At 52.8% G+C, this 57671-nt stretch carries 49 protein-coding genes and 2 riboswitches (1 of these 51 running past the window's edge); of the genes, 32 read left to right on the top strand and 17 right to left on the bottom strand.

Annotated elements, in window-relative coordinates:
* The 4 genes in view from EJQ19_RS08150 to EJQ19_RS08135 are tightly spaced (at most 29 nt apart) and all read left to right on the top strand, a layout consistent with a single transcriptional unit that may run on beyond the window.
* A protein-coding gene (locus EJQ19_RS08150; RefSeq protein WP_126140709.1) for a PTS mannitol transporter subunit IIA crosses the window boundary here: on the top strand, positions 1-246 show its 3' portion. The gene continues 192 nt to the left of window position 1, outside the view; only the last 246 of its 438 coding nucleotides appear in the window; its start codon lies beyond the left edge, outside the window; its stop codon occupies positions 244-246.
* Positions 243-1394, top strand: coding sequence for a mannitol-1-phosphate 5-dehydrogenase (locus EJQ19_RS08145; RefSeq protein ID WP_126140708.1), 1152 nt, complete (start codon positions 243-245; stop codon positions 1392-1394). Before EJQ19_RS08150 ends, EJQ19_RS08145 begins: the two co-directional genes overlap by 4 nt.
* 29 nt (positions 1395-1423) lie before the next feature.
* Positions 1424-3142 carry a phosphoenolpyruvate--protein phosphotransferase gene (gene ptsP, locus EJQ19_RS08140; RefSeq protein ID WP_126140877.1) on the top strand — a complete coding sequence of 573 codons (1719 nt, stop codon included), beginning with the start codon at positions 1424-1426 and terminating at the stop codon, positions 3140-3142.
* A gap of 6 nt (positions 3143-3148) precedes the next feature.
* Positions 3149-3412 carry an HPr family phosphocarrier protein gene (locus EJQ19_RS08135; RefSeq protein ID WP_126140707.1) on the top strand — a complete coding sequence of 88 codons (264 nt, stop codon included), beginning with the start codon at positions 3149-3151 and terminating at the stop codon, positions 3410-3412.
* Positions 3413-4042: 630 nt separating this feature from the next.
* On the opposite strand, the gene EJQ19_RS08130 is transcribed toward EJQ19_RS08135, so the two are convergent.
* Together EJQ19_RS08130 and fdhF are read right to left on the bottom strand one after the other, a co-directional pair.
* Positions 4043-4528 (bottom strand): helical membrane plugin domain-containing protein, encoded by a 486-nt coding sequence (locus EJQ19_RS08130; RefSeq protein WP_126140706.1) that lies wholly within the window; start codon positions 4526-4528, stop codon positions 4043-4045.
* Positions 4529-4540: 12 nt separating this feature from the next.
* The gene (gene fdhF / locus EJQ19_RS08125) at positions 4541-7480 is read right to left on the bottom strand and encodes a formate dehydrogenase subunit alpha (protein WP_126140705.1); all 2940 of its coding nucleotides are present in this window, start codon (positions 7478-7480) and stop codon (positions 4541-4543) included.
* Positions 7481-7757: 277 nt separating this feature from the next.
* On the opposite strand from fdhF, the gene fdhD reads away from it, so the two are divergent.
* The 3 genes from fdhD (at position 7758) to EJQ19_RS08110 (ending at position 10925) form a co-directional block, all read left to right on the top strand.
* Positions 7758-8573: a formate dehydrogenase accessory sulfurtransferase FdhD gene (fdhD, locus tag EJQ19_RS08120; RefSeq protein ID WP_126140704.1), complete on the top strand. Its 816-nt coding sequence runs from the start codon at positions 7758-7760 to the stop codon at positions 8571-8573.
* Between the two features lie 116 nt (positions 8574-8689).
* Positions 8690-9850 carry a Gfo/Idh/MocA family protein gene (locus EJQ19_RS08115; protein ID WP_126140703.1) on the top strand — a complete coding sequence of 387 codons (1161 nt, stop codon included), beginning with the start codon at positions 8690-8692 and terminating at the stop codon, positions 9848-9850.
* A gap of 1 nt (position 9851) precedes the next feature.
* Positions 9852-10925 carry a Gfo/Idh/MocA family protein gene (locus EJQ19_RS08110; protein WP_126140702.1) on the top strand — a complete coding sequence of 358 codons (1074 nt, stop codon included), beginning with the start codon at positions 9852-9854 and terminating at the stop codon, positions 10923-10925.
* Between the two features lie 64 nt (positions 10926-10989).
* Here the strand turns inward: EJQ19_RS08110 and EJQ19_RS08105 are convergent, their stop codons facing one another.
* Positions 10990-11865, bottom strand: coding sequence for an AraC family transcriptional regulator (locus EJQ19_RS08105; protein ID WP_126140701.1), 876 nt, complete (start codon positions 11863-11865; stop codon positions 10990-10992).
* Between the two features lie 170 nt (positions 11866-12035).
* Here EJQ19_RS08105 and EJQ19_RS08100 point away from each other — a divergent pair, with 170 nt between their 5' ends.
* The 5 genes from EJQ19_RS08100 (at position 12036) to EJQ19_RS08080 (ending at position 17655) form a co-directional block, all read left to right on the top strand.
* Positions 12036-12536 (top strand): TRAP transporter small permease, encoded by a 501-nt coding sequence (locus tag EJQ19_RS08100; protein ID WP_126140700.1) that lies wholly within the window; start codon positions 12036-12038, stop codon positions 12534-12536.
* Positions 12533-13828 carry a TRAP transporter large permease gene (locus tag EJQ19_RS08095; RefSeq protein WP_126140699.1) on the top strand — a complete coding sequence of 432 codons (1296 nt, stop codon included), beginning with the start codon at positions 12533-12535 and terminating at the stop codon, positions 13826-13828. Before EJQ19_RS08100 ends, EJQ19_RS08095 begins: the two co-directional genes overlap by 4 nt.
* 125 nt (positions 13829-13953) lie before the next feature.
* The gene (locus tag EJQ19_RS08090) at positions 13954-14991 is read left to right on the top strand and encodes a TRAP transporter substrate-binding protein (protein WP_126140698.1); all 1038 of its coding nucleotides are present in this window, start codon (positions 13954-13956) and stop codon (positions 14989-14991) included.
* Between the two features lie 74 nt (positions 14992-15065).
* Positions 15066-16916 carry a sensor histidine kinase gene (locus tag EJQ19_RS08085; protein ID WP_241242795.1) on the top strand — a complete coding sequence of 617 codons (1851 nt, stop codon included), beginning with the start codon at positions 15066-15068 and terminating at the stop codon, positions 16914-16916.
* Entirely contained in the window at positions 16909-17655 is a 747-nt protein-coding gene (locus tag EJQ19_RS08080; RefSeq protein ID WP_126140697.1) for a response regulator transcription factor, read from the top strand. The genes EJQ19_RS08085 and EJQ19_RS08080 overlap by 8 nt, the downstream gene beginning before the upstream one ends.
* Positions 17656-18201: 546 nt before the next feature.
* Here EJQ19_RS08080 and EJQ19_RS08075 read toward each other — a convergent pair.
* Positions 18202-21270 (bottom strand): non-ribosomal peptide synthetase family protein, encoded by a 3069-nt coding sequence (locus tag EJQ19_RS08075; RefSeq protein ID WP_126140696.1) that lies wholly within the window; start codon positions 21268-21270, stop codon positions 18202-18204.
* Positions 21271-21292: 22 nt separating this feature from the next.
* Positions 21293-23038 carry a methyl-accepting chemotaxis protein gene (locus EJQ19_RS08070; RefSeq protein WP_164716377.1) on the bottom strand — a complete coding sequence of 582 codons (1746 nt, stop codon included), beginning with the start codon at positions 23036-23038 and terminating at the stop codon, positions 21293-21295.
* Between the two features lie 142 nt (positions 23039-23180).
* Positions 23181-23265: riboswitch (cyclic di-GMP riboswitch) on the bottom strand.
* 204 nt (positions 23266-23469) lie between these two features.
* Between EJQ19_RS08070 and EJQ19_RS08065 the strand changes: the two genes are divergently transcribed.
* The 5 genes from EJQ19_RS08065 (at position 23470) to EJQ19_RS08045 (ending at position 29021) form a co-directional block, all read left to right on the top strand.
* Positions 23470-24678 (top strand): multidrug effflux MFS transporter, encoded by a 1209-nt coding sequence (locus EJQ19_RS08065; protein WP_126140694.1) that lies wholly within the window; start codon positions 23470-23472, stop codon positions 24676-24678.
* A gap of 58 nt (positions 24679-24736) precedes the next feature.
* Positions 24737-24816: riboswitch (ZMP/ZTP riboswitch) on the top strand.
* A 57-nt stretch (positions 24817-24873) separates the two neighbouring features.
* Complete coding sequence (locus EJQ19_RS08060) at positions 24874-25725, top strand: bifunctional 5,10-methylenetetrahydrofolate dehydrogenase/5,10-methenyltetrahydrofolate cyclohydrolase (RefSeq protein ID WP_126140875.1); 852 nt, start codon at positions 24874-24876, stop codon at positions 25723-25725.
* 156 nt (positions 25726-25881) lie between these two features.
* Positions 25882-27036, top strand: coding sequence for a sulfite reductase subunit alpha (locus tag EJQ19_RS08055; RefSeq protein ID WP_126140693.1), 1155 nt, complete (start codon positions 25882-25884; stop codon positions 27034-27036).
* A 137-nt stretch (positions 27037-27173) separates the two neighbouring features.
* Positions 27174-28130, top strand: a complete 957-nt coding sequence (locus EJQ19_RS08050) for an ATP-binding protein (RefSeq protein ID WP_126140692.1) — start codon at positions 27174-27176, stop codon at positions 28128-28130.
* An 18-nt stretch (positions 28131-28148) separates the two neighbouring features.
* A complete protein-coding gene (locus EJQ19_RS08045; RefSeq protein WP_126140691.1) occupies positions 28149-29021 on the top strand; it encodes a tetratricopeptide repeat protein in 873 nt (290 codons plus the stop codon).
* Positions 29022-29618: 597 nt separating this feature from the next.
* Here the strand turns inward: EJQ19_RS08045 and EJQ19_RS08040 are convergent.
* Complete coding sequence (locus EJQ19_RS08040; protein WP_126140690.1) at positions 29619-30680, bottom strand: SGNH/GDSL hydrolase family protein; 1062 nt, start codon at positions 30678-30680, stop codon at positions 29619-29621.
* Between the two features lie 111 nt (positions 30681-30791).
* Between EJQ19_RS08040 and EJQ19_RS32805 the strand changes: the two genes are divergently transcribed.
* Positions 30792-30926, top strand: a complete 135-nt coding sequence (locus tag EJQ19_RS32805) for a hypothetical protein (protein ID WP_277600932.1) — start codon at positions 30792-30794, stop codon at positions 30924-30926.
* Between the two features lie 99 nt (positions 30927-31025).
* On the opposite strand, the gene EJQ19_RS08035 is transcribed toward EJQ19_RS32805, so the two are convergent.
* The 3 genes from EJQ19_RS08035 to EJQ19_RS08025 form a co-directional block, all read right to left on the bottom strand.
* Complete coding sequence (locus EJQ19_RS08035; RefSeq protein WP_126140689.1) at positions 31026-31610, bottom strand: hypothetical protein; 585 nt, start codon at positions 31608-31610, stop codon at positions 31026-31028.
* A 69-nt stretch (positions 31611-31679) separates the two neighbouring features.
* Complete coding sequence (locus EJQ19_RS08030; RefSeq protein WP_126140688.1) at positions 31680-32483, bottom strand: protein-glutamine gamma-glutamyltransferase; 804 nt, start codon at positions 32481-32483, stop codon at positions 31680-31682.
* 166 nt (positions 32484-32649) lie between these two features.
* A complete protein-coding gene (locus EJQ19_RS08025) occupies positions 32650-32871 on the bottom strand; it encodes an alpha/beta-type small acid-soluble spore protein (RefSeq protein ID WP_126140687.1) in 222 nt (73 codons plus the stop codon).
* A 274-nt stretch (positions 32872-33145) separates the two neighbouring features.
* Between EJQ19_RS08025 and EJQ19_RS08020 the strand changes: the two genes are divergently transcribed.
* Genes EJQ19_RS08020 through EJQ19_RS08010 form a run of 3 tightly spaced genes read left to right on the top strand, consistent with a single transcriptional unit; the run spans position 33146 to position 36859 of the window.
* On the top strand, positions 33146-34630 hold the full coding sequence (locus tag EJQ19_RS08020; protein ID WP_164716376.1) for a spore germination protein: 1485 nt from the start codon (positions 33146-33148) through the stop codon (positions 34628-34630).
* Positions 34623-35738, top strand: a complete 1116-nt coding sequence (locus tag EJQ19_RS08015) for a GerAB/ArcD/ProY family transporter (protein WP_126140685.1) — start codon at positions 34623-34625, stop codon at positions 35736-35738. Before EJQ19_RS08020 ends, EJQ19_RS08015 begins: the two co-directional genes overlap by 8 nt.
* Positions 35735-36859, top strand: a complete 1125-nt coding sequence (locus EJQ19_RS08010; protein ID WP_126140684.1) for a Ger(x)C family spore germination protein — start codon at positions 35735-35737, stop codon at positions 36857-36859. Before EJQ19_RS08015 ends, EJQ19_RS08010 begins: the two co-directional genes overlap by 4 nt.
* Positions 36860-36889: 30 nt before the next feature.
* Here EJQ19_RS08010 and EJQ19_RS08005 read toward each other — a convergent pair whose 3' ends face one another.
* The 5 genes from EJQ19_RS08005 to EJQ19_RS07985 all read right to left on the bottom strand — a co-directional run bounded on the left by EJQ19_RS08005 (position 36890) and on the right by EJQ19_RS07985 (position 40914).
* Positions 36890-37492, bottom strand: coding sequence for a response regulator transcription factor (locus EJQ19_RS08005; protein ID WP_126140683.1), 603 nt, complete (start codon positions 37490-37492; stop codon positions 36890-36892).
* Between the two features lie 21 nt (positions 37493-37513).
* A complete protein-coding gene (locus EJQ19_RS08000; RefSeq protein ID WP_126140682.1) occupies positions 37514-38641 on the bottom strand; it encodes a sensor histidine kinase in 1128 nt (375 codons plus the stop codon).
* 3 nt (positions 38642-38644) lie between these two features.
* The gene (locus EJQ19_RS07995; protein WP_277600935.1) at positions 38645-39376 is read right to left on the bottom strand and encodes an ABC transporter permease; all 732 of its coding nucleotides are present in this window, start codon (positions 39374-39376) and stop codon (positions 38645-38647) included.
* A gap of 23 nt (positions 39377-39399) precedes the next feature.
* Positions 39400-40284, bottom strand: a complete 885-nt coding sequence (locus EJQ19_RS07990) for an ABC transporter ATP-binding protein (protein ID WP_126140680.1) — start codon at positions 40282-40284, stop codon at positions 39400-39402.
* A 129-nt stretch (positions 40285-40413) separates the two neighbouring features.
* A complete protein-coding gene (locus tag EJQ19_RS07985) occupies positions 40414-40914 on the bottom strand; it encodes a hypothetical protein (RefSeq protein WP_126140679.1) in 501 nt (166 codons plus the stop codon).
* Between the two features lie 143 nt (positions 40915-41057).
* Here EJQ19_RS07985 and EJQ19_RS07980 point away from each other — a divergent pair, with 143 nt between their 5' ends.
* The 6 genes from EJQ19_RS07980 to EJQ19_RS07955 all read left to right on the top strand — a co-directional run bounded on the left by EJQ19_RS07980 (position 41058) and on the right by EJQ19_RS07955 (position 47337).
* Positions 41058-41831, top strand: coding sequence for a sugar phosphate isomerase/epimerase family protein (locus tag EJQ19_RS07980; protein ID WP_126140678.1), 774 nt, complete (start codon positions 41058-41060; stop codon positions 41829-41831).
* A gap of 184 nt (positions 41832-42015) precedes the next feature.
* Positions 42016-42903, top strand: coding sequence for an SMP-30/gluconolactonase/LRE family protein (locus EJQ19_RS07975; protein ID WP_241242794.1), 888 nt, complete (start codon positions 42016-42018; stop codon positions 42901-42903).
* 282 nt (positions 42904-43185) lie between these two features.
* A complete protein-coding gene (locus tag EJQ19_RS07970) occupies positions 43186-44091 on the top strand; it encodes a sugar phosphate isomerase/epimerase family protein (protein ID WP_241242793.1) in 906 nt (301 codons plus the stop codon).
* Between the two features lie 2 nt (positions 44092-44093).
* On the top strand, positions 44094-45110 hold the full coding sequence (locus tag EJQ19_RS07965; protein WP_126140677.1) for a Gfo/Idh/MocA family protein: 1017 nt from the start codon (positions 44094-44096) through the stop codon (positions 45108-45110).
* Positions 45111-45282: 172 nt separating this feature from the next.
* The gene (locus tag EJQ19_RS07960) at positions 45283-46185 is read left to right on the top strand and encodes an AraC family transcriptional regulator (RefSeq protein ID WP_126140676.1); all 903 of its coding nucleotides are present in this window, start codon (positions 45283-45285) and stop codon (positions 46183-46185) included.
* 75 nt (positions 46186-46260) lie between these two features.
* Positions 46261-47337, top strand: coding sequence for a Gfo/Idh/MocA family protein (locus EJQ19_RS07955; RefSeq protein WP_126140675.1), 1077 nt, complete (start codon positions 46261-46263; stop codon positions 47335-47337).
* Between the two features lie 65 nt (positions 47338-47402).
* Here EJQ19_RS07955 and EJQ19_RS07950 read toward each other — a convergent pair whose 3' ends face one another.
* Complete coding sequence (locus tag EJQ19_RS07950) at positions 47403-48257, bottom strand: helix-turn-helix domain-containing protein (protein ID WP_164716375.1); 855 nt, start codon at positions 48255-48257, stop codon at positions 47403-47405.
* Between the two features lie 135 nt (positions 48258-48392).
* Between EJQ19_RS07950 and EJQ19_RS07945 the strand changes: the two genes are divergently transcribed.
* On the top strand, positions 48393-50072 hold the full coding sequence (locus EJQ19_RS07945; RefSeq protein WP_126140673.1) for a DUF4091 domain-containing protein: 1680 nt from the start codon (positions 48393-48395) through the stop codon (positions 50070-50072).
* A 403-nt stretch (positions 50073-50475) separates the two neighbouring features.
* Here EJQ19_RS07945 and EJQ19_RS07940 read toward each other — a convergent pair whose 3' ends face one another.
* Positions 50476-51165 carry a response regulator transcription factor gene (locus EJQ19_RS07940; RefSeq protein WP_126140672.1) on the bottom strand — a complete coding sequence of 230 codons (690 nt, stop codon included), beginning with the start codon at positions 51163-51165 and terminating at the stop codon, positions 50476-50478.
* Between the two features lie 32 nt (positions 51166-51197).
* Positions 51198-52673, bottom strand: a complete 1476-nt coding sequence (locus EJQ19_RS07935; protein ID WP_164716374.1) for a sensor histidine kinase — start codon at positions 52671-52673, stop codon at positions 51198-51200.
* Positions 52674-52804: 131 nt separating this feature from the next.
* Here EJQ19_RS07935 and EJQ19_RS07930 point away from each other — a divergent pair, with 131 nt between their 5' ends.
* The 4 genes from EJQ19_RS07930 (at position 52805) to EJQ19_RS07915 (ending at position 57435) form a co-directional block, all read left to right on the top strand.
* Positions 52805-54121, top strand: coding sequence for an ABC transporter substrate-binding protein (locus EJQ19_RS07930; protein WP_241242792.1), 1317 nt, complete (start codon positions 52805-52807; stop codon positions 54119-54121).
* A gap of 74 nt (positions 54122-54195) precedes the next feature.
* Entirely contained in the window at positions 54196-55086 is an 891-nt protein-coding gene (locus tag EJQ19_RS07925) for a carbohydrate ABC transporter permease (protein ID WP_126140670.1), read from the top strand.
* A gap of 36 nt (positions 55087-55122) precedes the next feature.
* Positions 55123-56001, top strand: a complete 879-nt coding sequence (locus EJQ19_RS07920; RefSeq protein ID WP_126140669.1) for a carbohydrate ABC transporter permease — start codon at positions 55123-55125, stop codon at positions 55999-56001.
* A 12-nt stretch (positions 56002-56013) separates the two neighbouring features.
* Positions 56014-57435 (top strand): sulfatase family protein, encoded by a 1422-nt coding sequence (locus EJQ19_RS07915; RefSeq protein WP_126140668.1) that lies wholly within the window; start codon positions 56014-56016, stop codon positions 57433-57435.
* The last annotated feature ends 236 nt before the right edge of the window (positions 57436-57671 follow it).

Here is a 57671-nt window from a genome sequence, read left to right as displayed (position 1 = left end):
CAGGATTCCAAATCGCTGATTTCATCGACCGGTCTGTCCATCGTACAAATTCCGGAAGGCGTAGACTTCGGTGACGGTGAAAAAGCGACCTTGGTGATCGGCATCGCCGCGGCAGGCGACGATCATCTGGATATTTTGACCAACGTGGCGATGATTTGTTCCGAAGAAGAAAATGTGGAGCGCATCATGAAAGCGTCCACGCCTGAGGAAATTCTGAACATTTTCGAAAGCGGGATGGCGTCATGAGAGCGGTTCATTTTGGCGCAGGGAATATCGGCAGGGGCTTTATCGGGCTGATTTTATCGCGCGCGGGTTATGAAGTTTGTTTTTCGGATGTGAATGATCGCCTTGTTGAACTGCTTCAGGAAAAGAAGGCGTATACGGTTCGTTTGGCGAATGAGGCACAAGAGACTTTTCATGTGACGAACGTTACGGCCATCAACGGCAAAAATCCGGAGGATGTCGCTGAAGCTGTAGCGGGGGCAGATCTCGTGACGACGGCCGTGGGCGTCAATATTTTGCAGCATATTGCCGCTGGCATTGCAAAGGGGCTCGAAAAGCGCGTGGCGCGCGGCGCCGCGCCGCTGCACATCATCGCCTGCGAGAATGCGATCGGCGGCAGTACACAGCTTAAGGCACACGTATACAGCCACCTAAGCGAAGATATGAAGGAGAAAGTGAAGGCGTCCGTGGCGTTTCCCGACGCAGCTGTCGACCGCATCGTGCCGATCCAGCATAATGAAGACCCGTTGGAAGTGCAAGTAGAGCCCTTTTACGAGTGGGTTGTGGATGAATCGCAGATGCTGGAAGGGTTCCACCGGATCGAGGGGATTCATTATGTCGAGGCGCTTGAGCCGTATATTGAACGCAAACTGTTTACCGTTAATACAGGGCACTGCGCAGCGGCTTATCTCGGTCATGTTCGGGGATTTGCTACGATTCAGCAAGCGATGGCGGATGGGAATGTCGCCGAGCAAGTGAGGCATGTGATGGAGGAGACAGGGGCGCTTCTGGTTCGGAAGTATGGCTTTGATGCTGCCGAGCATGGGACTTATATTCAAAAAATTATTCAACGTTTCATGAATCCGTACTTGATTGACGAAGTTGCGCGCGTGGGCAGATCGCCGATCCGCAAGCTGTCGAGCAACGATCGTCTCGTTCGCCCGGCGCTGCAGGCGTACGAACGGGGAATTCCCGTCGTTTATTTGCCGAAGGCGATGGCAGCGGCCTTTCTTTTCGATGACAAAGCCGACGAGGAAGCCCTGCAAATTCAAGAAGACGTGCATCAACTCGGAATTGACCGCACGATTACCAAATATACATCGATTGATGCCAATCATCCGTTACATGCCGAGATAAAGAATCACTTTGAACGGTTAACTATACAACCTTAAGGAAGGGGAGTTCTACGATGGCGAAAATGATTACCAAACGGCTATCCGGCATTGCCGCTTCCCCCGGTATTGCCATTGCCAGAGCATTCCGCTTGCAGCAAACGCATTACGTGCCCGCCGCAGATAAAGTAGCGGACGCTCAAGCGGAAACGGCTCGCTTTCGACAAGCGGTGAAGGAAGCAGGCGAAGAACTGGAAGAGATCCGAGCCTTAACCGAGGAGCGGATGGGCGCGGCGAAGGCGGAGATCTTCGAAGCGCATCTGATGCTGCTGGAGGATCCCGATTTAATTGATGCAATCATCGAAAACATTGAGAACGAGAGCATGAATGCCGAGTACGCGCTTCATGAGGTAGCGAACGGTTTCATCGACATGCTGAGTGCGATGGACAACGAGCTGCTGCGAGAACGCGCTGCCGACGTGCGCGATGTGTCGAGCAGAATCATGAGCAGACTGCGCGGCGAGACTTATGCGGCGGTATCGGCAATTCAGGAGCCGTGCATTCTCATCGCCGACGATTTGACGCCTTCGGATACGGCGCAGCTAAATCTCGAATATGTGCTCGGGTTCGTCACGGTCATCGGCAGCCGGACGTCCCACTCGGCAATCATGGCCCGTTCCCTTGAAGTTCCGGCCATTGTCGGCGTCGGTGAAGGCGCCGCGGGCATTGAGATGGGGACCATGATCGTCATGGATGCCGTGGAAGGCACGGTCCTTATCGATCCTTCCGAAGCGGAGCTCGACGCCTACCAGGCCCGCAAAGCGGCGTATGACGAGCGGCGCCAGGAACTGCGCAAGCTGAAGGACCTCCCGACGTATGCAAAGGATGGTCACCGGGTCGAACTTGCCGCGAACATCGGCAGCGTGGAAGATTTGCAGAAGGTGCTGGACAACGGAGCCGAAGGCATCGGCCTGTTCCGCACCGAGTTTCTTTACATGGGACGCAACGCACTTCCAAGCGAGGAAGAGCAGTTCCAGATCTACAAGCACGTCTTGGAGCGGATGGCGAATAAGCCCGTCGTCATTCGCACGTTGGATATCGGCGGCGATAAAGAGCTTCCGTACTTGAAGCTTCCGGCCGAAAGCAATCCTTTTCTTGGGCTGCGAGCGGTTCGCTTGTGCCTGGATCGCCAGGACTTGTTCCGGACACAGCTGCGGGCGTTGCTGCGTGCAAGCAGCTATGGCCAATTAAAGATCATGTTTCCGATGATCGCTGTGGTGGAAGAGCTGCAAGCGGCGAAGCGCCTGCTGCAGGAAGAGAAGGCGAAGCTCGTTCAGGAAGGCGTCCCGGTCGCAGACGACACCGAAGTCGGCATCATGATCGAGGTGCCCGCTGCCGCGCTTGCCGCCGATTCGTTGGCGCAGGAGGTCGACTTTTTCAGCATAGGCACGAACGATTTGATTCAATATACGATGGCGGCGGATCGCATGAACGAGAACGTCTCCTATTTGTACCAGCCTTGCCACCCATCCGTCCTGCGTTTGATTCGCATGGTCATCCAGGCGGCGGAGAAGGAAGGCAAATGGGTGGGCATGTGCGGCGAGATGGCCGGCGACCCCACGGCGATTCCGCTTCTGCTCGGCCTGGGGCTGCACGAGTTCAGCATGAGCGCTAGCTCGATTTTGCCGGCGCGCGCGTTAATAAAAGAATTATCCCGGCAAGAATGGGCCGGTTATGCAGAGCAAGCGCTAGCCATGGGCAGTCAAGCCAGCATCCAAGCATTTGTTAACCACAAGATCAAGGAGTGACCGACAATGATTTCTCAAACTTTTACAATCCTGAATCCATCCGGATTCCATGCCCGTCCGACCAAAGCGTTCGTGCAGGCGGCGAGTGCGTTTCCCTGCAAAATCAACGTCAGCAAAGGCGGCAAAAAGGTGAATGGCAAAAGCTCACTGAGCATGCTGACGCTGGGTATTCAGAAGAATGAAGAAGTGACGCTGGAAGCGGATGGTGAGCAAGAAGAGCAAGCCGTCCAGGTGCTCGGCGAGCTTCTAAGCAAAATTTTCGAAGAATAGCATAGCTGCATGAGAAAAGCCGCCGATTTGGCGGCTTTTCTATATTGGCGTTGGCGAGCGGATAGTGGTGCAGGAGTTGACCAATTTTGCGCTTGTCGGGCTGACCGTGATATTCCGTAGAATCAGCTATCGCAACATCGGCAGTGGATACTCATGCTACTATGACTATTATTGACTATTATGGGTGTGGACGTGTAAGCGGTGCTAGTGCGGCTTCAAACGTGCGCTTCAGGAAGGTGTGAGGGGGGAGACAGACGGATGCCTGCAAAAAGGCAGGAATCTGCCGCAAAAAGGGCGATCTCGACATAGATTCCTGCGAAAAAGCAGTTTTTTTCGGATGTGACCGCCCAAAAAGAAGGATCCAGCCCCAAATTCCTGCCATTTCGCAGGCTTTCCTCGAATCAGGCAAGGATCGAGGAGGATTCCTGCCTTTTTGCAGGTTTTTGATTTTGACGAACATATCGGAGCCTTGTCGCCGAAATACCTCCGCCATTTGTCTTTTCATCCCCTCGCAGCTCAAGCCCCATGCGGGCTATGCAGCCGCCGGTTACTCGTGACGATCGTTTGCTTTTGGAACTTGAGCGGATCGGGTCGACGTCGCGCATAAACATGGCCAGGCGCACGCCCCGTCTATTTTTCCGCTTTCAGTCCCTGTCCAAGCCCTTTCAGGAAGGAAATGCCGAATCCCAGCGCTCGGTTGACGTCGGGATCGTTCATCACTTTGACAAGCTCCAGGAGGCTGACTTTTTTATCCGATTCCAGGCGCTCTTCGGCAGCGGCCAGTCCCGATGTAACGCCGTTCAGCAGTTTCTTGGTTAAGGCAGGGTCCAGCTCGGATAAGACGCCTGCTGCGCCCATCAGGTTGTTGATGGTGTTTGTCACGGGTTTGCGCGCAGCTTGGCCGATCAGGATTTTGGAGATAGGGCCTTTCGCTTTCAGCAAAGACTCGGCGGCTTCCAGGAGGCCGCTCTCGTGGAGCTCCTTGATGATGTCCAATGTCTTTGTGATTGCTTCGCGATTGTCAGCCAACTCCGCGGAAAGCTGATCAAGCGATTGCTTTTGGCGTTCTTCTTCGGTTGGAACGTGTTTGTGAATGGTAGAAGTAGGCTTAGCCATTCTTCGACCTCCTTAATTTTGATCTACTAAGCTTACGTAGCCGGGTCTGTTCCATTTGCGCGCTGCCTCTACTCCGTTTTGAGGATGGCGCTTTTTATTTCTCGGATTAATCGAAGGCAGCGGATTGTCGCCATCTATCTCTAGAACTTGCATCCGCACCTTGACCTGCTTATAGGCTGGCGTATGCGTAATCACATCGACAGCTCCGCCGGTTAATAAATTAATCGCGGTATCGGGACTGCTGGAGTGCATCGGCACGTAAATATCGTTGCCTTTCACCCGGTCGGTGACAACGACTCTTAGCTTGATGGCCCCATAAGGCGATTCCAGGCGAACCAAGCTTCCATCCTGAATGCCTCGCGCTTTGGCCAGCTCATGCGAGACTTCTACGAACACTTGTGGAAGCTTGAGCTGAATGCCGGCCGACTTGGAGGTCATATTCCCTTCATGGAAATGCTCCAGCAATCGTCCGTTATTCAGCGTCAAATCGAACTCGGTGGGGAAGACGGTTGGCTGAACGTAGTCGAATCGCGCCAGGCGCGCCTTTTTATCCGGAAAGTTGAAGCCATTCGTATGAAGCAACGGCGTATTGGTGCCGTCCGGCGATCCCCAATGAAAACTGTTCCAGCCTTCCAACAGATCGTACGTACATTGTGAGAAGAAGGGTGTGAGCGAAGCCATTTCTGCGAAAATCTCACTCGGATGGCTGTAATTCCAATCAAATCCCATCCTCTTGGCGACTTGGCTGAAGATCCACCAGTCGGGCTTGCTCTCACCGAGCGGTTCCAGGGCTTGATATAACCGTTGAACGCGTCTCTCTGTATTCGTGAACGTCCCTTCTTTTTCTAAAGAAGGAACGGCGGGCAGAACAATATCAGCGAATTGGGCTGTTGTGCTGAAGAACACATCTTGAACGACCAGAAAATCAATGCTCGCAAGCATCTCTTGGGTATGATTGGAATCCGCATCCACCCAGGCCATTTCTTCTCCGGAGATATACATGCCCTTTAGTTCGCCTCTGGCGATCGCCGCTAACATTTCAATGTTATCGAGGCCGCGCACACCGGGGATTTCAACACCGTAGGCTTTCTCGAATTTCGCTCGGACGGCATCGTCAGACACCTTTTGATAGCCGGGAAAAATGTCCGGCATCGTTCCCATATCGGATGCGCCTTGCACGTTGTTGTGTCCGCGAAGCGGGTAAGCGCCAGCGCCTGGTCTCATCATGTTGCCTGTAATCAGCAGCAAGTTTGCAATGGCGGAGGAGGTGTAAGAACCGGCAATGTTCTGTGTGACGCCCATGCCCCAACAAATCGCGGTGCCATCAGCCTCGTGAATCATATGTGCCACTTGAATCAACGTTTCCTTCGCAATGCCAGTTTCTTTTTCGGCAAAATCCAGCATATACGGTTCGATTTTTTTTAAATAGTCGGAGTAAAAGTTCACATGCTCTTGAATGAAGGCCGGATTATGCAAGTTGTTATCAATCATATATTTCGCGATGGCCGTCAACCAGACGTAGTCGGTTCCTTGCTTGGGTCGAATGAACAGATCCGCTCTTTCCGCCATTTCATGTTTACGCAGGTCGACCGAAATCAACTTTTGCCCATGCAGTTTATGGGCACGTTTAATACGTGTAGCCAGCACTGGATGTCCCTCAGCAGGCGCACACCCAATAAGGATGACGAGTCCTGCTTGAGCAAGGTCTTGAATGGTGCCGCTGTCCCCGCCAATGCCAGTCGTTTGCTGCAAACCCCAGGAAGCCGGCGACTGGCAATATCGGGAGCAGTTATCCACATTATTGGTCTGAAATACTTGACGCGCCAGCTTTTGCATTAAGTAGTTTTCTTCATTCGTATATTTGGAAGACGAGATGAAACCAAGCGCATCGCCGCTGTATGTATGTTTGATGGCGCTCATTTTGCTGACCATAAGGTCCAGCGCCTCTTCCCAAGTCGCTTCTACGAAATGGTCGTCTTGGCGGATCAGCGGTTTCGTTAAACGCTGCTCGCTGTTGACGAAATCCCATCCGAATTTCCCTTTTACACAGGTAGAAATGCCGTTAACCGGACCTTCCGAAGGCTGGATCTTCAAAATTTTCCGACCTTTGGTCCACACTTCAAAGCTGCAGCCAACGCCGCAGAACGTACAGACGGTTTTTGTTTTTCTGGTACGGGTCTCCCGCATGGAAGCTTCAACTTCGGAAATGGCGAAGATCCCGCTATAACCAGGTTCAACCTCTTTCATCAAGCTGATCATCGGGTCCAGCAAATCTTTCTGGATCCCGCTCATAAAGCCGGCCTCGCCCAGCATCGATTTTTCCATTAAGGCGTTACAGGGGCACACCGAGACACACTGGCCGCAGCTAACGCAGGAGGACTCGTTAATCAGCGTACCCTCATCCCAAATGACCCTCGGACGCTCCGCTTCCCAATCAATGGAAAGCGTCTCGTTCACCTGCAGGTTCTGACAGACTTCCACACACTGGCCGCAAGCGACACATTGATTCGGGTCATACCGATAAAAAGGATGCGACATATCCACTTCGGATGGATCGACTTTCGGTTTGTACGGATATTTTTGATGTTCAATTTCCATTAACTCTGCGGTATTGTGCAAGGTGCAATTGCCGTTGTTGTTGTCGCAAACCGTACAATACAGCAGGTGATTCTCGAGCAAGCGATCCATCGCTTCGGTTTGCGCCTCTTTGGCGCGGGGGGACGACAATTCGATGTGCATGCCGTCGGATACGATGGTGGAACAGGAGCGCAGGAGTTTTCCATCCGCCTCTACAATACAGGTGTCGCAGGTTTGAATCGGGTCGACTTCAGGCACAAAACAGATTTGCGGATGCGGAAGTTTGTTGTGATTAATCGCTTCCAGAATCGTCGAACGTCCTTTCACCCGGTATTCAGTGCCATTGATTGTGATGCTGACTGTGTGGTTGTTCAAGAGACGGGCTCCTTTCAGATGGGGATGGGGATGAAAAAATCCACCATAAACATGAACGTTTGTTTAAACAAACACTCGTGTTCATGGTGGATTAGTTGCCAAGATCTATGACTTGGGGGCCAAGCCGCCATACGGATATTCATAAATTGCAATGAAAAACATTTCACTTGGGAGTCAATTCATCTAATATTGTTACTATAGCCTGATTTTATGAAAACTTCAACTATTGACAATTGGAATCGTTGCCGAGATCTACGAAAAGGAAGGAGCTGCGCATATGAGCAAATCCGTTGAGGTGTCACGTCCCATCCTGCGGTACGAGCAGGGGAAAGTTCAACCGATCAAAGATCGAATTGTTACCGAACATCCCGTCACCATCAAAATCAATACGCAGGAATTTGCAACCATGGTGTGTACGCCAGAGCACGTTGAAGATATGGTTATTGGCTTTTTGGCTTCCGAAGGAGTCATCCGCAGCTATGACGATATTGAGGAGATCTGGTATCAGGAAAGAGAAGGCCAGGTTCATATCAAAACGCGCTGGATCAATGAATTTTATCAACATTTCCATTCCAAACGCTATATTACCTCTTGCTGCGGAAAGAGCAGGCAGGGCTTTTATTTTGTCAATGATGCGAAAATGGCCAAAACGATGAGCAAGGAACATGTCAAAGTAACCTGTGAGGATATCCTTAGGCTAATGCGGGAGATGCAAAGCTCCTCCAAGACGTTTCAAGACACAGGAGGAGTCCACAATGCCGCGCTTTGTGATAAGGACACGCTCATGTTGTCGCGCATGGACATCGGCAGACATAATGCGCTGGATAAAATATATGGCCATTGCTTAAAAAATAAAATCAGCCTGGATGGCAAGATTATCGTATTTAGCGGCCGCCTATCTTCGGAGATATTATTAAAGGTGTCCAAAATCGGCTGTGAGATGGTCTTATCCAAATCCGCTCCGACCGAGCTTGCCCTGCAATTGGCTGAAGACTTGGGGATTACAACGGTGGGCTTCATCCGAAATGAATCTTTCAATGTGTATACACATCCTCAAAGGATTACAACAGAACCGCAGGCAGCCAGCGACTAGCATTAATCGCAACAGAGCGTTATTTTTACCGCATTCGAACAGGACATCCCGCTCCCGCAATCGTTTATCATGAGGGAGACAAAACGATTCCAGCTGAATCAAGCGGAGGGCTGCTCATGTTGAAAATAGCAATTATCGGTGCCGGAGCGATTTCAACTGCTCATATTGAAGGGTATCTGCAATTCAAGGATCGCTGTTCAATTGTGGCTATCAGTGATGTTTACACGGACAAAGCCGAGGAAAAAGTAAAAAAATACGGGCTTGATGCGAAGGTCGTCAGCGATTATAAGGAACTGCTGCAAGGAGACATCGATCTTGTATCCGTGTGCACGCCCCCTTATCTGCACGCGGAGATCGCGGTTGATTTTCTCTATGCAGGCAGTCATGTCATCATTGAAAAGCCGATGGCGGCATCGCTGAAGGAATGCGATGAGATTAACGAGGCTGCGCGCAAGAACGGCAAGATCGTATCGGTTATCGCGCAGAATCGGTTTAGAAATCCGATGATGAAGCTGAAAGCCGTGCTGGACAGCGGGCTGGCCGGCAAAATTGTTCATGCGCAAGTGGATTCCCACTGGTGGCGCGGCCATTGCTACTATGATTTATGGTGGCGAGGAACGTGGGAGAAGGAAGGCGGGGGGCCAACGCTGAATCATGCGGTTCATCATATCGATGCACTGCTGTGGATGCGGGGACGTCCGAATGAAGTTCAGGCTTTCATGAGCAATGTTGCCCATGATAATGCAGAGATCGAAGATTTGTCCATTGCCATGCTGCGTTATCCGGACGGTACGCTGGGCCAGGTGACAAGTTCGGTTGTCCATCACGGCGAGGAGCAGCAGATTATTTTCCAGGGCTTGGACGCTCGTATTTCCGCGCCATGGAAGCTTAAGGCATCCCTGTCCGCATCCAACGGATTCCCGGAGCCGCATGCGGAATTGGAAACGACCATTCAGCACTATTACGATCATCTCCCGAATCTTCCTTATGAAGGGCATACGGCACAAGTCGACAATGTGTTGACAGCCATCGAAACAGGAGCCCCCGTGCTTATTGACGGGCATAGCGGTCGAGATACGCTTGAACTCATTACAAGTATCTACAAATCGGCGAGCACGGGAGAATGCGTCAAGCTCCCGCTAGAGCCGGACGATCCGTTCTATACGCGCGAAGGCGTGCTGAAGCATGCAACCCATTTTTATGAGAAGAACAGCCACGTGGAGAACTTTACGGATACGGCAATCACGACCGGCAGGTTTGCAGGAGGGAATAACTAAGATGGATAACAAAAATGGCATGTTCTATGCCCCGCAGGGCAAGCCGAATCGGGTCTGTTCACCGGGAGAATTCAAATTCGCGGCCGTTAGCCTGGACCATGGACATATCTATGGCATGAGCAATGGGCTCATCGAGGCCGGCGGGGAATTAATGTGGGTGTATGACCCGGACCCGGCGAAAGTAGCTGCGTTTCAGGCGAAGTATCCAGGTGTCAAAGTGGCCCGCTCCGAGCAGGAGATCTTGCAGGATAGCTCCATCCGCCTTGTGGCGGGAGCCGCGATCCCTTCCGAACGCTGTGACCTGGGGCTCCGCGTCATGTCGCATGGCAAAGACTATTTTACGGATAAGGCACCGCTAACGACGTTGGAACAACTCGACCTGGCGAAAAAGAAGGTTGCGGAAACGAAGCAAAAATATGCGGTTTACTACAGCGAACGGCTGCATGTAGAAAGTGCCGTGTATGCGGGCCAGTTGATTGCGCAAGGAGCGATCGGTCGCGTCGTGCAAGTCATCGGTCTGGGACCGCACCGGATTAATCACGCGAGCCGGCCTGAGTGGTTTTTTGACAAGGAACGGTTTGGCGGCATTCTTTGCGATATCGGGAGCCATCAGATCGAACAGTTTCTGTTCTATACCGGTGCGCAGAACGCGCAGGTGGCTCACAGCAAAACGGCCAATTACCATTACAAGCAGTATCCGCAGTTTGAAGATTTCGGCGATGCGACGTTAATTGCCGACAATGGGGCTACAGGCTATTTTCGAGTGGACTGGTTTACGCCGGAAGGACTTTCCACATGGGGGGATGGGCGTACGGTCATTCTCGGCACGGACGGTTACATTGAATTACGCAAATATGTGGATATCGGCAGACATCCGCAGGGGAACCATGTGTACCTCGTCAATGCGGAAGGAGAACATCACTTGCATGTATCGGGGCAAGTCGGTTATCCGTACTTTGGGCAGCTGATCCTCGATTGTATGAACCGAACGGAAAACGCGATGACGCAGGAACATGCCTTCAAGGCTGCCGAGCTAAGCGTATTGGCACAGCGCCAAGCCGTGCAGGTAGAGTAATAAAGAAACCGCTCCTGACGTGCATGAAGGTCATTGCTGACTTCTGCACAGAGGGGCGGTTTTTTCATTTGGTCCATCTTTTGCGGTATTGGTGCGGCGTCGCGCCTTTTCGGGATTTGAAAAATTTGCAGAAATACGAGCAATTCGTAATTCCGATGTCTTCAGCGATTTGTGCAACCGGCTTATCCGTTGAGGTTAGCAGCAGCACGGCTTGATGGATTCGCCGAGTGGCGATGTATTCCGTGATGCTGATGCCGACCGCTTCCGTAAATAGATGCGATAAGTGAAAACTCGACAGGTGCAAATCGTTTGCCATGTCTTCCAGATGAAAGGGCTGCCTGTAGTGCTGCTCAATCCAGTTCAGGATTTGTTCGACATGATGGTTTTGACGGGTACGGTAAGGTTGATCCTCAACTTGCTGGTTCTGCCACAGCGCCTTCATCGAACGAAAAACAAAGACGAGAAATAAAGAGATTTCTTCGAAACGTTCCGCTTCGGATGACGCAGACAACTTGACGCTCAGGGATCGAAACAAACTCACAATCTCATGCTCATCGTCAAGGCCGTATAGGCAAGGAGCGGGGAGCGCGTTTGTACAAATATGTTTAAAGAACGCATGGAGCGCAGGCCATTGCTCAAAATAAGCTTCAAATAAGGTCGGTTCAAAGATGGCGACCGACCGTTCAAACGTCATCTGATCCGAATAGTCGAGCTGCAGATGGTGAAGCTGATACGGCTGGAAAATGCAGAGCATGCCCGGCTTAATTTCATAGCTGATGTTATTGACGATCATGGTTCCCCGGCCTTGATGAATGAACAATAATTCCGTGCCGCGATGCGAATGGAACGTTTCTTTGTGCTGATTATTTACATTCAATCGTCGATAAGCAAAATAAAGCGGCCCTTCGTTTAACTCGGTTACGCCTCTAACTGTTGTCACATGGATCCACTCCTGATGAACGAGGATGATGTAGTTACACTATAACGAATACCTAAAAAAATTACAAAAGAATCTAAAATGACAGCCGTTAAATTATCCTCTGTAAGCCCTTACAATGAGAAAGAAAAAACAATAGGCTTTTCGGGCCAAGAGAGGGGGACGCAAACCGCATGAAGACGCTAAAGCGAATCGCACTAGGAATCGACAGTGTGTTCGAGAATTTTGCCTTGCTTGCCTTAACTTCCATGACGATCATTGTAACGATTCAGGTCATTACCCGCAAGCTGTTCAACTTCGTATTTTTCTGGTCGGAAGAAGTGACGCTGCTGCTGATGGTGTGGTTTTCCTTCATGGGCATCGCCATCGGGTTTCGGGAGAAGCTGCACATGGCCATGGACAGTGTGACCAAGCATTTTCCGGCCCGCGTGAACCGGGTGCTGGATAAGGTCATTGATATTTGCATCTTCTTGTTCGGGCTGTATTTGCTCGTGAACGGCTGGGATTTTACGGTGCTGATGAATGAATCGATCATGCCTGCCACGCAGCTGCCGAACAGTGTGCAATATGCCGTGATGCCGTTGACAGGCGCTATGATCTGCGTCTATGCTTTCCTGCAATTCATCGGCGTGGATACGAAGCGGCATCATGGGATTGGGGAGGGAGACGAATGAGCAATGCACCGGCTATCGCAATCCTGTTAATTTCTTTCGTGGTGCTGATCGTGCTGCGCTTTCCGATTTCCATTACATTGGCGGGCTCGACGCTGATCACACTCATCTATCTCGACATTCCCTGGGTCGTGGTCGGGCAGCGGATGATTCAGGGCATCAACTCGTTCCCGCTGCTGACGATCCCGTTCTTCATCCTCGCCGGACAGATTATGAGCGCAGGCGGCATGGCGCTTCGCCTCGTCAATCTGGCGCAGCTGTTTGTCGGCGCCGTCCGGGGCGGTCTCGCCATGGTGAACTGCGTCGCCTGCATGTTCTTCGGCAACATCTCCGGCTCGGCGGTGGCGGATGTGTCGTCCATCGGCTCGGTTCTCATTCCGGCGATGAAGAAAAAAGGCTACGACGCCGACTACGCCGTTGCCGTGACGACGTCGGCCTCCATTCAAGGCGTTGTCGTGCCGCCAAGCCATAACCTCGTGCTGTATTCCATCGCAGCGGGCGGCGTTTCGATTTCCGGCCTGTTCCTCGGCGGCATCGTGCCGGGCTTGTGCCTGATGTTTACGCTCATGGCCGTTTCGTATGTCATCGCGGTCAAGCGGGGGTACGCCAAAGGCGAGCCTGTCAAATGGGCGGATGTGCCGAAAATCGTGCGCGACGGATTTCTTTCTTTGCTGACAGGCGTTATTATTTTAGGAGGCATCTTAAGCGGCTGGTTTACCGCTACCGAATCCGGCGCGATGGCGTGCGCGTATGCGTTCATCTTGACCTTTTTCGTCTACAGGGACGTCCCGCTCAAAGATTTTTACCTCATTCTCAAAAGAACATTTCGCACGGTCGCGATGGTGCTGTTCTTGATTGCCGCTTCGGATGCCTTCGGGTGGATTCTGGCTTATCTCAAAATTCCTTCGCTCGTCACCGATCTGTTTCTGCATATCTCGAGCAATCCGATCGTCATTCTGCTGCTGATTAACGTGCTGCTGCTGCTGCTCGGCTTCCCGATGGATATGGCGCCGATGATTCTCATTATGACGCCGATCCTGCTGCCGGTCGTCACGTCGCTGGGCGTCGATCCCGTGCATTTTGGCATCATTCTTATCCTGAACTGCGGCATCGGCTTGATTACGCCCCCCGTCGGAACTGTGCTGTTCGTCGGCTGTGCAATCGGCCGGGTGTCCGTCGATCAGGCGACGAAAGCGTCGTGGCCGTTCTTTATCGCGATGTGCGCGGTGCTGATGCTGATCACTTATATTCCGAGCATTTCGCTGTGGCTTCCGCATTTGATTAATGGCGGTTGAGGCTAAAATAATTACAAAAACATATAAAATGAGTCCCGTATGAAATGAATGCGCTTGCAATTATACTGGAATACGACAGCGAGAGAAGCGATTGCGGTTAACTATTTGTTAAAGGGGAGAAGGATATGAACAAAAAGGTGATGACAGGATCAGTTGCATCCCTGCTGTTGGCGGGCATTGTGCTTGCAGGCTGCAGCAGCACGTCGACGACAGGCGGCACGCAAACGACAGGAGCGGCGAAAACGGACGACAAGAAGCCGACGCTCACCATGCGACTCGCCGATACACATCCTCCGGATTATCCGACGGTGCTCGGGGATAAGAAGTTTGCCGAGCTTGTGAGTCAGAAATCGAACGGACGCATTAAAATCGACGTCTTCCCGTCGTCGCAGCTTGGGGAAGAGAAGGCGGTTGTCGAGCAAGTGCAGCTCGGCGCCATCGAATTTACCCGGGTCAGCACCGGCGTCGTGGCCGACTTCAGCAAGGCGATGGGCGTGTTCAGCCTCCCGTATATTTTTGACAATGAAGAGCATGAGTGGAAGTTCCTGAACAGCGCGGACGGCAACAAGCTGCTTGACAGTCTGTCGGCTTCCCGGTTTATCGGTCTCGCCTACTACGATTCCGGCGCCCGCAACTTCTACAGCCGCAAGCCGCTGACGAGCATTAACGACCTCAAGGGGCAGAAGATTCGCGTCATTCAAAACAAGATCAACATCGACCTGATCTCGGCGCTTAATGCCAGCGCGACGCCAATGGCTTACGGCGATGTGTTCAGCTCCTTACAGACGGGCGTCATCGATGCGGCAGAGAACAACTGGCCGAGCTACGATACGTCGAACCACTACACAGTCGCCAAAAATCTTATCCTCGACGGCCACCAACGGGTGCCGGAAGTGCTGATGATGAGCAAGGTGGCGTTCGACAAGCTCCCTGATGAAGATAAGAAGATTATGAAAGCGGCAGCGCAGGAATCCGTGCAGTATCAGCGCGACGAATGGAAGAAATTCGAGAAAAAATCGGAAGAGAAGATTCGCGCAGCAGGCGTGACGATCACCGAGGTGAAAGATGTAAAGCCTTGGCAGGATGCGGTCAAACCAACGATTGAGAAATATCGCGCCGAATATAAGGATGAATTGGCAGCTATCGACAAGGCTAGAAAATAATCATAAAATAGAGCGAGGGGGCCGCGGATTGAACTGGCTCCCTTTTTTAATCAGGCGAGGGGGAGGCGAGGGGAGTGCAGGGCACATGGAAATCGGTTTATCGGCGCATTGTGCGAGCGCTCCTGCTGCGCGATCTTCCGCTCACGAGCAAGCTGCTCGTGTATGCCGGTCTGCTCATTGTCGTACCGATGTGCTGCATCGGCTACGTCTCCTATCTCCGCTCCTCGGAGGTGCTGGAGGACGAAGCCAGGCAATACAGCTGGCAAATTATTGAACAAGTAAACACGCACGTCGGGTATTACGTGAACGATTTTGAAATCAGCATCCTCAAGACGATTAACGATCCGGTCATCAATGCGCTGACGAAGATCGGCAGCCGAGAGGAGCTGGAGGCGAGCGGCATGGCTGACAACGTGAAGCAAGTGCTGCGGCAGGCTGCGTATTCGCGATCCGACGTCTCCAATATTACCGTGGTGTTGGACAACATCCGCACTTTCGACGTGTGGACGGCTCCAAGTGTGCTGGCGGCAAAAGACATCCAGCATGAATACTGGTACGGGACCGTGTCCAAGGGGTATGAATTTAAAATTTTTACCCGGGTCATTATGATCGACGACCGCAGGGAGCAGGTGATTTCGATTGCCAGACGGCTTATCTCCCCGCAGACGCTGCAGCCGATCGGGATGATTGTCGTGGATGTGAATTTTAAGCGCTTCCAGGAAATTGCGGAAAAGGTCACGATCGGCCGTACGGGCTACATGTACATTCTCGATTCGGAGGGACGGTACGTGTACCACCCGAACCTCGGATCGTTAGGGCTGCCGGCGGAGTTCGAAAACTTGCCGAATATTCTCACGAACGAAAGCGGCTCGTTCGTCACGGCGAGCGGCCCTAAGCGGCTGCTGACGTATGCGCATTCGTCTTTTCTCGGATGGACGCTTGTTACGTCCATTCCGTACGCGGAGCTGCTGCAGGGCACGGCGTACATTCGCCATACGATTTTCCTCACCGTCTGCCTTACCTTGCTGGTGGCGGCAATCCTCGGCATCGGGCTCGGCAGCAGTATCATTCGCCCGGTGAAGAAGCTCGCGCGCTATACGAGGCGCGTGGAAGCGGGCGATTTTAGCGGGTCCGTGGAGCTGGAATCGAAGGACGAGATCGGCATGCTGACGCACAGCTTCAACCGCATGGTGGGCCGGCTCAAGGATCTGCTCGACGAAGTCTATTTCTCCAAGCTGCGGGAGACGGAGCTGGCGCTCAGGCAGCGGGAGATTGAGCTCAAAGCGCTGCAATCGCAGATGAACCCGCATTTTCTATACAACTCCCTGGAGACGATTCGGGGGATGGCGCTGGAGCAATCGGCGGATTCGATTTCCGACATTGCCGGCTCGCTGGCCCGACTTCTCCGCTACAATCTGAAGATGACGTCGCAGACGGTTTCGTTAAAGGAAGAGCTATATTACGCCGAGGTGTACTTGCGCATCCAGGGCTTTCGCTTCGAGGATAAGCTTCAGGTGGAGATTGAGGTGCCGGAATGGGCCCAGAAGCAGCCTATCGTCCGCTTTTCCTTGCAGCCGCTCGTGGAGAACTGCATCGTCCACGGCATTGAGCCTGCGCTCGGTATCACACGCATTCGCATTACCGCTTTTGAAGAAGGAGCAAACGTGCTGGTCGTGATGATTAAGGATACCGGTATGGGGATCCCGGAGGAGAAGCTGCGAGAGATTCGGCAAAGTCTGCTCGACAAAGATATTATGCACGGCGGGCCGAGCATCGGCATTGTAAATGTGCACCGAAGAATTCAATATTTGTTCGGCGAAGACTTCGGTTTGACCATCGACAGCCAATTGGAGCGGGGCTCGGTTGTTCAAATTCGCCTGCCGCTCACGGTAGCGGTGGAAGAGAGGGGGAGTCAGGATGTATAACGTGCTGCTCGTGGAGGATGAACGATGGGTACGCACCGCTGTCCGGCGAACGATCGAACGGACGTCGCTGCCCTTCCAGGTCGTGCAGGAATGCCAGAACGGGTTGGAAGCGCTCGACTGGCTGCACCATCAGCGCGCGGATCTCGTGCTTGCGGACATTCGCATGCCGGTCATGGACGGCTTGACGTTCCTGTCCCAGCTGCGCGAGCGGGATACCACGACCTCGATTGTGCTCGTCAGCGGGCACGACGATTTCAAATACGTCCAGCAAGGGCTGCGGCTCGGCGTTTTCGACTATATGCTGAAGCCCGTCGAGACAGAGGAGATGCAAGCTTGCCTTCGCAAATGGATGGACAGCGTCGGCAGTCAGCGACTCGAGGCCAAGCCCGAGGCAAAAGACGCGGCCGAGTTGACGCCGGTCGAGCGCGTGGTGCAGCTCATTCACGAGCGGCTGCCCGGTGAGATTACGTTGACCGACGCGGCGGCGGCCGTACATCTGAACCCGAGCTACGTCAGCCAGCTGTTCAAGCAGCGCATGAACCAGACGTTCGTCGATTATGTGCTGCACGCCCGCATGGGCGAGGCGGAGCGGCTGCTGAAGCTGACGTCGCTGCGCATCTCCGAAATCGCAGATCGGCTCGGCTACACGGACGTCGCGTATTTTAGCAATACGTTCAAGCGGATTAAGCAGTATACGCCTTCGGAGTACAGGAAGCGGTTGACGGAGGCGGGGAAGTAGCGGTTGAAGGAATCAGGCATATGTGTAGGAAGTCTAATTGCCCTTAGGGTCAGTTAGGCTTTTTGGCATTCACTTTGGCAACCGCCCTCCCCTGTTACCCTTCCCTAGCTGCAGTTATTGTGGGCAGTTTAAGGAGACGCTGTGTGTGCTTCAACCGACAACGGCAATAGGAGCGAGACGACATCAAGCAAGCTAAGCGGCTTCGCGTGCCCATGAACTGGAAAACCTCCAGTTCAAATCTCCGGGATACGGCATCCCGTGCAGCTGAGCTGGAAAAGCTCCAGTTCATTTCAGTCGTTTTCGGAGCAAGGCTGCCAAACGGGGCAAATGACCTGGAATAATTCCAGTTCAACCCTCCGATTTAGACGAAAATATGAGAATGGACTGGAGAAATTCCAGTTCATTTGAGAAGCGGACGCTGGGGAATCGGCATCGCATGCGATCTGCCATGCAGTTGCCGCGCATCCAGGATATAAAAAAAGCAGCTGATCCAGGCATGTCTGGATTGACTGCTTTTTTTAACCTAATTTTACAATATGTATAATTTCAGCGTGAGAAGGGAGGAGGAAAATACCCGCGTTCCACAGCATGTCCCACAAGCGCAGCCACCAACGCTTTCAAGTCGGGCAAGGCAGGCAGCGGGCCGGCTTTCCGAAGGGAGTCCTCGCAGCCGTACAGGTAAGGGGAGTGACGAACCCCGTCACCTTCCAATAAAGGAATAGCCAACTGCACGGCTTCCTGACTGATGCTGCCGCCTTCGGTCAACACCCACTTGTCAAACGCCTTCTGCGGTAAAAGGTCAATGCCATAGCCCAGTTCTCTTAGTGCTTCAATGATAGCGGGGAAACGTGCTTGAACCGGGTTGCATATGTGGTACACTTCGCCGAACGCCCGCTGTTTCATCAAGGCCGCCATAAAGCTGCTGACAAAGTTGATAGGAGCGACATCTACATAGGCGTCGACCGCAGGCGCTTTGCCTAACAAGAGGAACGCCTTGATCATGCGATAGAAGAAGTTCTCATGGATGTTGATCTGGAAGCGGCCCGTTCTGCTATCGCACGATAAGTTGCCGGCACGATAGATCGAACACGGCACACCCCTCGTTATCGCTTCAGCTACTGCTTTTTCGGCCAAAAGTTTACTGTTCGTATATACATTTTCCAGCTCTACGGCATAAAAATCCCGACTGTTCTGCGCTGCCCACTCCCAATGGCCTGACGCTGCCAAATCTTCGGGAATGCCAAGCGTTGAAATAAAATGAAAGGGGACGTTCCCCCGATCGTAAGCTAACTTCAGCAGATTTTGCGTGCCAATGACATTGGTCGCATAGAAATCGTCCGTATTGCCAAAGTGTCTCACATCCGCACCGGCATGAATAATGGAAGTGATGCGGGTGGAAACGATGCTGTATGCTTCCTCGCTTAAGCCTAATTTCTCTTGCACCAAATCGCCTTCAAGGATGAATATCCGATGCGCATAGTCAGCAAAGAACGACTGGCCAAAGTAAGCGTCCAAGGTTTCCCAGACCCGGGCAATGCCGTTCTGGCCAAATTTGCGACGGACGAGCAGGTGCAGGCTGGACTCGGTGGTCGTCAACAGTTCGTACACGAGATGCGAGCCCAAATACCCGGTTGCCCCGGTGAGCAGGATGTCCGAGCCTAGCCCGTTCTCCCCTTGAATCAGTGCCTTTGGCAGGGGAGGAAGCTCTACAAGCGTTCGATACTCGGAGATCGGCGTATCTTCAGCATTGCTTTCATCGGTGAGGGTTGACATGCAGTCGGCCAGCGCCTTGACCGTTGGATGTTCATACAAATGATGCATCCTCAAGTTGAAGCACATCTGTTTTAACCGTGACAGCACCTTCATTACGCCGAGTGAGTCTCCGCCAATTTCGAAAAAGCTTTCGCTGCGGGAGATCCGGGCAATCCCTAAAATATCCGACCACACGGAGGCGATGGCGCCCTCAACGTCCCCGACAGGCGCTTCATAAGGGAACGCCGTTTCCGCAAGCACGCTGTTGTCCATCGTCAGCAGCTTTTTCCTGTCGACTTTGCCTGTGGGCGAGAGCGGGATCTCCGGCAGACGATAGAAAAAGCCGGGAATCATATAAGAAGGAACGAATAATTGCAAATGCTCCCGTAACTCCCTGCTGGTGACGTGTGATTTCTCGGAATAAAAGCAGGACAAATGCTTAACGGTATTGTTTTCCTGGATGGCGACGACGGCGGCATCGAGAATAGCTGGATGCTTGGACAGCGCATTCTCAATCTCGCCGATCTCGATGCGAAAGCCACGCAGCTTCAACTGCCCGTCCTTGCGGTATTGGAACTCAAGACTGCCGTCCGGCAGCAGTTTAACGATGTCGCCCGATTTGTACACCTTGGCTTTCGGATCGCTGCCGAACGGGCTGGACATGAACACTTCGTTCGTTTTATCCGGAAGATTCAAATAGCCTTGTGCGATCGCAAACGTTTCAATGTACAGCTCGCCTTCTTCGCCGATTTCCGCAAGTGTGCCGTCTTCCTTCACCACATAGACTTTGTAATTGCCGATCGGATAGCCGATCGGGACGGTGATCGACGGGCTGTTCCAGTAGTCGGTGATCTTAAACGTCGTGGTCACGACCGTGCATTCCGTCGGGCCATATGCGTTGACAATGACGGTGCCCAGGCCGAATTTGTCCTGGAATTTCCGAACATGATCGGAGAGAAGGGCTTCTCCGCCGACCGTAATATTTTTGACCGCCCGGAAGGCAGTTTCAGGGTTAGCCAGGTTTGCTTCCGAAAGGCGATTGAAGACAGAAGTGGGAATACATCCTATGATAGTGACATTTTTCCTTTCAAGAAGCGACAAAAAAAGCTCCGGCGTCAATTGTTCTTCCTTTGTCAGAATCGCGAGCGTCGCTCCGTTCAGCAAGCAGTTGAACGTATCAAGTATCGAAGCGTCGAAGCTGAAGGTGGAAAACTGGGTAAGCACGTCGCTGCTCGTAATCTCTAATTTCTTGGCAAACGTATTTGCCAGATTCACGACCCCTCGGTGCGCAATCAGCGTGCCTTTCGGATTCCCGGTGGAGCCGGACGTATAGATCACGTAGGCCAAATCGTCCGGCGCGATATCCGCATCCTCGAAGCGGGTTGTACCCTCGGAGAAGCAGGTTTCCAGCGATACTGGCTTCTCAATATCGAGCGCATGGCATAGTTCGGCTGCACGTTCAGCATATCTCTCTTTGATAATCAACTGTTTGCAGCTTGCGTCTTGTACGATATACCGATTGCGTTCAACGGGATGTTCGGGGTCAATCGGGACATAGGTGCCGCCCATGCGTAAAACGCCGAGGATGGAAATGACCGTTTCGGGACTACGCTCCATATAGATGCCGACAAAATCGCCTTTTTGACAGCCGGCGTCCGTCAATGCGTTGGCAACCTGGGCGCTTTTTCCGAACAACTCCTCATAGAGAAGCTCCGTATCGCCGAAAGAGATAGCGACTTTCGTCGCATACCTCTCTGCTGTACGCCGGAAGATAGAGGAGATCGTTTCGGTCGCCGGATACGCTTCATCGGTTTGATTGATTCGGCTGTAGATGGATGGGGTGTTCTTGACGAGATTAAGCATAGTCTCTCTCCTCTTTATTTCTCTAATTTTTCATCTCGATTTCAAATTTGCCAACCATATGGCCTAACTGTTCTGCAACGGTAGAGAGCTTGCCGGCATAAGTGGAAATGCTCTGCAAGGAGGATTCCTGCGTCAATACCGAATCCATAATTTTGCTTGTGCTGTTTGCGGTTTTCCTTGAGATGCTTTCCAATTCGCCCATCATGGCTGTCACTTGCTCTGTACTTGCAGACATCTCCTGAGTAGCGGATGAAATATCCAGCACTTGATGCGAGACGACCTGCGAGGCTTCCCAAATGTTGTTGAACGATTCGCCGGTGCTTTTGGCAATGTCCAGTCCTTTTTCGGTTTCGTCCGTCCCTTTCGTTACGTAGGTTACGGCGCTGTAGGTCTCCGCTTGAATGTCGGCCACAAGTGTTTCAATCTGGCTTGTCGAATTTTTTGATTGCTCGGCCAGCTTGCGGACTTCATCGGCAACAATCGCAAAGCCTCTGCCATGCTCGCCGGCTCGGGCGGCTTCAATGCTCGCATTAAGCGCCAGCAGGTTGGTTTGAGCCGTGATGTCTTTGATAAGGCTGAGGATGTCGCCGATTTCGCCCGATTTGGACTCCAACAGCTTGATTGCGCTTGCCGTAGAAATCGAATTTGTATTAATAAGTCCCATTTGATCCGAAATGCTTTGAGCTGCCGCATTGCCTTCCTCGGACAAGTTTTTCATATCTTGTGATGCATGGGCCACTTGACTTGCGTTTTGCGCGATGGCTTGCAGCGAAGCGGCAATTTCCACGACGGAACGACCGCATTCTTCTGTAGACGTTTTTTGCTGGTCGACATGCGTATTCATGTCCCGGATTTCCGTTGTGATGAGTTCGAGGCTGCGTCGGTTGTCTTCCGTGATGCCGGAAAGCTGGTTAGATGTTTCGGCCACATGGGTAGCGGTCGTCTTGATACTCGTTAAAATGTCACGCATATTGGCAAGCATCGCATTGAATGTTTGATTCAATTCGCCGAAGCCGCCTTTTTCCTCAAGCGTAAAATTGAACTTGCCGTTCGAAGCTTGCTCGATGCCACGCATCAATTGATTAATCGGCATGAGCGTACGCTGCGCGACAAAGTATTGGGCACCACCGCAAATGACCAAGGCGATCAAGAGCAGGATAATCGAGCTCAGCAGGAACGATTTTTGGGCTTCAGGAATCATTTTGGCGTTCACATCCACAGCAAAGTAGGCCGCCACATTGCCGCTATCGTCCATAATCGGGTAAAGAACACTGACCCAAGTACCGTAATCATCGCTGTAAAAAGAAGTGAAGGTTTCGGTTTTGGTTTTCAACATGCTTCTTAAACCGTTGGCAATTTCTTTCGGCTGCTCGTACATATCCCCGATTTTCAGGCCTGCTTCTTGAAAGGCCTTTACAACGTGACTAGGGAATGCAATCAACGATGTTTTGTTGCCGTCCTGCAGCTCAACACCGAATATGTAAGCCTGCGCGACATTTGCATTGAAGGCGGTGTAGCTGTCAAACAGCTTGGTTAATCTCTGTTGCTCGCTGGCATCATACTTTTTATCGCTTAACGCGCCTTGAACATCTTTGTATGTGATGCCTTGGGCCCACACGGACGTCATATTATGGGTTTGCTCTCTGAGCGTTTTGGTTAATAGATTACTTTGAAAATAAGCGCTGACAGAAATCAGCACCACGCCGATGACAAGTAGATTCAGCATGGAGAATAGTAGGTTTTTGCCGAAATAGTTCTTGGTTTTCAACTTCACTGCACTCCTTAAACGGTATTTGAGGTGACTTGCCAACTGGAAATTCGGGAAATTCCTCCAATCTTCAACAATTTTTTCAGGCAGCGACATAAAAAAAAGCCTGTCCCATGAGCTCGGGATAGGCTTGCTATCACAAACTGGCGGTTTGGCAGCCGTAGCTTTGAAGCTTTAGGCCCATAACTTTGCGCCCTTACCTTTCGATAAGTTTGCCATTTGCAGTTTTTTTTGCCTGATAAATTATAAGTATTATAAATTACCAGAACATTCCTGTAAACACCAGTAATTTAGAAGATTTGTAAACAAAGAGTGAAAACGGTTTCTTTTTGGCTATAGATAACTGTTGTCAAAATCTATACAGTTATGATAAGGTTGAATCACAGAGATAAGGATTTTGGATAGGGAAGAAGAAGAGGAGAAACTGTGCAATGACTACAACTACAACGAATAATCAGCATGCCGTCAGGCTAGCCCTGCTGCTCGGTTTATTTTCCACACTCGGGCCTTTTACCATCGATATGTATTTGCCGGCTTTCCCACAGATTGTGGAGCAATTCGGTACGACAGCCTCACTCGTACAACTCAGCTTGACCGCCTGTTTGCTGGGGCTTGGCGTCGGTCAGCTTGTGATGGGCTCGCTAAGCGACGTCCACGGCAGGCGCAATCCGCTGCTCATCTCCATGGCTATTTATGTCGTCGCCTCATTAGCTTGCGCCTTCTCGCCTAACATTTGGACGCTAATCGCATTTCGGCTCGTGCAAGGCTTTGTCGCTTCAGCGGGGATTGTCATTTCGCGCGCCATTGCACGCGATCTGTTCAGCGGGCATGAGCTTACTAAATTTTTCTCGCTGCTCCTGCTTGTCGGGAATTTGGGTCCGCTCGTGGCTCCGGTGACCGGCAGCGGTGTGCTCTCGCTTACGAGCTGGGTCGGTGTCTTTATCGCGTTGTCGCTGCTGGGCATTTTCCTGCTGGCCTCGACCAAGTGGGGGCTGAAGGAGACGCTGCCTGTGGAGCGCCGCAGTCCAAGCAATTTCATGCAGCAGCTGAGAAACTACGGTTCGCTCTTGCGCGACCGCACGTTTACCGGTTACATGCTCGCACAGGGGATTATGATCGCAGGCGTTTTTGCATATGTATCCGGAACGCCTTTCATTTATCAAAATATTTATGGAGTTTCGCCTACCGTCTTCGCTCTTTTGTTCGGCTCTAACGGGATTACCTTGATCATCGGTTCCCAATTGGTTGGACGCATGGCACACCGCGTGTCGGAGAAGACGTTCCTGGTGTTCGGCTTATGGTTGGCCGGTGTCGCGAGCATCGCGGTGTTGTTAGTAGCCTACTTCCACGGCCCACTGTACGCGTTGGTTATTCCGCTCGTGTTCTTCGTAGCCTCCATCGGGATTACCTCCACAGCGGCGTTTCCGTTGGCGATGGAAAGCCAGGGGCATATGGCTGGCAGTGCGGCTGCGTTGATGGGCGTCATTCCGTTTTTGCTCGGCGCCGTCGTTTCACCGCTCGTCGGGATTGCCGGGGAAGATACGGCTGTTCCGCTAGGCGTGCTCATTTTGGCGACGAGCACTGCGGCGATGATGTCGTACTTCCTTTTAGTGAAGAAGGGGGCGCGTCAGGAGGCTTGACGTGTATTTAATTTCATCTTGTTTTTTTCATAAATTTCTGGCAAAATACAAGTAACTTTTCGGTATGTGTAACTGGCGAAACGTGGAGTACCACGAGGGAGCACATACGTCATACGGCCGATCGCCTGGGCAGAGGTAAGGGGAACCATTCTCCTTGCCTCTTTCTGTTTTTATCACGGTGGGAGGATGAGAATGATGAACAATAGTCCAATCATACTAGACGGAAATTGCGTCGCTGCGGAAATTAAAGAGAGGTTAGCGCCACGCGTTGCCAAGCTTGGGGCAAATGGCATTGTGCCGTGCCTGGCAACGATTCTTGTCGGAGACGATCCGGCGTCGGCCACGTACGTCCGGATGAAGGGGAACGCGTGCAAGCGTCTCGGGCTTCGCTCGATCCGGATTGATCTGCCGTCCGCAACCACGACGGAGGAACTGATCGCCGCCATTCGGGAGCTGAATCGGGATCCGGCGGTGCACGGGATTTTGCTCCAACACCCGGTGCCTGGTCACATCGATGAGCGTGCGGCATTTGACGCCATCGCGATGGACAAAGACGTCGACGGGGTGACGACGCAGGGCTTCGCGCAAACCGCCTTCGGCTTCGCTGCGTTCCCTTCTTGCACACCGGCTGCGATTATGGCGATCCTGGCGTATTACAAGCTGCCGGTTGCCGGCAAGCATGCCGTAGTCATCGGCCGCAGCCCGATTCTGGGCAAGCCGGTGTCGGCAATGCTGCTGAACCAGGATGCGACGGTAACGACCTGCCATTCCAAGACCGAGGGTCTCCCGTCGTTTGTGCGTTCGGCCGATATTGTTGTGGCCGCGGTCGGCAAGCCGAATTTTGTGCGAGGCGATTGGATCAAGCCGGGCGCGGTCGTGTTAGACGCGGGATATAATCCAGGGAATGTCGGCGATGTGGATTACGAGGCCTGCCTGCCGCAAGCCTCTGCGATTACCCCGGTACCGGCGGGTGTAGGGCCTGTCACCATCGCGATGTTAATGAAACATACCGTGGATGCTGCGGAGAAAGCGTCGGGAACTAATTGAATTTTTGGACGTTTTCCATGCGAGGCAGCCTCCCGCTCTTCCGGAAATTCTCCATTCACTTCCCCGGGCTTTATGAGTAACATAAATAAAGAAAACATATCTTATTTTTAATTTTTGTGATAATCTAAATTATTATAAATTTTGAGGTGAAGATGAATGCAAGTAACTGATGTCCAACAATCCGCATTTTCCAGAACAAACCCTTTCCCGGCGAAAGTTCTCAAGAATGTTAATCTGAACGGAGCCGGTTCGAATAAAGAAACGCGACATCTTGAACTATCGCTCGCAGGTTCCAATCTGACCTATCTTCCAGGCTATGCGCTGGGAATTGTCCCTCAAAATGATCCGGAACTCGTCGCTGCGCTGCTGGAAGCTGCCCAGTTAGACGGTACGGCGTCCGTTAGCATTAATAAGGAAGGCGACACGCTGTCCCTGCAAGATGCGTTAACGAATTACTTTGAAATTACGCTGTTGTCCAAGAAAATTTTGCAGCAAGCCGCGTCTTTCACCGAGAACGAAGCGCTTAAATCGCTCTTGTCGGCTGAAAATGCCAACCAATTGAAAGAGTACACCAATGGGCGCGATTTGCTGGACATGGTGCAGGACTTCGGGCCGTGGAAGCTGTCGGCGCAAGATCTCGTATCGCTGCTGAGAAAAATGACGCCGCGCCTCTACTCCATCGCGAGCTCCATCGCCGCTCATCCGGATGAAGTGCACCTCACGATCGGCGCAGTGCGCTACAACGCTCACGGCCGCGAGCGCAAAGGCGTGTGTTCCGTGCAGGTCGCCGAACGCGTTCAGGAAGGCGACACGCTGCCGGTGTTCGTACAGCTCAACAAGCATTTCCATCTGCCGGAAGCAATGGAGAAAGACATTATCATGGTCGGCCCTGGCACAGGCATTGCGCCGTTCCGTTCGTTCATCGAGGAGCGCGCGGTGACCAAGGCGACAGGCAAAGCATGGCTGTTCTTCGGCGACCAACATTCCGCGACAGACTTCCTGTACCAGGAAGAACTAGAAAAGTATCAGCAAGACGGTGTATTAAGCCGTATTGATGCCGCGTTCTCGCGCGATTCGGAGCAGAAGGTGTACGTACAGCACAAAATGCTGGAGCATAGCCAAGAATTGTTCGCCTGGTTGGATAAAGGCGCCTACTTCTACGTCTGCGGCGACAAGACGAACATGGCCAAAGACGTTCATGAAGCACTGCTGCAAGTTATCGAAAAAGAAGGCGGGCTGAGCCGCGAAGCGGCGGAAGCGTACTTAAGCGAGATGCAAGAGCAAGGGCGCTATCAGCGCGACGTATATTAATGATCGAAGAGTGACGGATGCCGTATATACGGATATCGCGTCGCTCTTTTTTCTTCATGATTCTTTTAGTCTAGCAGGATGATGCCCGTTAAGCAGTTATGGTAAACTAGAGGTAATTCTGACAAGGGGTGAGGCAGATGTCCGATCAAGACGAGCTTTCGCAGCGTCGAAAAAACAAACTCAAACTCATTCAATTCAGCAAAGATGATCAAATGCTGGTAGAATCGGAGAAGCCGAAGGAGACCTTTGCGGACGTAGGGGGACTGGAGGAGGTGAAGAAAAAAATTCGCATGAATTTTATTCTTCCACTCAAGCAGCCCGAAGTGTTTGCGGCCTATGGCAAAGAAGCCGGGGGAAGCTTGCTGCTCTACGGGCCTCCGGGCTGCGGGAAGACGTTCATTGCCCGGGCGGTTGCCGGCGAGATTGATGCGAATTTTATGCATATAGAATTGCAAGCGATTCTCTCCATGTATGCAGGGCAGAGCGAACATAATCTGCATGATATTTTCGAAAAAGCCAGAGAGAATAAGCCTTGCGTTATTTTCATCGATGAGCTGGACGCGATGGGCGGAAGCCGGCATCAGATGAGACAGCATCACGACCGGATGCTTGTCAATCAACTGCTGCTTGAGCTCGACGGGCTGCAGGCGAATAATGATCAAGTGTTCGTCATTGGCGCAACGAACACGCCGTGGTATCTCGACTCTGCCCTGCGTCGGCCGGGGCGGTTTAATCACCTCGTGTTCGTACCGCCGCCGGCGGAAGCGGAACGTGAGGCCATTCTTGAACTGAAGCTTGCCGGCAAGCCGATGGGCAGCTTAAAGTTGGCCAAGGTTGCTGCGCAGACGAAGTTGTTCTCGGGAGCGGACCTGGAGCAGGTCGTCAAGGATGCCGTAGATTGTGCGATGGAACGGACATTTGAAACGGGCGAGATTCAGCCGATCAGGCAAGAGGATCTGCTGGCGGCGGCCAAAGCGCGCAAATCGACGACGCTGGAATGGTTCGCGACGGCGAATAATTATGCGACGTTCAGCGATGTCAATCATGACTACAAAATCGTGCTTGATTACATCAAGCAGCACGGCATTAAATAGTCGGCGGAGGTGGAAACGATGATAGCCGATCCGTCGACACAAGCGGCGTATGCCGCAGCTTTGCAGCTCATCAACTGGAAGCGGTATAAGGAAGCGCTCGCGGAATTGGACAACATGTTGCAGCAAGATCCTGAGGATCCTGACGTGTATGCGCTGAAGGCCCGCGTGTATCTTAAGCTGAGCGATTATGACAAAGCGCTTTACCAAGCGAAAGAGGCGCTCAAGCGTAATCCGGAGCATCCCCATGCCTGGATCGTTCTCGTTGGGGTCTATTACGAAACGGATAATGAACGCGAATTTGAGCGTGCCCTTCCGGAAGCGCAGCGCGTCGATCCCTATGAGGCGCATTATTTTTTTCTGAAAGCGAATCGCTTAACGAAAAAAGGCAAGTTCCAGGAAGCCAGAGTGCAATTGCTCCAAGCCGTGGAGCTTGAGCCGGAAGCTCCGTTATACTTGGCTATGCTCAGCTATCTGGAAGCGCTTCTGGGGGACGATGACGCTTCCAAGCGATTGGAGCGCCAAGCCATTCAATACGATGCGGAAGCTCCGCTTGTGCTGCTCTATTTGGCTTGGGCGGCTTCCCGTCGCGGAGATTACGATAAGCAAGAGTCATATATGCGTACGGCTGTACGCCTGAATCCCGAATCCAAGCAGTTTCAGGATGAATATCTGGAAGCGCTGCAGCATAGCAACCGCGTGTATCGCATCTTCCTGGCGCCTTCCCGGCTTATTCGCAAAATGAAGCCATGGCAAATTTGGGTCGCCTGGATTGCCGCGTGGATCTTGTTCAAGCCGTTAATTCTGCTGTTTATCCTGCTGTATGTCATTACCCACTGGGTGACCAAAGGCATCGTGCATGTGCGCGTATTCGGATGGAGACGCAGAGGATAAAGGAAGAGAGACGCGCCGTCTGGTTGGACGGCGCGTCTCAATCTAATGCAGCGAGGGGCCTTGCTGCGGTGCGATGGGATGCGCTGGTTTACGTGGAGCATGTGCCTCGAGCCTGGAATCCGAACCCCGAACCCCGAACCTTCGAACCCCAAAGCCCAATCCGCGATCCGCGATCTGCCAACCCCGAACCAGCCCCCGGAACGGGAACCTGTATAACCTACATCAAACTCCTTAAATTTTCACCATCACAGGCGAAATCCTGCAAAACCTACATCAAAAATACGAATCCAGCCGCATTTTAGCCCCTTTTTGAGAAAATCACCAAAATTACATGTAGGAAATGCAGGAAGTGCACCTGCGTAACAGGAAAACTGCCGATTTTCATGTACAAAATGCAGGTTCATCAAGATTCACAGCGGCTCCCACTCAAGCGTTTCGCAAATCTTCGCCGATAATAGCACCGTTGAGCGTGGAGACAAGTTGCTGCTGCTTACTTCATGTTCACATTGTTCACCGAGCGTCAGCTTGGGCAGAATCAGCTGTTACGAAAAAGGCAGCCGCATATTTGGCACACCTGTCGCACAGTAGGCTAGCAGACTAAGCCAAAAACGCCTGCAGCAGCGTGCGGAACGTCGGCTCCAGCGACTGGGCCATCCGCTGAAAGCCAAGATCTGTCGGATGCACGCCGTCGACCGTGCAGTCGCTGAAGTCGTCGCCGAGCAGCAGCGAGCCGTCGTAGAAGTGCAGGTTGCGGTCGCCCGCCGACTGAAGACGTTGGACGGTGCCCCGCTGAATGTCTCTCCGTATTTCGTGCAGGCGCAGCACCTGCGGATCAAACCGCTCCTTCGCGTAGCGAATTTTGGAGACAACCAGAATCGGCGTTTCCGGGTGGCGCTCGCGTAAAATGCCGATGAAGCCCGGCAGCGTATCAGCCATCCCTTCGGGGGTGACGTTCGCTTCATAATCCAGTACGAACATGGCGGGATCAGCAATGCCCGCGATCGTTTGAGCAACCTCGGGTTCGCCCTTGCCGTTGCCGGAGAAGCCGAGGTTCACAAAGGTCATCGGCAGCATCCGGCTCAAAATGTTCGGATATGCCATGCCCGGACGGGAGGCGCAGCCGCCTTGCAGGATCGACGTGCCGTACAGCACTATGGGCTTGTCGCTCGCGAGCGCCGGCGCTGCGCTCAGCTCGGCATCCGGCTCGAGGCCGATCCAGACCTCCTCGACGCCTTGGTACAGCGGGAAATACAGGTTCACGCAGAACTCCCGCTTTTCGTCCCAGTTATAGAAGGAAGCTTCGTACGCATCTTTCGTATGATCGAAACGCGCTGTCGTCCAGAACTGCTCCTCGCCCGGTTCGCCGAGATAGCAATCGAAGCCGCACTGTCCCGTGGCGGGCATGTGATACATATTGCCGGGGCCGGTCAATTTGACGCGAATGGACAGCTTAGCCGAGTTGGTGCGGAAGCGGATTTTGCCGCCGGCGGTGCAGTTGGCCAAGCTATCCACGGCAGAAGGCAGCGGGTGTTCGGGAGCAACCGGCAGCCGGCGGTACTTGCCTTCATCTGCGAGCCAGGCGAAGCCGTCAATCCGAAATGGCGCTGCGAGCGGCGAATGCCAGGCCAGTCCCTCGTCTTGAACCTCTTCAATTTTCATATTTCGATCAAGCTGTGAAGCTTGGATCGAACGCGATGGTTGTGTGATGACGGTAACCTCCTCAACGGGAATTTATTCCTATGAACTTAACGTTAGCCTGAGTCAGGTGAGGTGTCAAGGCGGAATGCCATTCGCGGGTATTCGATCGGGCTGGATCGGACGCGTAAGAACAGCCGGGAAACGGTGCGCAACGAATACAGCGCCGGCGGATTTGTGGCGCATCAAACCGAAACCCTCGACCCGTGATGGGGGCGAGGGTTCTTTTGGTTGTCGACAGGACTTATGAAGCTGTTGCGAAATAAAAGAAAGTTCATTTTTGGTAATTGAGTATGCGTGATGCCGCCCTTAGCTCTGATGTTGACCGTGATGATGGTGAGTACCTTGCTGTCCTTGCGGCTGCGCATGTTGGTGCCCATGGTGATGCTGGATGTGCTGACCATGATGACCATGGTGGACGTGATGCGGATAATGATGTGGATGAACCGCGTGATGATGGTAATGATGCGGATAATAGGGCAGGTGATGGGCAGGAATGTAGACGAGATGATGCATCGGATGATGAACCGCATGATGCATGGGGTGGTAGCCGTGCTGAACATGTGGATGATAGGCATAGGGATGCGCAGGGTAGACGGAGTGAGCGGTCGTGCCCGGATAAGCGGCGGGTTGGGTGTACGACGAAGGGAGTGTTCCCGTTCCTGTTGTTGCGGCCATGCCCGGCTGCGCGAAGATCGGCATGTTATCGCCGGTTACGATTGGCGGTTGTGCGGCTGGAAGCGGCATGGGGGTGACGACGGCCGGCGCTTGCTGCACCGGAAGCTGCGCACCTCCCCAGACAGGTGACGGCGAGGTCATTTTGTGAGCCTCATTACGGGTGTTGGAAGCATACAGCGGAAGATTATCTTCCGTTAAGATTGGATGGTCAGTCATCGTGGTTCCCCTTTCGTTGCAAGCATACGCTATCTTATGCACCGAGTAAAAAAACGGGCACATGCGGAGCTAAATTTTTTCCACATGTATCCAGTCCCCAATTTTGGCGATGAGCGGTTGGTTGTACCGGCGCCTGGTCCATTGTGCAAAGTAAGCGAAATCCGGATGAACGAACCGATCTGTGAACGAAGCGGATACAGTGCTTTCCGGGAGGCGCTGCTTATTGAGAATCGTCATCACATCTTCTGCCGAAGCGACACCCAACCCATAGCCGTGTCCGAAAAAACGTTCGTCGTCCAGCATCACAACGTTCTCGCCCTTTGCCCACGGAATGGCCGGATCATAGTCCGGGTTCTGGACGTAGAGGATATCTCCAGCGACAGCTTCTTGGATAGGGCGGCGGTCGATCAGTTGGAGGTCGCGCTTGGCATTTTCATCGAACAAGAATAGATCGGTGAACAGCGCATCATAGTGGTGCTTTTCGATCGTGTCCAGAAGACCTTTATGCAGTACAACGATCACCGCCATGGAGCATTCGAACGCATAAGCCTTACCATTTGCAAAAATATCTTGAATGGCATCATGCGGCGATGCACCGCTTCGCAGCCTGAACTTTCCTTCTCTCGTCCGGTCCCAGTAGACCGGATTGCAGAAGGAATGCTCAAAATCGGCAAAATAAGCGCCGCTTTGGCTAAGCGCCCGCGCCGCCTCGACGATATTCGACCGCAAGGTCAACTCGAATAATAAAGTTGCCGCCGAATCGTAGTGATAACGCAGCGGACTATTGTGCTTTGTGCGAAAAACGGCGTGGGTTCTCTCCGTCAAGATTCCGGTTCCGAACGTAACTTTATTTGTACCTCCAACGACAATCATGTGCGTCTCCCCATTTGTGCAGGCTTTGCATGCGTTTATCTTTGCCTATTTTTATGAGGAGAGATGACGTTGTGTGCTTATGAGCAAATAAAAAAACTGCAGGAGCTTCTTAACGAAGCGGCTGCAGTTCTTTTGGCTTTCGAATAGGCTTTCTTTGATCCGGCAATTAGAAGCGGCGAGCGCCAGCGGAGCCGGACAGTTGCTGCTCAGCGATTTGCACAAGACGTTTGGTGATATTACCGCCGATGTAACCGGCTTCGCGCGTCGCTAGGTTGCCGTTGTAGTCAGGGTTAAGCTGAATACCCAGTTCTTGTGCGACTTCAAACTTCATTTGATCAAGTGCTGCTTTTGCTTGTTGAACTACCAATTGATTGTTGTTGTTAGCCATGGAATGAAACACTCCTTTTCTGTGGTGTTTTAGTATCATGCGCAGCATTTTTAAATCTATGCAAGGCTGGGACGAAGTTACGGGAAAATTTTTTAGTCCAGCGCTTTGCCCCTTTGCAATCAGATAAACGCACCCGCCCCTAAGTGTGGCGTGAGCCCTTTATTTTACATATTCCGTTCGTTTCCAGGAAAACATATCTCTAACAAATTTATCGGTTAACCGGGTGAAACTTATGTTTTCTTTCTTTCAATTTCTTTTCAAAGCGAGGCCGAAAGTGAGCCGCACGGCTGCCGGCCAATCCACTACCTATTCGTTCGTTCCCGAGCTTAAGCAGATGCAGCAGCAATTGCATACAGCCTTTCGAATGTTCCCGGATTTCGTCTCTCGAGAGCTGCAGACTGAGCCCACCCTTGGCATCTACTATTTAAGTAATTTGGTTGACGGCGATATATTGCTGCAAGAGCTGTTTCATCCTTTGCTGCAAGCGGTCGGTTCGATGACGCCTGAGCAGTTGGTGGCCTTGCTGCCGATCTGCGAGCCGTTGCCCGAGCCGGACTGGGAAACGATGCAGCAGTATCTATTGCGCGGCTGGACGTATGTTCACCTTGACGGCTCCTCTGTCGGCATCTTGGCCGACACGGCCAAAGTCCGCGAGCGGTCGCTGATGAAGCCGGAAAACGAAAGTCAAATTTTGGGGCCACAGATTGGATTCTCGGAAAGCTTGCAGACGAATATTGCGCTAATCCAGCAATATTTGCGTCATCCCGATCTTTGTGAAATCGGCATGACATTAGGGGACCTTACCCAGACGGATATCCGGTTGATCTATATCAGCAGCCGGGCGGACGCGGCCATCGTCAAGCATGTATATGATAAATTGCAAGACTTGGCGTTGGAAGCGCTGGTAGATACGACGATACTCGTTCAGTGGCTGGAGGATAGTCCCGGATCGATCTTCCCGCAGCTGATTACAACGGAGAGGGTGGACCGAGCCATCTTTCCGCTGCTTGAAGGTAAAATTGTCGTCGTGGTCGACGGCAGCCCTCATGTGATGGTCGCGCCTTCGACTTTTTTGGATTTTTTCAAGTCGATCGAAGATTATTATGCCAGATGGATCATCGGCCTGTTTCTTCGCGGGCTGCGGATTATTGCGATCGGCATTTCGTTTTATGCAACTGCCATTTATGTGGCGGCACTTACGTATCATTATGAAATCATCCCTCAAGCCGTGCTCGTCCCTCTCGCCCAATCGCGCGCCAGAGTGCCTTTTCCTCCGCTTGTCGAGGCACTTATGTTGGAAACAATTATCCAGCTGCTCAGCGAAGCAGGGGCAAGACTTCCTACCAAGGTCGGGCAAACGATGGGCATTGTCGGCGGTATCGTTATTGGTCAAGCCGCGGTGCAGGCCGGGTTTACGAGCAATATTTTGATTATTATCGTAGCTTTGAGCGCATTGTCGTCGTATACCACACCGATCCTTTCGATGGCGTTTACGATCCGTATCATTCGTTTCCCCATCATTATTTCCGCAGGCGTATTAGGGTTGTTCGGCATGGTGTTCAGTACGACGCTGCTAATTATTCATTTGCTGCAGCTATCGAGCGCGGGGCACCCTTATTTTTATCCGCCATATGCAATCAAGACGAAGAATAAGCGTGACGGCATTCTACGCATCCCTTTTCCATTGACTCCGAGGCGGTCGGTATTTGCCAATATGGCGGACAATCCGCAGAAGGGGAGTTCGGATATCGATGAGTAAATCGCGGCTGCCCTATATGTACAGCAGCTTTCTCTTGGTCTTCCTCATCCATGATGCCCAAGTGGGCGTTGGTCTTCCCGGGTTTCAAAGGTTTGTGTACAGTTATACCGGGCATGATGCCTGGCTGGCCGTTCTCGCGGTGGGCCTCGTCAATCAATTTGTGGTATGGCTGATGATCCGAACGCTCATGAAATTTGGGGATAAGGACTTATACGACATTCATGTCATGGTCTATGGAAAAGTGATCGGATTCACAATGAACCTTGTGTATATCGGGTATTTTGTGTTCGCCATGGTAATCGAACTGCGGAATTATGTGGAAATGATTCAGGTATGGTTGTTTCCGACCGTTCCGCAGTGGGTGCTGTCGCTATTAATAAGCTGCGCCGTATTCTATGGGGTAAGAGGAGGGCTAAAGACCGTCATAGGGACGAGCTTTGTCTTCACCTGCATGACGACATGGTTGGTACTGCTTCTCTATTTCCCCTTGCGGTATTCGGAATGGAACCGGATGCTGCCGTTAATGGAAGCCAATGGGGGGCAATTTGCAAAAGGCATGCTTGCCACCAGCTTCGCCATGATCGGCTTTGAAATCCTATATTTTATTTATGCCTATGCGAAGGAGAAATCGAAAGTTCAGCTTTATTCGCAGTTGGGACTCATGAGCGTCACGTTGTTCTATACCTCTGTGATGCTGGTGTCCATCGTATTTTTTAGCGGAGGTGAGCTGCTGAAAACAAATTGGGCTACTTTCACAATGCTGAAAGTGATCAAGCTTCCATTTCTAGAAAGATTTGAGTTTATTGGCGTTAGTTTATGGCTGATGGTGATCTTGCCGAACTTGCTGTTTTTTTGTTGGGCAGCTACCAAAGGGTTGAAACGCATTTTTTCCTGGCAGCAGCAATATTGGCTGTATCCGGTAATAGGCGTTGTTACTTTGGCGTCTTCGTTAATAAATACGCGAATTCAAATCTTAATGCTTAACGACTTTTTTTCCAAGTGGTGCGTATATCTTATCTACGCATACCCTTTGGTTCTCTATGCGGCTGCTTGCGTTTATGTTAAAAAGCGCAAAATGAGGTTGGGTACGGGAGAAGCGCGTTCATGAGAAAATTCAATATCATTTTCTTTTTGGTGGTGGTTATGTCCTTGCCGTTATCTCTGCACATGAAGAGAAATGTGCTTGAAGATTTGGGCATGACCATTGCTGCCGGGTACGATGATCTGGATGGGGAGAACATAAAAGCGACGTACATTCTGCATCAAATCGACCCCAATTCCAAAAGTCCGGTCATGCGGCTAACGTCCGAAGCGATCACCAGTAAGGGGGCGCGGGCAGCGGCCAACCGTAAATCGCATAAAAAAATTGTGTCAGGCCAATTGCGAGTGGCAATATTTAACGAAAAGCTGGCCAAGAAAGGCATTCTGCCGCTTGTGGATACGTTGTTTCGCGATACCTCCATTTCGAGTACGCTCTTTATGGCGGTCAGCAAAGGGGATGTGGAGGAAATTTTGATGCACCGGTATCCAGAAATCCCGGATGTCGGCGCCTACATTGTCGAGAACATTCATCAGAACATTATTCGGGAACAGTTTATTTCAAGTACGCTTCATGAATTTCTGTCGAATTACTATTCGCTTGAAGATCCGATGATCCCGCTGCTGGAACGCAAGGGGGATGCCGTCGAGCTTAGGGATGTGGCGGTTTTCCTCGGAGATCGCATGGTCGGAACGGTAAATCCGAATGAAACCTTTTATCTGAAACTGATTAGGGATCGCTATAAAGCCGGAAGTATTGAATTATCGCTCAATGCGGAAGACTTTAGGAAAGTTGCCCCACAGCTTGAAGTCAAGAAATTGCGAGTCGTGGTAGAGAACATTCAAAGCAATTCCAAGATAAAGCTCATCAGTCAAATGCCATTGAAATTTCGAGTAGAAGTTAAGATGCAAGGCATAATAACGGAAACTTCGGCTCAACTTGATCTTGGGAAGGCCGAGGTGATTGCCGTGCTTGAAGAGGCGATTAGCAAAAAGGCGGAAGCCGACGTGCAGCACTTGTTTCAAAAGCTAATCACGCTGGGATCGGATCCGATTGGCTTTGGCGAAGTGCTGCGCAGTCAAGTATATCATACGAAGCTAACAAGTGATGCGTGGCACGAGATGTACAAAACCGCCTCCTTCGACGTTCGTTTCAACACCCGCATAGCAAGGTCGGGGCAAGTGGAATAAGAGGGCAAGGGCTTCTCAGCGTTCAATCCGCTAGACGAGCCACCCGTTCTTCTCCGCAATCGCGATCGCGTCAATCCGATTCTTGGCATCCAGCTTCTGTAGAATTTCGGATACATAATTGCGGATCGTCCCGCTGGACAGGAATAGTTCTTTGGCCATTTCATTCGCGGACAGCCCCTGCGCGATCAGCTTCAGAATTTCCTGCTCTTTGCTCGTGAGCGGATTTTCCGTATCCCAGAACGTCAGCGCCAGCGCGGGAGATACGGCTCGGCCGCCTAGCTGAACAGTTCGCAGCGATGCACTCAACTCTTCAATCGGAGAGTCTTTCAGCAGAAAACCATGAACGCCGGCCCGCATGGCCCGCTGGAAGTAGCCGGAGCGGGAGAAGGTAGTCAGAATGACGACTTTGCAAGGGAGGCCGCTGGCTTTCACTTTCTCCGCAACGTCCAGCCCCGTCATCTTCGGCATTTCAATATCCAACAGGCAAATATCCGGCTGCAAGGCTTGAATTAGCTCCAAAGCTTGTTCGCCATTATCCGCTTGTGCAACGACTTCAATATCGTCCTCCAGGTCCAGCAATGCGCTGAGGGCGCCCCGCAGCATGCCCTGATCCTCGGCTACAATCACTCTCATGCTCGTCTCTCTCCTTATTGTTTAAACTTGGGGGTGACGGATAATTCGCGGAACCCGAATAATCAGCCGGGTTCCTGCGCCTCTACCTGTATGAAAAGTCAGCGTTCCGTCGATGAGCTCCAGTCTCTCTTTCATGCCGAGCAAGCCTCGCCCTGAGGAAGGAATATGCGGAGTCGCATCTTTGCACGGTTCGCCGTTGTCTGCAATGATCAGCGTCCAGTCCCCCGGCTCCTCCTGCAGGGAGACGGTACACAGACTGGCCCGGCTATGTTTCACAACGTTCGTTACCGCTTCTCGCAGGCACATGCCAAAAATATTGTGCACCATCGGCGGAGCCTGAAACTCATGAACATGCCCGTGCGTTTCAAACGCGATGCCTGCAGACTTTAAAATCTCACTGGACTGCGCAATCTCCTCCCGAAGCGAAATCGCATTCATACCGGAGATGAGCTCTCGGACTTGCTGCAGCGCCGCGCGGGAGGTTGTTTGGATATCTTTGACTTCCTGCATGGCACGTTCCGGCGATTTGAGCATCAGCTTCTCGGCGAGCTCGCTTTTCAACGTAATGAGTGACAGCGTATGCCCCAGCGTGTCGTGCAGGTCACGGGAGATCCGCTGCCGCTCTTCGATCGTCGCGAGGCGTGCGATTTCATCATTGGCGAGAATCAGCTTTTCTTTCAGTTCGTTGGATTTACGGCGCGCCCGCATCGCAAACGGAATGTAAAACATAATGGCCAAGGAAGGGAACATGTACCAAGCCCCTTCGTCAAAATATTGCTTGAAGTCAAGGCAAATAACAAGGATAACCGACAGAAACAAGCCTGACAGCACGCCCCGAAATTGCTGCTTTGAAGGCAGCAGGGAGATTAACGGCACGGAATAAAAGAACATGCAAATCAAAAAAGGATTACAGGTGATCGTCAAAAAAGCGATGATCGGGAATAATCCAACGGTATAGAGCCATCTATGCTTCTCGTTTTTGAATCCCAGCAGGATGAACGCAGCGAAGACAGCAAGCAAAGCAAAGCCGGTCCACATGAGTGCGGGCGGCTTTGAGATCAAGCTCATAATCGGGAATATCAGATAGAAAAACCAGGCGAACCACATGTGTTCAAACGGCTTTTTCTTCATATCGGACAGGGTGTTCATTCGTTAGACCGCTTTCTGCTTTTTTAAGATATAAGAAGATAATAGCACAAATACGATCAGATAGCCTGCAAGAATCAGAATGCCTGTCAGGCTTGGACCAGCGCCGGCAATCAAATTCCACGCGCCTTGGCCGAAGCGGTAGGAAGGGGAATACGAGGCGATGTCTTGCATCAATTTCGGCATGGACTGAATCGGAAACCACAAGCCGCCGACAATCGACGTGGCCATAAATACAATTTGCGCCACAACTTGCGTCACCTCGACGCTTTTCATCGTGCCGATCAGAATGCCCAATGCCATAAAGGGCAGCGCCCCCAGCCAGATCCACAATCCGCACGTCAGCCACTGGGTAAAAGAAAGGTCAACGCCTTTGATCACGCCTCCGACGATGAACATAAAAATGATGGTGATCAGATTCACAATCGCTTGCGACACGATTTTGGAAATCACATACGCACTGGAAGGAAGCGGCGTAATTTCGATCATGCGAATCCAGCCCTGTGTCCGTTCCTGCGCAAATTTGATCGACAGCGTATTCACACAGGCGCCGACGACCCCGAACACCGTCATCGACATCAGGTAGTACGCTTTCCAGGCGACGCCGCCTACCTCGGCATTGTCTCCAATCGTTGACGTAAAAATAAAGTAAAAAATCGCCGGCATGATCATCGAAAACACGAAAAATCGCCTATTTCGAAACGTTCGTAGCAATTCAGCTTTGCATTGCGCAATCATGGCATTCATTGTGGACATCTCCTTTACTGTTGCACCAGAAATTGAAAAGCATCTTCCAAGCCGCCGGTATGAATCTCAATATCTTTGATATCGAGCTGCCGCTGCACGATGGCGAAAATCACCTGGTCGGTATCCGGGCTTATGATTTTGACCCTGCGCCCGCTCCACGTGACATCCGTGATCGCCCCAATGCCCGCCAGCATCTCCGGGGTCAGACCCGGACCGGCTGTGAAATAAATGGTCTTCTGATTCGTGGATGCCTTAATTTCCGCTGCCGATCCGTCCGCAATCAGCTTGCCTTTATTAATGACGACGATGCGATCTGCGATGCTGTCGGCTTCTTCCAGATAATGCGTGGTCAAAATGATCGTGCGCCCCCGTGCGGCCATGCCGCGCACCGTCTCCCAGAAATGCTGCCGCGCCGTAATATCCATGCCGACCGTTGGCTCATCCAGAAAAAGAATGGAGGGATCGCCGGCTAACGCCAGGGCGAATCCCAGCCTCCGTTTTTGTCCGCCGGACAAGGCGGAGGCCCGTTTGTTCTTTTCCGCTTCCAGACCGGAAATCTCCACAAGCTTCTGCAAAGGAAGCGGCTTGGAATAATAGTGACGGAACAGATCGATCGTCTCCAGTACAGTCAAGCCTTCAATGACGTTGACGTCCTGCAGCATGGCGCCAATCCGGTCGCGAACAGCTGTATCTCTCGGCTTGCCGCCCAGCAGGCGGATTGTCCCTTCGGTCGGATCTTGAAGTCCTAAGATCATCGAGACCGTTGTCGTTTTGCCGGCTCCATTCGGGCCGAGCAGCGCAACGACGCTGCCTTCCTCGATCGATAAAGACAGATCATCGACCGCTGTTTTTCCTTTAAATGTTTTGCTTACATGATCCAGGGTTATGATTGAATTCAACGCGTCCACCTCACATCGATTTGTCTGCTCTCATCTTATCGTGATTCCGTGGATCCGGGAATTCACGACTATCATCATTTTGAGATGACAAATGTCATAAAGCCGGAGTGGGTAGAGGCGTTGACAGGTCTATTCGTCGTCTTTCTTGGCGATCTCATCGACCTTCGCTTTCATCGCGGCGATGACCGTCCGACGATAGCGGAACGCTAGCGCGAACACTTGGGCCTGCTGCTTGCGGCTTAGCCGCGTCAGTCGGGCCTTATCTTCTCGCAGGAAGCTGCGGATAATGGACCAGGCCGCGGGGGTGAGCCGGCTGCGATCAATGACCGGAAACGCTTGCCTTGCCGAGCGGCTCCGCAGTCTGGTGAGCCATCGCGACGCTTGGGCAGAGGATCTGCTTTCATCCACAAGGCAAGGCGCGGTTCGCTTTTTGGTATGTTTGCGTAAATAATCATATCGTTCTTGTCCGAGGACGACCGTGTACGTGCCGTCTTTACGGTTCTTGCGAACGACGAGCAAATGCATGCAGTCCCACATCAGATGGCGAAGCTTTCGGATATGCGAGGTCATGACAGAGGCGATTCCGGGTTTGATTTTATCCAGTTGAATGTACTGTACGGTAAATCGCATAAGCATCCTCCTTCTCTAGCTTTCTATCAGTATATGGAACGGGATCTTTGTCCTAGACGCTTTACCGTTCATGTCGCGATTTTGCAGTGGCTCTTGCCACCGTTCCGTGATATATATGAAAGGACAAACTATCCCCGAATGGAGTGAGAAAATTGAAATTAGCCGTGCAATTGTATACGCTGCGTAACGATCTGAAAACTCCGGAAGACATTAGCGAAAGCCTGAAAAAGGTGAAGCGGCTAGGCTATACCGCTGTACAAGCATCGGGTGTCGGACCGATCGATGTGCATGAATTTAAAGCGCTTGCAGACCGCGAAGGACTGAACATTTGCGCAACCCATGTCGGATATAACGACTTGTTGAATAACATGGACGGCGTCATTGCCCAGCACAAAGCGTGGGATTGCAAGTATGTCGGACTCGGCGGCCTGCCGGTGGAGTTCCGCGACAGCCGCGAAGGTTATGCCGCGTTTGCGAAGCAAGCGACGGAATTCGGTCGTCAATTGCAAGCGGCGGGGCTGAAATTCATCTATCACAACCATGATTTTGAGTTCGCCAAATATGAGGGGAAAACCGGCATGGACATTCTGTTCGAAGAGACAGATCCCGAAGCTGTGGATTTTGAGCTGGACGTGTACTGGGTGCAAGCCGGTGGCGCCGATCCGATCGCGTGGATCCGCAAAATGGGCGGGCGAATGAAGGTTGTGCACTTCAAGGATATGATCGTGACGCCGGATCGCAAGCAGCGGTTTGCGGAAATTGGCGAAGGCAACATGAATTTCCGCGGTATTATTGAAGCTTGCCGGGAAATCGGCGTCGAATGGGCGGCTGTGGAGCAGGACGACTGCTATGACCGCAATCCGTTCGACAGCATCGCCATTTCACTGCGCAACTTGCAGGCGCTGGGCTTGAATTAAACATGGGATGCTCTCCGGCGGCGTACTCGCCGACCAGAGAGCATTTTCTTACCACATAAGAATATATAAGTTTCCTAATACTTGGAAGAACAAATTCTTATTGGCGATAAAAACTACCTTTTAAACGCGGTCGCACATCCTTGAAGGACTTCGATAGAAGTTTTTCTCATTGGAGGAGATTAAGGTGAAGCAATATACAGAACTAGAACTGGTATGGGACGGCCGTGCGATGCTGGGCGAGGGGCCGGTCTGGGATCACCGCTCGCACGAAGTGATTTGGGTCGATATTGACGGGATGCGCGTGCACCGCTACCGGCCGGCAGCAGGGGCTGTGGACACGCTGCAGCTGAATCAGAAAATCGGCGCCGTCGTGCCGAGGGCGTCCGGGGGTTTCGTCGCGGCGATGGAACATGGCTTCCATATCCTTGGCGGAGCGTCCGGCGAGGCAGCGGCCATCGCGGACCCGGAAGCGCATCTTCCCGGCAATCGGTTTAATGACGGGAAGTGCGACACGGCCGGCCGCTTCTGGGCCGGCACGATGAAGATGAACGAGACGGGCGCATCCGGCTCCTTGTACTGCCTGGAGCCGGATGGGACGCTCAGAACCGTGCTGAACGGCTCGGTCAAGATCTCGAACGGCATTGGCTGGAGTCCCGACAACCGGACGATGTACTACATCGACACGCCGACGAAGCAGGTTGTCGCGTATTCGTACGATGCCGCCACGGGCGTCATTGCGGAGCCCCGCACGGTCGTGACGATGGCGCCGGGCGAGGGCTCGCCCGACGGCATGGCCGTCGATGCGGCCGGCAATCTGTGGGTCGCCCTGTGGGGCGGCTGGCAGGTCGGCTGCTGGAACCCGACGACCGGCGAGAAGCTGGCGACGATCCCGGTGCCGGTAGAGCGGACGAGCTCGTGCGCGTTCGGCGGCGAGCAGCTCGACGAGCTGTACATCACGACGGCGAGCGTCGGCATGCGCGAGGAAGATTGGGCGAAGCAGCCGCATGCCGGCGGGCTGTTTCGGATTAAGCTGCCCGTTCAGGGGCTGCGGGCGAATTTTTACGGCGGCTGAAGGGAGCTGCCGGCAAGGAAGAAGCTGCTCTATCGCAGGAGGCGATGGGGCGGCTTTTTTGGCGTTTCGTTCTGTACGGGGAGGGCTTTGGAGTAACATTTGGTGAAATCAGCGATTTGAAGGAAGGGGGATAGTAGGGAGGGTACGGTGTGATAGATGAGAACCCGGCAAATGAGCGCATCACAAAAAATGTCAACAACGTTCGAAAGAAACGTCAACTTTTCTGCTACCAATCTTGCTATAGTTAACATCAGATCAGAAATTGATAAGGGATTGCGAGGGATGAGATTGATTTGGGATCGGTTGGGCGTGCTTACCGACGAAGTGTCACCCGATCTGGCGGAAGCGCTGGAATGGACGGCTGCACAGGGCTTGAAGCATGTAGAAATCAGAATGGTGAATGGTAAAAATATTGCAGATCTGGGGGACGAACAAGTTCTCTCGGTTCGGCGTCAGGTGGAAAACAAAGGGCTCTACGTATCGGCCGTGGCCTCGCCGCTGTTCAAATGCGCGCTGGATCCGAGCCGACCCGTGGCGTCCGGCGATACGTTCGGCCAAGGGGAGGAAGGCGTCGAGGCGCATTTCGCCAAGCTGGACCGCGTGATCGCGATTGCGAAGCTGTTGGGGACGACGCGGATTCGGATTTTTTCGTTCTGGCGCGAAGCGGAGCCGCAGCGGTACGTGCCGGACATTGTCCGCCATTTGCGGCGGGCAGGCGAGATTGCGCAAGCGGCGGGCGTTCAACTGCTGCTTGAGAATGAGCCCTCCTGTAATGGCGGATATGCGGAAGAGGTTGCGCAGCTGGTTCAGGAGATCGGGATGCCTTCAGTTCGCGGTCTATGGGACCCCGGCAACGAAGTTTACGGGGGCCGTGAGGCATACCCATCCGGGTATACAGCTATGAAGTCTGCGCTCGCGCATGTGCATCTCAAGGACGCTTATTTGCGGGAGGACGGCTCGCCCCGCTGTGTGCCGCTAGGTTCGGGGCTCGTTCCGGTGAAAGCGCAGATTGAAGCGCTGGAAGCGGATGGGTATGCGGGGCTGTATACGATTGAAACCCATTTTGTGCCGAACGGCGGCAGCGCGAAGACGGGAACCCGCATGTCGCTGGATGCGCTGCGGGCGCTACTCGAGACCGATCGTTCACCTTACGGCGAACGGCTCGCCGATGCATCCGAGGAGGTGTAGCGGTGGCGACGTGGAAGTTCGGCATTATCGGCTGCGGCAGCGTAGCGGATTTCCATATCGAAGCGATTCGACAGATTGACGATGCGGTGTTAGTTGCGGTCTCGAGCCGCAGCGAAGCCAAGGCACAAGCGGTCGCTGCGCGTGAGGGCTGCGCATGGACGGCGAGCTACGAGGAACTGTTAGCTCGCCCTGACATTGACATCGTCTGTGTCACGACGTCCAGCGGCAGCCATGCCAAGATCGGCCTTGACGTCATCAAGGCCGGCAAGCACCTCGTCGTGGAGAAGCCGATCGCGATGAATGTGCGCGAGGCTAAACAGCTGGTAGCTGCGGCTGAGGAGCGGGGCGTGACGCTGTCTGTCATCTCGCAGCGGCGGTTTGAAGCCCAAAACCAGGCGATAAAGCGGGTGCTCGACGAAGGGGGACTCGGCAGGCTGCTGCTGGCGGAGGTGGCCTTGCCCTTTTACAGGACGCAGGCGTATTACGACAGCGCGGATTGGCGCGGTACGATTGCCGAGGACGGCGGGGCACTCATGAACCAGGGCATCCACTGCCTGGATCTGCTGCTCTGGTTCGCCGGCGACGTGCGTACGGTGTTCGGCAAAATCGCTACCCAAACGCACCGGATGGAGGCGGAGGATCTGGGGCTGGCAATGCTGCAATTTCAAAACGGTGCGTTTGGCACCATCATGGCCTCGACTAGCATTCAGCCGGGCTTTGCGGCGACCATTCACCTCTATGGGGAGAAGGGCAGCATTAAGCTGGAAGGCTCGACCATCGTCCATTGGACGGTGCCGGGCTTCAGCGTGCCGAGCCGGTCGGAAGACGGCACATACGGCGGCGTGACGGACCCGCGCAGCATTGTGGCGGATTTTCACCAGAGCCAGCTGCTCGACGTCATCACGTCGCTGGAAGCGGGGCATGCGCCGCTCGTGACGGGAGAATCCGGACTGCGCGCCGTGCAGCTGGTGGAGAACATTTACCTGAGCGCAGCCGAGGGGCGAGAGTTAACGCTATAACGGCAACCGTTTGCCGTTGAGGCCGGGGTTTATGCAGGTGCAAAAGCCCCGGCGAATTCGCCTCTGGCGAACGGACGGTTTGTTACTGATCGCATAGGAAGATGGCGCTTGTTCTCTTGCGGCGATTGGCATATGCTTGAAGGAGTTAGAGCGGCGGACAGGTGAGAAACGGATGAGAAAAAACGAAATGCCCTATATTCAAAGCAAGACGATGCTGCAAAAGGAATTTCCACTCAAGCTGCTGCGCTATTCCAGCCAGTCGCTGAAGCAGCCGCTTCATATTCACGAATATACGCAGATTGCGTACGTCCGCAGCGGGATGTGTCTTCATCAGCTTCGAGGCAAAACCCTCACGGTCGGCCGTGGCGACCTGTTTATTATCGCCCCGGGTGTGGAACACAGCTTAAGCGCTATGGATGATCGGGAATTCGAAGTCGTCCTGATCGACTTCTTGCCGTTTCTGGTGCGGGAGCAGCTCCGGCCTTTTACGGATACATTGCAGCGTTTGCTGGTCAGTTCCGAGGAACCGCACAACTTGGCGGAACTGCCGCAGCCTTGGCTGCATATCGGCAAGTCCAAGCAGCCTCTGGTCGAGCACTTGCTGGAAGACATTCAAGATGAATTCGATCATCGAGAAGCCGGCTACGAGTACGCTATCGTGACGAGCGTCGTCAAGCTGCTCATTCTGATTGACCGGGAATACCGCAAAGCGAGCCGCAAGAAGAGCGCGAAGTTGTCGTCGGCAGGCTTGCATCCGATTGAGGAAGTCAAGCGGTACATCCATGACAATTACAGTCAGGACATCCCGCTGGAGCAGGGGGCTTTTCTCGCCAATATGGCGCCTGCCTACTTCTCCACGGTTTTCAAAAAGGAAACGGGGCAAAATTTCGTCGACTACGTCAACGAAGTTCGCATTGAACGGGCGATGGAACTGATTCGCCGCGGTACGCATACGATTACGCAGATCGGCTTTCAGGTCGGCTTCCATCATCTGAGCCATTTTATCCGCACCTTCAAGAAACGAACGGGCATTACCCCGACAGAATACAAGAAAGCGTTCAGCAATCCTACCTAAGGCGACTTTCCGAAATAAAGCGCCGCTAAGTTTCAGAAAGCACCCTAAATTCGAGTACGAAAAGAGGTTATTCTCATGACAGCAAAAGTAATCAACGTTGGTATCATCGGACAAGGCCGAAGCGGCCGCGACATTCATGGTAATCTGCTTGTTCAGCTGCCGGAGCATTACCGAATTGCAGCCGTAGCGGACGCGATCCCGGAGCGCCAGGAACGGGCAAAGCAAGAATACGGATGTAAGGCGTATGCGACATGGGAAGAGATGGTGGAAAGCGAGGAGCTCGATCTGGTTGTGAACGCTTCGCCGAGCCATCAGCATTTTCCGATTTCCCTAGAATTGCTGAATCGCGGGTTGCACGTCCTGTGTGAAAAGCCGCTCGCCAAAACGCCGGAGGAAGTCGACCGACTGATCGAGGCGGCAGAGCAGAACAACCGCGTGCTGGCGGTGTTCCAGCAATCGCGTTACCAACCGGCGTTCGAAAAGCTGCGCGAAGTCATCGATTCCGGCGTGCTCGGCCGTATCGTGCAGATCGACTTCTCCTTGAACAACTTTGCGCGCCGTTGGGACTGGCAGACGCTGCAAAGCAACAACGGCGGCAGTCTGATGAATACCGGCCCGCATCCGGTCGATCAGGCGCTTCAACTGTTCGGCGAAGGGGCTGATCCGCAGGTGCTGTGCATCATGGATCGGGCCAATACGTTCGGCGATGCCGAAGATTACGTGAAGCTCATTATGCGCGGGCCCGGCAAGCCGACCATCGATCTGGAGATTTCCTCCACGTGCGCTTTCCCGCATGAACAGTTCAACATTCAAGGCACGCGCGGAGGGCTGCACGGCTCGTCCGAGAAGTTGGAATGGAAATATTTTGCCGAGTCCGAAGCTCCGGAGCAGAAGCTAACTCGGGAGCCGCTGTTCAAAAGCGACGGCACGCCGGCTTATTGCTCGGAAGTGCTGCCGTGGCAGACCGGTGCCTGGGAGCTGGCGCTGCCGAATGGCAAAACCGCCTTCGAGCACATGACGGAGAAGCTGTATCTCATGCTGTATGCGACGCTGGTAGAAGGCAAGCCGCTCGAGATTACGCCGCAGCAGGTACGTCAGCAGCTGTGGGTAATGGAAGAATGTCGCCGTCAAAATCCGCAGATTTACGCTTAATTATGAAAGCTTCGAATCGCCTCTCGGGCGGTTCGGGGCTTTTTGTTTACCACCCGAAGAGGGACCTAACTCTGTGCCCGATAATGCTTGGGCGCTAATCCCGCATATTTTTTGAACAGCCGGGAGAAATAGCTTTCATCGGCGTAGCCGAGCGTTTCGGCGATTTCTTTGATAGGGAGGTCGGTGCTTAGCAGCAGTCGTTTCGTCTCTTCCATTTTCAAACGGTGAATGTAATCGTGCAACGGGTAACCGGTATGCTGGCTGACCAGCCGGCGCAGTGTGGAGACGGCCATATGATGGCGATTGGCGAGCTGTTCGGTGTTAAACGGGGCATACAAGCTCGTTGCAATATCTTGCAGCAGATCAACGACTTTCGTTGCAGGGGCTTGGTCCTGCGGCAGGTTGAATTTCGCTATCCAATGGAACAGCAGCGCCTCAAGCTGAAGAGCGGCTTGATCGATCTGCGTCGGAGAGCCGCTCTCCAGGAGAAGGAACATCGCATCGAGCCGTGCGATAGTAGCTTCTTCAAACCCGACACGCTTAACTGTGTCAGTCTGCACTAACCAGCTTTCAAGCCATTCCTGAACACGGCTGCCTTCGAAACGGATGTAATATTCATCCCAATGCCCACCTTCCTCCGGTCCGAAATCGATGACACTTCCGGGATAGACAAAGAACAGGCAGCCCTTCTCCACATGCTGAAAAGGGCCGCGATCCACACGGTAAAAGCCGCTGCCGCCGGCGATATACAGAAGCGCCCAGCTGTCAAAAACAGCTTGGGCGCGCTGCAGCGTCCTCCCTGGCAAATGGCCCATTCCGGTAACCGTGAGGGAGCGGATGCTAAGCTTGGAAGGGTCGATTTTGAGATCCACGATGCGAATGGGCTGCGGGCTGATCATATAGTCCAAGAAGCGTGTCATCGATTTCATTCCTTTCTGCAGGATGACCCGGTAAACTAAAGCTGCATGACGAATATTCCAGGTCGCCATCTCATTGGTCAATAGTTATAGGAGTCATGTGAGCGTTATCCACAGTATAAGTGAAGGAGGCATCTCATGCCAACGTTTCATCCGCAATTCGAGACGCGTTGTCTGTCCTCTTTGGTTAAAGTTTTCGCAGATGAAGAGCTTCAGGCCGCAGCTTTCCATACCGCAACTGCCCTACAAGGGGAGATCTATACCTTTCAAATCGCTTATCGGGCTAAAGCTCGGACTTCTTTCTCTTTGAAGGTCACGTCCACCTTGCAAAAGGATATCACGTTGCGCAGCGTACAGCTCGTGCCTGCTGAATTTCCGATCTATCCGAACCATGACGGGGATGTGCTTCGCGATACGCCAGGCTTATATCCCGACTTGCTCGAGCCCGTACCGGATTCCGAAACACTTGCAGCGGTGCCGAATCAGTGGCGTTCGATTTGGGTCACAGTCGATTTGATGGGCGGCGCATCGACAGGCTCGCACGATGTGATGATCACGTTCACGGGCACGACGCAGGAGACGCTCGGCAGCGAAACGTTCACGCTCACCGTTCTGACTGCTGCACTGCCAGAGCAGAAGCTGCTTCATACGGAATGGTTTCACACGGACAGTCTGGCCGTTTACTACGGTGTGGACGTGTTCAGCGAGCGGCATTGGGCGCTGGTGGAGTCTTATGTGCAAACAGCGGTCGCATATGGCTGCAACATGCTGCTGACGCCGATATTTACGCCGCCGCTCGATACGGAGATTGGCGGGGAGCGGCCAACTGTGCAGTTGGTGGACGTCTGGCAAGACGGCGATACGTATAGGTTTGGTTTTGAACGGCTGAAGCGATGGGTCGAGATGGGGAACCGCAACGGCGTGAAAGTGTTCGAGCTCTCGCACTTGTTCACGCAATGGGGGGCGAAGCACGCACCCAAAATTATGGCGTATGCCGACGGCAGCCTGCAGCGTATTTTCGGCTGGGAGACGGATGCGGCGGGAGAGGAATATTTAGGCTTTCTGGCGCAGTTTCTGCCTGAACTGGTCGGCTTCCTCAAGGAAAACGAATTGCTCCAGCGTACGTATTATCATATTTCCGACGAGCCCACTCGCGAGCATTTGACGTCCTACAGCAGCGCCAGCCGTTGGGTGCGGCAGTTCATGGGGGACATTCCATCACTGGATGCGCTCTCAGAGATTTCGTTTTACGAGCAGGGGCTCGTGCAAACCCCGGTTGTCGCGAGCAACCATATCGAGCCTTTTCTGGAACGGGTGGTTCCGCAATTGTGGGCCTACTATTGCTGCTCCCAGTATCAATCGGTAGCCAATCGTTTCCTGTGCATGGCTTCCGCACGGAACCGAATCCTTGGGTTACAGCTGTATAAATATAACATTACGGGCTTCCTGCATTGGGGCTACAATTTCTGGTTCTCGCAATATGCCAAATTCCCGATTGACCCGTACAGGAATACGGATGCGCATTATGCGTTTCCTGCCGGCGATCCGTTCGTCGTATACCCGGGACAAGAGGGCACGCCGCTCGTATCCTTGCGGCTTGAAGTGTTCCGCGAAGCCTTGCAGGATTTGCGGGCCTTGGAACTGCTCGGCTCTCTCGTCGGGCGGGAGCAGACGATCGCGCTGATGGAGGAAGGTGCCGCCGAGCCGATTACGTTTGCAGCTTACCCGAGGGACGAGGCGTGGCTGCTTGCCTGTCGGGAACGCATCAATGCGGCGATTGTGCAAGCGATGGCGAGTGGAGGGGCCTTGGAAGGCTAGCTGTCGCCCGCGCGAGATTGGAGCAGTTGCGCAGCCGCCGAGCCGACTCCCAGGCGCCAGACGACATACAACCAAAAGAGCTAAGCGAGCACGCGCTTGGTTCTTTGGGTTTATTCAGGTAGTGACGATCAGTTCGAGACCGAACTGGAATTTCTCCAGCTTAATTTCTCCATATGGGGAAAAATGGGGTTCTGAACTGGAATTTCTCCAGTATATCTACCACTTTGTGCGGCTATCTTCGAAAACGCCTGAAATGAGCAGGAGGTTTTCCAGTTGAGCGGTAGGAAAGACGGTTTTGTGACGAAATCAACGGGAGGTTTTCCAGTTCGAGACGACGCAAAGCTCTTTCGACAGGTCCTCGAAGCAGTCCTGAGGTTCTCGCCAAGACTTCCTTTCTTGGGGATTACAACTTCCTCATCACCTCGAAAATCCGCAGGTCGTTGATCGTCTGCACGACCGTAGCCGCATCGGGCATTTGAAACTTTTTCAGAATCGAGTTAATCTGTTTCTTGATCGTCTCATATTCCACGCAGCGTTCCTCGGCAATCTGCCTGCGCTTCTTGCCTTCGCACAGCAGTCGAAGCACTTGCAATTCACTCGGCGTCAGCTCAGAGATGATCTGAATAATATTTAGCAGGCTGTTCTCCGCCCGCTTGACGCGCGCAAACTCCTCGCGGATTTTCTCGGCGATCATCGGGCGAATCGGGGAGGCGTTCGCATGGGCCGCTCTTACGGCTTCAAGCACCTCGGTGTCTGAGGCGTTTTTCAGCAAGTAATCGGTAATTCCCGTCTGAAAAGCGGCGAAAATAAAGTTCTCGTCCTTGTGCACGGTGAGCACGATAATTTTCATATCGGGATACGTCTCGTGGATCACCTTCGCCGCCTCGATGCCTGCATATTGCGACTCCATCTCGATGTCCATGAGAATGACATCCGGCTTATGCAAGGCGGCTTGCTGAACGGCTTCGTGGCCGGAAGAAGCGCGAGCGATGCAGATGCAATCGGGATGTCCAGCGAACGTACGTTCCAATCTACGCAGGTGCGCCTCCATATCATCGGCGATCAGAAGGCGAATCGGTGGTGGTGTCGTCATTCAGATTCCCCTTTCGTCAGGCGTTCCTGTTGTTAGATAATAGGCAAAAATACGGTGAATGTCGTGCCGGCGCCTTGTTCGCTCTCGACCACGATTTTCCCGTCGTGACCGATAATAATTTTATGGCAGTAGGACAGGCCGATCCCCCAATTGTTCACAGAAGCTTTCGTCGTGAAAAAAGGATCGAAAATCGCCTCCAAATGCTCTTCGGCGACGCCGGGGCCGTTGTCGGCGATGCGGATCAGCGCCCAGCCATTCTGCTGGCTCCGCTCGATGACGATCCGGCCGTCATCTCGGAATTGCAAGGACTCGCTGGCATTGAGCAGCAGATTATAAATCACCTCGGTCATGTGGCCGAGGTCAAGATAGCAGTTCACTGATGGCGCTGATGCCGTATACACGACCTCGCAGCGGAGGCTTGTCTCGTTCAGCCGGTCGATCGCCTGCTGAATCGGCAGCTCCACGGACATCGGCTGGAGGTTGAGGCTGATATTTTTTAATTTGTCCGCCGCTTCGTTAATCGAGTAAAGGGCAGCCTCGGAAGATTTCAGAATCAGCTCAAGGCTGTACGCAGATTCTGCATCATCCTGGTGCCGCTCCTTGAGATAAGCCGCTTCGGACTGAATGCCGATCAGATGATTCTTCAGCGCATGGGTGAACGCGCGCGTGCCGAGCGTGGCGGTGTCGATGCTTTTGTTAATTTGAATGTCCCGGTTCTTGCGGTAAATCTCGATGGAGTTGAACTTATACACGAGATAAATCAGCAGAAATAAGGTTAAGTAGATGGCGAATGGAAAGACGGGAAGCAGAATCGACTGATAGCTGAGCGGGGGCTGCAAATAGTTGTAGTAGCCGTCCAGATACGTCTCCTTGACCAGCACTTTCGGGGCCCATGAGAAAATAAAAAGATGAATCACGACCAGCGGAATAAAGAGCAGAACGTGGTACAAGGTTAAATTTTTGATAAACCTAATTTTCGGATAATTCAAATAATAGTTGAACAACAGGCCAAAAGCAACAAAAAGTATGAGGTAACGAATGCTCTTGAATCCGACTTCCGCTCCATTGAAGAAGGCTGCACCGGCAATTTCCCTCGTAAGCGCAATGTGGACAGTCGGATCATAGTAGGCGGTTTGGATGACGAAAAAAAGACCGACCGCGCCGTAGATGATCCGATTGCTGTGGGTGCTCAGACTGCGGGTAAAAGCGACGGCGAAGCCAAGCAGTGAGCAGTAGAACAGCCCGACTCCGATATTCAGCAGTCGAATGAGCCAGTTCGGGTTAAACTTGGTCAGTACGAGATAATTCCATGTGCCGGGACTGAAATCAAAGAAACTGTGAATGACATTGAAATAATAATTGAATTTGCTCAAGTACAAGGTGAACGACACGAACGACAGCACCCAGCCGATAATGATGCCGTACATGAAACGGGTGGACGTGTGGTTGAGCTTGCGGTAGGTAAACAAGATGGTGAAAATCAGCAGTACAAGCGTCACAAACAACATAATATCACTTCCTTCTTGCCGGCTATCTACAGGGGGAATAAAACATTCATCTGTCTGCCGGGCAGACGTGTACGTATAATTCAAATTAAGAAAACGCAAACAAATCATATCAAAAAAAGGGTGAGTGTCAAATGAAAAAAAGCTTAACACTTGCGGTAACAGGCTCTGTTCTAATGGGATTGCTGGCCGGATGCGGCGCTGCGGGATCGTCCGCAGGAGACAAGAGCACGGCCTCGCCGGGGGCGAAAACAGAGAAGGTAAGTCTGAAAGCAACCGTGCTGACGGACGATTTGGAAACGTTTAAGGCGGCTTACGCCGATTTCAGCAAAGAGAATCCGAATATCGATGTGCAGTTTGAGACGATCCCGCAGGCGCAGTATTACGAGAAGCTTCGCATGCAGCTCTCCTCCGGTGAAAATATCGACGTGTTCGGCGGCAATATGGACGTATTCCTCGATACCGGCATTTTGGAACCGCTTGATGATTATGTGAAAAAGGCGAATGTCGATGTATCCGGCTATGGTCCGCTATTCGACGCCTTGAAAGTAAACGGCAAAATTTACGGGCTGCCTTACCGGAAATCGAATTGGATGCTGTTCTATAACAAAACGTTATTTGATCAAGCAGGCGTCGCCTATCCGAAGGCGGATATGACCTGGAACGAATTCCGCGATTTGGCGAAGAAGATGACGAAAGGCGAGGGCGCGAACAAAATTTACGGCGCATTCCTGCATCCGTGGGCGCAGACGTGGTATATGCAAGGCGTGCAAACGGGCGCATCAATCATTGACAAAGACTTGTCCGCGTTCAAGAAAGGGCTTCAATTCCGGATGGATATGGAAAAAGACGGCTCGATCATGGGCTGGGCCGAGCAGATTACGACGTCCGCACATTACAACTCGGCGTTCCAGAAGGGCAATGTCGCGATGAACCTCATCGGCGACTGGCATGTGGCGCAGCTTCGCCAGGCGGAAGCGGAGAAAAAAATCAGCTTCGACTGGGACGTGGTACCTGTTCCGCATCCGGACGGCGTAGCCGCCAATACGAGCCTCGCGACGCCGGTATCGCTGATGGTGAACAAGAGCTCGAAGCATAAGGAAGAAGCGTTCAAGGTCGTGCAGTTCTTGAGCGGGGCCAAAGGCGCCAAGCAGTTTGCAGCCAAAGGCTTCCTCACCGGCTACATGAACGACGACATCCGCAAGACGTATATTGGGGACGGCAGCCTGAAGCCGAAAAACATCCACTACTTTGTGGAACAAAAAGAATATCCGGAATATCCGCTGCTGCCGGGCGTGAAGAACATCCTGGTGAACAACGTGTACAAGCAAGAGGGCGAAATGGCGTTAACCGGAGCGCAAACGGTTGATCAAGCGATTCAGAAGATCGGTCAGCGCGTGCAAAGCGAGTGGGCGGATAAATACGCCAAGGATTACAAGGCAGGCAAATAGATCAGGCAGACAAAGCGGCAGGCGGACTTCGCTGTAAGAGGCGAAGTTCAGCCGCTTCCATAGGGGTGAAGATCATGAAGACTGCAAGTAAAGCGCTTCGGCGCAATCGGTTGACCGGGTATGCATTTTTGCTTCCCAACATCATCGGATTTCTGTTATTCATCTGTATTCCCGTTGGCGCTTCCTTCTTGATGAGCTTTACGGAGTGGAACGGGTTCGGTGACATCACGTTTGCCGGAGTAACGAATTATACCCGTTTGTGGAGCGACGAAACGCTCCGCATTTCCTTGCTTAACAGTTTAGTGATGACGGCCGTTTCTGTGCCGGTGACCTTGATTCTTGCGATTTTGGCAGCAGTCGCGCTCAACAGAGGGTTGAGAGGCGTTAAAATATTCCGCACGGCCATTTTTCTGCCGCACATTACCGCCACGATTGCTGTTGCCGTCGTGTGGCAGCTGCTTTACAACCCGACGATGGGACCGATCAACGGCTTCCTTCGCAGTCTCGGGGTTGACAATCCGCCGACCTGGCTCGCCTCCACGAAATGGGCCTTGCTTTCGGTCATTATCGTCAGCATTTGGCATTCGATTGGCTATTACATGGTGCTCTATCTCGCAGGCTTGCAGGGCATTCCGAAAGATCTCTACGAAGCGGCTGAAATTGACGGCGCAGGCAAAGTATCGCAGTTTCGCAATATTACAGTGCCGATGCTGTCGCCGGTCATCTTTTTCACCGTCATTATGGGCATTATCAATTCCTTCAAAGTATTCGATCTGGTCTTCGTGCTGACCAAAGGCGGGCCGGGGCGCTCCACGCATATGCTCGTATACGACATTTACTACACCGCGTTCCAACGTTTTGAATATGGCTACGCGTCGGCGATGGCTTACGTGCTGTTCGCAATAATATTAATCATTACCCTGATTCAGTTCAGAGGACAGAAGCGATGGGTAAATTACTCCTAGCGACAGCAGGGGATACGAAAGAAGGGAGAGACGGGTATGACTACGCAAGCAGCGCCCAATCGGGCTGCATTCACGGTGCATAGACGTCCGCAAGTTGGGGCATGGCTGAGAAAAACAGTGCTGTACATCGTTGTAACGGTCGTCGCCCTGTCGATGGTCGTGCCGTTTCTGTGGATGCTCTCGGCATCGGTCAAATCGGAGGCGGAAATATTCGGATTCCCGATTCAGTGGATCCCAAGCCATTTTTACTGGTCGAATTATAGCAAGGTGTGGACGGAGCTTCCTTTTTTCACCTACTACTTGAATACGATAAAAATCGCGGTGCTCACCACGCTGCTGCAAATTATCACGTGCTCGACGGCGGCTTATGCATTCGCCAAGGTAAAGTTCCCGGAGCGCGACCGTTTATTCTTCCTGTATGTGGCGACGATGATGGTACCGTATCAGGTGATGATGATTCCGCAGTTTATGTTAATGAAGAAAATCGACTTGATCGATTCGCATTGGGCCTTGATTTTGCTCGGAGCGTTCAGTCCGTTCGGGGTGTTCTTGTTCCGGCAGTTTTTCATGTCGATCCCGGAGGAGTTGTCCGAGGCGGCGAGAATCGACGGCTTGAACGAGTTTGGTATTTATTCCCGCATCATTTTGCCATTGATTCGTCCGGCAATTGCCTCCTTGACGATTTTTACGTTCATGCACGCCTGGAACGATTTCCTTGGGCCGCTCATCTATCTGAACTCGGATGCGCTGTTCACGCTTCAGCTTGGTATGCAGCACTTCCAGTCGGAGCATGCGACAGAGTACGGGCCGCTGATGGCCGCCGCCGTATGTGCCATTATTCCGACCATTATCATCTACTTTATGGCGCAGGATCATTTTGTTGAGGGCATTTCCGCCGGCGCCGTTAAAGGGTAAGGGAGCGGTAAAATGAAACCGAATATCATTTATATTTTTGCGGATCAATGGCGAAAGCAGGCGGCCGGATTTATGGGCGAAGATGAGGTGATCACGCCGAACATCGACCAGTTTGCCGAGGAAAGCCTGGTATTCAACCATGCGCTTTCCTGTACGCCATTGTGCTCGCCGCACCGGGCGGCGCTCATGACCGGCCGGTATCCGCAGTCGACAGGCGTCTATACGAACTGTAAACTCGGAGCTGACCTCATGCTCAGCCCCGACGAGGTGGGCATCGGCGATGTGCTTAAGGCCGCCGGGTACCGAACCGGCTATATCGGGAAATGGCATCTCGACTTGCCGGAACAGAATCTTAGCCCGGAGCCGGTCTCCGGTGCTCGAGCGTGGGACGCCTACACGCCGCCGGGGCCGAAACGGCATGGGTTTGATTTTTGGTATTCGTATGGTGCGTATGATCACCATTTGCAGCCGCATTACTGGCGGGATACGCCGGAAATGATTGAAATTGACCAGTGGTCACTAGAACATGAAACGGATGTGGCGTTGGATTTCATCCGGTCACGCGGCGGGGCAGGCGGCCAGGGTGCTGCACAGGAGCCGTTTGCGCTGTTCCTTTCCTGGAATCCGCCGCACAGCCCGTTCGAGCTTGTACCGGAACGATACAAGGAGCTGTATCGCGAACGGGGGTTGACGCTGCGCCCAAATGTCAGCGCCGATCATCTCGCGGCGCATACGGGCGAGCCGTTTGAAAGCGGGGACGAGGCGCTGCTGCGCTATACGCGTGATTATTTTGCCGCGGTGTCCGGCCTCGATGAGCAGTTCGGCCGCATCTGGCGGGAAGTACAGCAGCTAGGGCTGGCCGAGAACACGCTGCTCGTGCTGTCCTCCGACCATGGGGAACTCATGGGCTCGCACGGCCTGATGGCGAAGCATTCGTGGCATGAGGAATCGGTCGGCATCCCGTGCTTGATGCACTGGCCGGGCCGCATCGCGGCGGGGCGGACGGATTTGCTTTTTAACTCGGTGGATATTATGCCTACGCTGTTGGGACTTGCAGGGCTGCCTGTTCCTCCGGCGGTGGAGGGACTGGATCTGTCAGGCGATGTGGTGGGGCAAAGCCACACAGACATCTCTTCGGCGTTTCTATGCGCGTTCCCCGGGCGCAAGGATGCGATGGACGCTTACGCAGCGGCGGGGCTTGACAATCGCCATTACGGCTGGCGAGGCGTCCGCACCGGGAGGTACACCTATGTGGTGCACAAAGGCTATATGCCGGGCGCAGCGGTGGAGCGGATATTGTACGATCATGAGCAAGATCCGTACCAGCTCCATCCTGTTATTCTTATGGATGCGCCGCGGGAGGGGCTTATGCTGTCCCTTGAAGAAGAATTGCGAGGCTGGCTGCAGCGTACGCAGGATGGGTTTGAGCTGTGAGCGGTGTTAGCTTCGCTTTTGAAGCTGATCATGGCTTCGCGGGGACGACAGCGGTACGTTACTGGCGCTAACGGTCGCCACAGCAGCTATTTGACTTAAAACCGTTCGTTTCAAAGTTTAACGGTTACCACAGAGTCTATTTGTGTGAAATCGGCTCCTTGTAACCAAATTTCAGCGAAATAAGCGCTGTGGCGACCGTTAGATTCCAAATGGCGCACTTTTCGGGACAATAAGCG

The sequence above is a fragment of the Paenibacillus whitsoniae genome (genome assembly GCF_003955665.1).
GTDB classification, from domain to species: Bacteria; Bacillota; Bacilli; order Paenibacillales; family NBRC-103111; genus Paenibacillus_E; species Paenibacillus_E whitsoniae.
This window is presented reverse-complemented; position numbering and strand designations above follow the sequence as displayed.

Bases quoted from the DNA above. Each gene is read 5' to 3' on its own strand.
- EJQ19_RS08145 (WP_126140708.1), top strand. From the start codon at position 243: ATGAGAGCGGTTCATTTTGGCGCAGGGAATATCGGCAGGGGCTTTATC.
- EJQ19_RS08135 (WP_126140707.1), top strand. From the start codon at position 3,149: ATGATTTCTCAAACTTTTACAATCCTGAATCCATCCGGATTCCATGCC.
- EJQ19_RS08130 (WP_126140706.1), bottom strand. From the start codon at position 4,528: ATGGCTAAGCCTACTTCTACCATTCACAAACACGTTCCAACCGAAGAA.
- fdhD (WP_126140704.1), top strand. From the start codon at position 7,758: ATGAGCAAATCCGTTGAGGTGTCACGTCCCATCCTGCGGTACGAGCAG.
- EJQ19_RS08115 (WP_126140703.1), top strand. From the start codon at position 8,690: ATGTTGAAAATAGCAATTATCGGTGCCGGAGCGATTTCAACTGCTCAT.
- EJQ19_RS08110 (WP_126140702.1), top strand. From the start codon at position 9,852: ATGGATAACAAAAATGGCATGTTCTATGCCCCGCAGGGCAAGCCGAAT.
- EJQ19_RS08100 (WP_126140700.1), top strand. From the start codon at position 12,036: ATGAAGACGCTAAAGCGAATCGCACTAGGAATCGACAGTGTGTTCGAG.
- EJQ19_RS08095 (WP_126140699.1), top strand. From the start codon at position 12,533: ATGAGCAATGCACCGGCTATCGCAATCCTGTTAATTTCTTTCGTGGTG.
- EJQ19_RS08090 (WP_126140698.1), top strand. From the start codon at position 13,954: ATGAACAAAAAGGTGATGACAGGATCAGTTGCATCCCTGCTGTTGGCG.
- EJQ19_RS08080 (WP_126140697.1), top strand. From the start codon at position 16,909: ATGTATAACGTGCTGCTCGTGGAGGATGAACGATGGGTACGCACCGCT.
- EJQ19_RS08075 (WP_126140696.1), bottom strand. From the start codon at position 21,270: ATGCTTAATCTCGTCAAGAACACCCCATCCATCTACAGCCGAATCAAT.
- EJQ19_RS08065 (WP_126140694.1), top strand. From the start codon at position 23,470: ATGACTACAACTACAACGAATAATCAGCATGCCGTCAGGCTAGCCCTG.
- EJQ19_RS08060 (WP_126140875.1), top strand. From the start codon at position 24,874: ATGAACAATAGTCCAATCATACTAGACGGAAATTGCGTCGCTGCGGAA.
- EJQ19_RS08055 (WP_126140693.1), top strand. From the start codon at position 25,882: ATGCAAGTAACTGATGTCCAACAATCCGCATTTTCCAGAACAAACCCT.
- EJQ19_RS08050 (WP_126140692.1), top strand. From the start codon at position 27,174: ATGTCCGATCAAGACGAGCTTTCGCAGCGTCGAAAAAACAAACTCAAA.
- EJQ19_RS08045 (WP_126140691.1), top strand. From the start codon at position 28,149: ATGATAGCCGATCCGTCGACACAAGCGGCGTATGCCGCAGCTTTGCAG.
- EJQ19_RS08040 (WP_126140690.1), bottom strand. From the start codon at position 30,680: ATGAAAATTGAAGAGGTTCAAGACGAGGGACTGGCCTGGCATTCGCCG.
- EJQ19_RS08035 (WP_126140689.1), bottom strand. From the start codon at position 31,610: ATGACTGACCATCCAATCTTAACGGAAGATAATCTTCCGCTGTATGCT.
- EJQ19_RS08030 (WP_126140688.1), bottom strand. From the start codon at position 32,483: ATGATTGTCGTTGGAGGTACAAATAAAGTTACGTTCGGAACCGGAATC.
- EJQ19_RS08025 (WP_126140687.1), bottom strand. From the start codon at position 32,871: ATGGCTAACAACAACAATCAATTGGTAGTTCAACAAGCAAAAGCAGCA.
- EJQ19_RS08015 (WP_126140685.1), top strand. From the start codon at position 34,623: ATGAGTAAATCGCGGCTGCCCTATATGTACAGCAGCTTTCTCTTGGTC.
- EJQ19_RS08010 (WP_126140684.1), top strand. From the start codon at position 35,735: ATGAGAAAATTCAATATCATTTTCTTTTTGGTGGTGGTTATGTCCTTG.
- EJQ19_RS08005 (WP_126140683.1), bottom strand. From the start codon at position 37,492: ATGAGAGTGATTGTAGCCGAGGATCAGGGCATGCTGCGGGGCGCCCTC.
- EJQ19_RS08000 (WP_126140682.1), bottom strand. From the start codon at position 38,641: ATGAACACCCTGTCCGATATGAAGAAAAAGCCGTTTGAACACATGTGG.
- EJQ19_RS07995 (WP_277600935.1), bottom strand. From the start codon at position 39,376: ATGATTGCGCAATGCAAAGCTGAATTGCTACGAACGTTTCGAAATAGG.
- EJQ19_RS07985 (WP_126140679.1), bottom strand. From the start codon at position 40,914: ATGCGATTTACCGTACAGTACATTCAACTGGATAAAATCAAACCCGGA.
- EJQ19_RS07970 (WP_241242793.1), top strand. From the start codon at position 43,186: ATGAGATTGATTTGGGATCGGTTGGGCGTGCTTACCGACGAAGTGTCA.
- EJQ19_RS07960 (WP_126140676.1), top strand. From the start codon at position 45,283: ATGAGAAAAAACGAAATGCCCTATATTCAAAGCAAGACGATGCTGCAA.
- EJQ19_RS07955 (WP_126140675.1), top strand. From the start codon at position 46,261: ATGACAGCAAAAGTAATCAACGTTGGTATCATCGGACAAGGCCGAAGC.
- EJQ19_RS07950 (WP_164716375.1), bottom strand. From the start codon at position 48,257: ATGACACGCTTCTTGGACTATATGATCAGCCCGCAGCCCATTCGCATC.
- EJQ19_RS07945 (WP_126140673.1), top strand. From the start codon at position 48,393: ATGCCAACGTTTCATCCGCAATTCGAGACGCGTTGTCTGTCCTCTTTG.
- EJQ19_RS07940 (WP_126140672.1), bottom strand. From the start codon at position 51,165: ATGACGACACCACCACCGATTCGCCTTCTGATCGCCGATGATATGGAG.
- EJQ19_RS07935 (WP_164716374.1), bottom strand. From the start codon at position 52,673: ATGTTGTTTGTGACGCTTGTACTGCTGATTTTCACCATCTTGTTTACC.
- EJQ19_RS07930 (WP_241242792.1), top strand. From the start codon at position 52,805: ATGAAAAAAAGCTTAACACTTGCGGTAACAGGCTCTGTTCTAATGGGA.
- EJQ19_RS07925 (WP_126140670.1), top strand. From the start codon at position 54,196: ATGAAGACTGCAAGTAAAGCGCTTCGGCGCAATCGGTTGACCGGGTAT.
- EJQ19_RS07920 (WP_126140669.1), top strand. From the start codon at position 55,123: ATGACTACGCAAGCAGCGCCCAATCGGGCTGCATTCACGGTGCATAGA.
- EJQ19_RS07915 (WP_126140668.1), top strand. From the start codon at position 56,014: ATGAAACCGAATATCATTTATATTTTTGCGGATCAATGGCGAAAGCAG.